48 protein-coding genes, 1 other RNA gene and 1 riboswitch (2 of these 50 only partly in view) are annotated in these 56411 nt (G+C 66.6%); of the genes, 25 read left to right on the top strand and 24 right to left on the bottom strand.

Translation table 11 applies throughout. The features are described from left to right. On the bottom strand, positions 1 to 1140 hold the 5' portion of the coding sequence (locus G474_RS0104720; protein ID WP_026685974.1) for an Hpt domain-containing protein. The gene continues 912 nt to the left of window position 1, outside the view; only the first 1140 of its 2052 coding nucleotides appear in the window; the start codon lies at positions 1138 to 1140; the stop codon falls past the left edge of the window. Between the two features lie 115 nt (positions 1141 to 1255). Between G474_RS0104720 and rpiA the strand changes: the two genes are divergently transcribed. The 4 genes from rpiA to G474_RS0104700 all read left to right on the top strand — a co-directional run bounded on the left by rpiA (position 1256) and on the right by G474_RS0104700 (position 3403). Further along, positions 1256 to 1930 (top strand): ribose-5-phosphate isomerase RpiA, encoded by a 675-nt coding sequence (gene rpiA / locus G474_RS0104715; RefSeq protein WP_026685973.1) that lies wholly within the window; start codon positions 1256 to 1258, stop codon positions 1928 to 1930. Between the two features lie 68 nt (positions 1931 to 1998). Next, positions 1999 to 2721, top strand: coding sequence for a phosphate signaling complex protein PhoU (phoU, locus tag G474_RS0104710; RefSeq protein WP_043463211.1), 723 nt, complete (start codon positions 1999 to 2001; stop codon positions 2719 to 2721). Positions 2722 to 2906: 185 nt separating this feature from the next. After that, positions 2907 to 3137 (top strand): hypothetical protein, encoded by a 231-nt coding sequence (locus G474_RS0104705; RefSeq protein WP_026685971.1) that lies wholly within the window; start codon positions 2907 to 2909, stop codon positions 3135 to 3137. Between the two features lie 86 nt (positions 3138 to 3223). Then, a complete protein-coding gene (locus tag G474_RS0104700; protein WP_026685970.1) occupies positions 3224 to 3403 on the top strand; it encodes a hypothetical protein in 180 nt (59 codons plus the stop codon). 65 nt (positions 3404 to 3468) lie between these two features. On the opposite strand, the gene G474_RS0104695 is transcribed toward G474_RS0104700, so the two are convergent. Genes G474_RS0104695 through G474_RS0104680 form a run of 4 tightly spaced genes read right to left on the bottom strand, consistent with a single transcriptional unit; the run spans position 3469 to position 7336 of the window. Continuing rightward, entirely contained in the window at positions 3469 to 3741 is a 273-nt protein-coding gene (locus G474_RS0104695) for an oxidative damage protection protein (protein WP_026685969.1), read from the bottom strand. A 35-nt stretch (positions 3742 to 3776) separates the two neighbouring features. Continuing rightward, a complete protein-coding gene (gene argA / locus G474_RS0104690; protein WP_026685968.1) occupies positions 3777 to 5099 on the bottom strand; it encodes an amino-acid N-acetyltransferase in 1323 nt (440 codons plus the stop codon). Further along, the gene (pap, locus tag G474_RS0104685) at positions 5092 to 6588 is read right to left on the bottom strand and encodes a polyphosphate:AMP phosphotransferase (protein WP_043463209.1); all 1497 of its coding nucleotides are present in this window, start codon (positions 6586 to 6588) and stop codon (positions 5092 to 5094) included. The genes argA and pap overlap by 8 nt, the downstream gene beginning before the upstream one ends. A gap of 4 nt (positions 6589 to 6592) precedes the next feature. Continuing rightward, a complete protein-coding gene (locus G474_RS0104680) occupies positions 6593 to 7336 on the bottom strand; it encodes a 16S rRNA (uracil(1498)-N(3))-methyltransferase (RefSeq protein ID WP_026685966.1) in 744 nt (247 codons plus the stop codon). A 51-nt stretch (positions 7337 to 7387) separates the two neighbouring features. On the opposite strand from G474_RS0104680, the gene G474_RS0104675 reads away from it, so the two are divergent. The 3 genes from G474_RS0104675 to G474_RS19550 all read left to right on the top strand — a co-directional run bounded on the left by G474_RS0104675 (position 7388) and on the right by G474_RS19550 (position 11337). Then, positions 7388 to 7945: a thioredoxin family protein gene (locus G474_RS0104675; RefSeq protein ID WP_026685965.1), complete on the top strand. Its 558-nt coding sequence runs from the start codon at positions 7388 to 7390 to the stop codon at positions 7943 to 7945. 3 nt (positions 7946 to 7948) lie between these two features. Then, entirely contained in the window at positions 7949 to 8758 is an 810-nt protein-coding gene (locus G474_RS0104670) for an inositol monophosphatase family protein (RefSeq protein WP_026685964.1), read from the top strand. A gap of 98 nt (positions 8759 to 8856) precedes the next feature. Then, positions 8857 to 11337: a sensor domain-containing protein gene (locus G474_RS19550; RefSeq protein WP_169729492.1), complete on the top strand. Its 2481-nt coding sequence runs from the start codon at positions 8857 to 8859 to the stop codon at positions 11335 to 11337. Here the strand turns inward: G474_RS19550 and G474_RS0104660 are convergent. Genes G474_RS0104660 through G474_RS0104630 form a run of 7 tightly spaced genes read right to left on the bottom strand, consistent with a single transcriptional unit; the run spans position 11319 to position 18208 of the window. Further along, positions 11319 to 11864: a DUF4136 domain-containing protein gene (locus tag G474_RS0104660; protein ID WP_026685963.1), complete on the bottom strand. Its 546-nt coding sequence runs from the start codon at positions 11862 to 11864 to the stop codon at positions 11319 to 11321. The genes G474_RS19550 and G474_RS0104660 overlap by 19 nt on opposite strands. Before the next feature lie 31 nt (positions 11865 to 11895). Then, entirely contained in the window at positions 11896 to 13182 is a 1287-nt protein-coding gene (locus G474_RS0104655) for a cobyrinic acid a,c-diamide synthase CobB (RefSeq protein ID WP_026685962.1), read from the bottom strand. Beyond that, positions 13182 to 13778 carry a cob(I)yrinic acid a,c-diamide adenosyltransferase gene (gene cobO, locus G474_RS0104650; protein ID WP_026685961.1) on the bottom strand — a complete coding sequence of 199 codons (597 nt, stop codon included), beginning with the start codon at positions 13776 to 13778 and terminating at the stop codon, positions 13182 to 13184. Before cobO ends, G474_RS0104655 begins: the two co-directional genes overlap by 1 nt. After that, complete coding sequence (locus G474_RS0104645) at positions 13775 to 14593, bottom strand: ABC transporter substrate-binding protein (RefSeq protein ID WP_051281851.1); 819 nt, start codon at positions 14591 to 14593, stop codon at positions 13775 to 13777. The genes cobO and G474_RS0104645 overlap by 4 nt, the downstream gene beginning before the upstream one ends. A 1-nt stretch (position 14594) precedes the next feature. Further along, positions 14595 to 15362 (bottom strand): ABC transporter ATP-binding protein, encoded by a 768-nt coding sequence (locus G474_RS0104640; protein WP_026685959.1) that lies wholly within the window; start codon positions 15360 to 15362, stop codon positions 14595 to 14597. Next, positions 15359 to 16342: a FecCD family ABC transporter permease gene (locus tag G474_RS0104635; protein WP_026685958.1), complete on the bottom strand. Its 984-nt coding sequence runs from the start codon at positions 16340 to 16342 to the stop codon at positions 15359 to 15361. Before G474_RS0104635 ends, G474_RS0104640 begins: the two co-directional genes overlap by 4 nt. Positions 16343 to 16351: 9 nt before the next feature. Further along, the gene (locus tag G474_RS0104630; protein WP_026685957.1) at positions 16352 to 18208 is read right to left on the bottom strand and encodes a TonB-dependent receptor domain-containing protein; all 1857 of its coding nucleotides are present in this window, start codon (positions 18206 to 18208) and stop codon (positions 16352 to 16354) included. Positions 18209 to 18315: 107 nt separating this feature from the next. Beyond that, positions 18316 to 18524: riboswitch (cobalamin riboswitch) on the bottom strand. Positions 18525 to 18661: 137 nt separating this feature from the next. Here G474_RS0104630 and G474_RS0104625 point away from each other — a divergent pair. From G474_RS0104625 to ssrS, 3 genes are all read left to right on the top strand, one after another. After that, positions 18662 to 18859: a hypothetical protein gene (locus G474_RS0104625; protein WP_026685956.1), complete on the top strand. Its 198-nt coding sequence runs from the start codon at positions 18662 to 18664 to the stop codon at positions 18857 to 18859. Between the two features lie 2 nt (positions 18860 to 18861). Then, a complete protein-coding gene (locus G474_RS0104620; RefSeq protein ID WP_026685955.1) occupies positions 18862 to 19179 on the top strand; it encodes a cell division protein ZapA in 318 nt (105 codons plus the stop codon). A 34-nt stretch (positions 19180 to 19213) separates the two neighbouring features. Continuing rightward, positions 19214 to 19396, top strand: a non-coding RNA gene (gene ssrS / locus G474_RS22405) — 6S RNA. A 56-nt stretch (positions 19397 to 19452) separates the two neighbouring features. On the opposite strand, the gene G474_RS21870 is transcribed toward ssrS, so the two are convergent. Then, entirely contained in the window at positions 19453 to 20538 is a 1086-nt protein-coding gene (locus tag G474_RS21870) for a hypothetical protein (protein WP_051281849.1), read from the bottom strand. A 130-nt stretch (positions 20539 to 20668) separates the two neighbouring features. Between G474_RS21870 and G474_RS0104610 the strand changes: the two genes are divergently transcribed. The 4 genes from G474_RS0104610 (at position 20669) to G474_RS0104595 (ending at position 24416) form a co-directional block, all read left to right on the top strand. After that, a complete protein-coding gene (locus G474_RS0104610) occupies positions 20669 to 21472 on the top strand; it encodes a sulfite exporter TauE/SafE family protein (RefSeq protein WP_026685954.1) in 804 nt (267 codons plus the stop codon). Between the two features lie 219 nt (positions 21473 to 21691). Further along, positions 21692 to 22276, top strand: coding sequence for a hypothetical protein (locus tag G474_RS21865; RefSeq protein WP_051281847.1), 585 nt, complete (start codon positions 21692 to 21694; stop codon positions 22274 to 22276). Between the two features lie 155 nt (positions 22277 to 22431). After that, positions 22432 to 22752, top strand: a complete 321-nt coding sequence (locus G474_RS0104600; protein WP_026685953.1) for a DUF485 domain-containing protein — start codon at positions 22432 to 22434, stop codon at positions 22750 to 22752. Then, positions 22752 to 24416 carry a cation acetate symporter gene (locus tag G474_RS0104595; RefSeq protein ID WP_026685952.1) on the top strand — a complete coding sequence of 555 codons (1665 nt, stop codon included), beginning with the start codon at positions 22752 to 22754 and terminating at the stop codon, positions 24414 to 24416. Before G474_RS0104600 ends, G474_RS0104595 begins: the two co-directional genes overlap by 1 nt. Positions 24417 to 24495: 79 nt before the next feature. Here the strand turns inward: G474_RS0104595 and G474_RS0104590 are convergent, their stop codons facing one another. Next, positions 24496 to 25170 carry a GntR family transcriptional regulator gene (locus G474_RS0104590; RefSeq protein WP_026685951.1) on the bottom strand — a complete coding sequence of 225 codons (675 nt, stop codon included), beginning with the start codon at positions 25168 to 25170 and terminating at the stop codon, positions 24496 to 24498. Positions 25171 to 25343: 173 nt separating this feature from the next. Here G474_RS0104590 and scpA point away from each other — a divergent pair, with 173 nt between their 5' ends. From scpA to accC, 4 genes are all read left to right on the top strand, one after another. After that, the gene (scpA, locus tag G474_RS0104585; RefSeq protein WP_026685950.1) at positions 25344 to 27494 is read left to right on the top strand and encodes a methylmalonyl-CoA mutase; all 2151 of its coding nucleotides are present in this window, start codon (positions 25344 to 25346) and stop codon (positions 27492 to 27494) included. A 9-nt stretch (positions 27495 to 27503) separates the two neighbouring features. Next, a complete protein-coding gene (gene meaB / locus G474_RS0104580) occupies positions 27504 to 28529 on the top strand; it encodes a methylmalonyl Co-A mutase-associated GTPase MeaB (RefSeq protein WP_043463204.1) in 1026 nt (341 codons plus the stop codon). A gap of 14 nt (positions 28530 to 28543) precedes the next feature. Further along, on the top strand, positions 28544 to 30079 hold the full coding sequence (locus tag G474_RS0104575) for an acyl-CoA carboxylase subunit beta (RefSeq protein WP_026685948.1): 1536 nt from the start codon (positions 28544 to 28546) through the stop codon (positions 30077 to 30079). A gap of 103 nt (positions 30080 to 30182) precedes the next feature. Continuing rightward, positions 30183 to 32174 (top strand): acetyl-CoA carboxylase biotin carboxylase subunit, encoded by a 1992-nt coding sequence (gene accC / locus G474_RS0104570; RefSeq protein WP_026685947.1) that lies wholly within the window; start codon positions 30183 to 30185, stop codon positions 32172 to 32174. Positions 32175 to 32265: 91 nt separating this feature from the next. Here accC and G474_RS0104565 read toward each other — a convergent pair whose 3' ends face one another. Beyond that, positions 32266 to 34065 carry an SLC13 family permease gene (locus G474_RS0104565; protein ID WP_026685946.1) on the bottom strand — a complete coding sequence of 600 codons (1800 nt, stop codon included), beginning with the start codon at positions 34063 to 34065 and terminating at the stop codon, positions 32266 to 32268. A 319-nt stretch (positions 34066 to 34384) separates the two neighbouring features. On the opposite strand from G474_RS0104565, the gene G474_RS0104560 reads away from it, so the two are divergent. The 3 genes from G474_RS0104560 to G474_RS21860 all read left to right on the top strand — a co-directional run bounded on the left by G474_RS0104560 (position 34385) and on the right by G474_RS21860 (position 40770). Then, entirely contained in the window at positions 34385 to 35233 is an 849-nt protein-coding gene (locus G474_RS0104560) for an HDOD domain-containing protein (RefSeq protein ID WP_026685945.1), read from the top strand. 62 nt (positions 35234 to 35295) lie between these two features. Next, the gene (locus tag G474_RS0104555; RefSeq protein WP_026685944.1) at positions 35296 to 37185 is read left to right on the top strand and encodes a potassium transporter Kup; all 1890 of its coding nucleotides are present in this window, start codon (positions 35296 to 35298) and stop codon (positions 37183 to 37185) included. An 18-nt stretch (positions 37186 to 37203) separates the two neighbouring features. After that, positions 37204 to 40770 carry a sensor domain-containing diguanylate cyclase gene (locus G474_RS21860; protein ID WP_169729491.1) on the top strand — a complete coding sequence of 1189 codons (3567 nt, stop codon included), beginning with the start codon at positions 37204 to 37206 and terminating at the stop codon, positions 40768 to 40770. Between the two features lie 15 nt (positions 40771 to 40785). Here the strand turns inward: G474_RS21860 and hemW are convergent, their stop codons facing one another. The 6 genes from hemW to G474_RS0104520 all read right to left on the bottom strand — a co-directional run bounded on the left by hemW (position 40786) and on the right by G474_RS0104520 (position 45915). Continuing rightward, a complete protein-coding gene (hemW, locus tag G474_RS0104545; RefSeq protein ID WP_026685942.1) occupies positions 40786 to 41985 on the bottom strand; it encodes a radical SAM family heme chaperone HemW in 1200 nt (399 codons plus the stop codon). A gap of 40 nt (positions 41986 to 42025) precedes the next feature. Then, positions 42026 to 42661, bottom strand: coding sequence for a DUF1016 N-terminal domain-containing protein (locus tag G474_RS19530; protein WP_211228051.1), 636 nt, complete (start codon positions 42659 to 42661; stop codon positions 42026 to 42028). 65 nt (positions 42662 to 42726) lie between these two features. Further along, positions 42727 to 43314, bottom strand: coding sequence for an RdgB/HAM1 family non-canonical purine NTP pyrophosphatase (rdgB, locus tag G474_RS0104535; protein ID WP_026685941.1), 588 nt, complete (start codon positions 43312 to 43314; stop codon positions 42727 to 42729). A 14-nt stretch (positions 43315 to 43328) separates the two neighbouring features. Then, complete coding sequence (rph, locus tag G474_RS0104530) at positions 43329 to 44045, bottom strand: ribonuclease PH (RefSeq protein ID WP_026685940.1); 717 nt, start codon at positions 44043 to 44045, stop codon at positions 43329 to 43331. An 8-nt stretch (positions 44046 to 44053) separates the two neighbouring features. After that, a complete protein-coding gene (locus G474_RS0104525) occupies positions 44054 to 44971 on the bottom strand; it encodes a PP2C family protein-serine/threonine phosphatase (RefSeq protein ID WP_026685939.1) in 918 nt (305 codons plus the stop codon). After that, positions 44968 to 45915: a serine/threonine protein kinase gene (locus tag G474_RS0104520; protein ID WP_026685938.1), complete on the bottom strand. Its 948-nt coding sequence runs from the start codon at positions 45913 to 45915 to the stop codon at positions 44968 to 44970. Before G474_RS0104520 ends, G474_RS0104525 begins: the two co-directional genes overlap by 4 nt. Before the next feature lie 107 nt (positions 45916 to 46022). Here G474_RS0104520 and G474_RS0104515 point away from each other — a divergent pair, with 107 nt between their 5' ends. After that, positions 46023 to 46883, top strand: a complete 861-nt coding sequence (locus tag G474_RS0104515) for a YicC/YloC family endoribonuclease (protein WP_026685937.1) — start codon at positions 46023 to 46025, stop codon at positions 46881 to 46883. Between the two features lie 5 nt (positions 46884 to 46888). After that, the gene (locus G474_RS0104510; protein ID WP_026685936.1) at positions 46889 to 47383 is read left to right on the top strand and encodes an adenylyltransferase/cytidyltransferase family protein; all 495 of its coding nucleotides are present in this window, start codon (positions 46889 to 46891) and stop codon (positions 47381 to 47383) included. A 23-nt stretch (positions 47384 to 47406) separates the two neighbouring features. Here G474_RS0104510 and mnmH read toward each other — a convergent pair whose 3' ends face one another. Then, entirely contained in the window at positions 47407 to 48462 is a 1056-nt protein-coding gene (gene mnmH / locus G474_RS0104505) for a tRNA 2-selenouridine(34) synthase MnmH (protein WP_026685935.1), read from the bottom strand. Between the two features lie 57 nt (positions 48463 to 48519). Here mnmH and selD point away from each other — a divergent pair, with 57 nt between their 5' ends. Beyond that, entirely contained in the window at positions 48520 to 49569 is a 1050-nt protein-coding gene (gene selD / locus G474_RS0104500; protein ID WP_026685934.1) for a selenide, water dikinase SelD, read from the top strand. A 16-nt stretch (positions 49570 to 49585) separates the two neighbouring features. On the opposite strand, the gene G474_RS21855 is transcribed toward selD, so the two are convergent. Both G474_RS21855 and G474_RS19520 read right to left on the bottom strand, forming a co-directional pair. Beyond that, entirely contained in the window at positions 49586 to 53131 is a 3546-nt protein-coding gene (locus G474_RS21855; protein ID WP_051281845.1) for an EAL domain-containing protein, read from the bottom strand. A gap of 10 nt (positions 53132 to 53141) precedes the next feature. Beyond that, complete coding sequence (locus tag G474_RS19520) at positions 53142 to 54992, bottom strand: HDOD domain-containing protein (protein WP_051281843.1); 1851 nt, start codon at positions 54990 to 54992, stop codon at positions 53142 to 53144. Between the two features lie 180 nt (positions 54993 to 55172). Between G474_RS19520 and tkt the strand changes: the two genes are divergently transcribed. After that, positions 55173 to 56411 carry the 5' portion of a transketolase gene (gene tkt / locus G474_RS0104485; protein WP_026685933.1) on the top strand. The gene runs 765 nt beyond the window's last position, so the window shows 1239 of its 2004 coding nt (coding positions 1–1239); the start codon lies at positions 55173 to 55175; its stop codon lies beyond the right edge, outside the window.

Here is a 56411-nt window from a genome sequence, read left to right as displayed (position 1 = left end):
CTGTTCGGGATCCTGATCCAGCACCGCCAGCAGGCTTTCCACCTCGGAACCGGCCCGGGCTTCGGTGACGGCCAGCTCCCGGGCCAGCTGCATCTGCCGGCTGATGTCGGTGACGGTGACCAGCAGGGCGCTGACCTCGCCGTTTTCCTGCACCTGGGTGAATTCGAAGGCCAGATGGCTGGGGCCCTTGCGGCGTCCCTCCTGGGTTTTCAGGGCCACTTCCCGGAGGGGATTCAGCTCTTCCAGCAGGGCGGGTTTCACCTTGCGGTTGAAGAGCAGGTCCATGTAATCCCGGGCCGCTTCGTGCTGCTCCTCCTCCAGTAGTTCCTGGAGCAGGGGCTCCAGGGGTTGGCCTCCCTGGAGCGGCAGTCCGAACAGGCTGGGCAGGGAGCGGGAGAACTGCCGGCCGATGCGCCCGTCCCGGCCGAGCAGGAACAGGCCTTCCCGCACCGTGTCGAGGATGTCCCGGGTTTCCCGGCGGGCGCTTTCGGCCTGGCGGTCGCTCTCCAGCAGGCGGCGGATGAACTTGAAGACGATGAAGATGAAATTCAGGGTGGCCAGCAGGATCGCCCCCACCTGGATGTAGCGCAGCCAGGCGGCCCGGGACACGGCCTGTTCTTCCAGGTGCCGGGTGAGGTCGTCGGCCAGCTGCATCAGGCGCACGTTGCGGCTCACTGCCTTGGTCACGGCGCCATCCACATCCATGGCGGCCGGGTGCTGATTGTCCAGCAGGGGGGCGGCGGCTTCCCCGATGGGGCCCCAGTAGTCGTCGAGCTGGGTCAGTAATTCCTGGCCCGAGCTGTCCATGGGGGCCCGCCACAGGCCGCTGCCCTGGCCTGCCTGGCGCAGTTGTCCCAGGGCGCTGGTGAAGGCCGCGTGGGCCTCGCCCAGTTCCGCCAGACTGCTCTGGATCGGCTCGCTGGCCTGCATCTCCTGGCGCAGGGTGAGCAGGGACTTGGTGAGCTGCTGGGAGTACACCCGCAGTTCGCCGGCGGTATTGATCAGGGCCGTGTCCCGCTCGATCAGGTGGGAGGTGAAGGTGTTGAACACCAGCACGCCCAGGTCCAGGACCAGGAACAAGGTGATGGCGGCAAGCAGTTCCTTGTACTTGCCCAGCCAGCCATGGGTTCTTTTTTCCATTTGTCGTAGGCCATTTCTCCGGGGGGGAGGGATTTATAGCGCGCCCCGGTTACAGGCTCATGACCCAGGCTGTAGAATCCCGGCCAGTTTTCTTCATTTCCCAGTGAGCCCCACCATGACCCAGGACGAACTCAAGCAAGCCGTGGCCCAGGCCGCCGCGGACCACGTGGCCGAACATCTGCCCGCCGGCGCCATCCTGGGGGTGGGCACGGGCTCCACCGCCAACCTCTTCATTGCCGCCCTGGCCCCCATCAAGGCGCGCCTGGGCGGGGCCGTGGCCAGTTCCGAGGCCACCCGCCAGCGCCTGGAACAGCTTGGCATCCGGGTGGTGGACATGAATGAGGTGGAGCGCCTGGCCATCTACGTGGACGGGGCCGACGAGATCGATCCGGGCATGAGCATGATCAAGGGCGGCGGCGGCGCCCTGACCCGGGAGAAGATCGTGGCCGCCGTTTCCGATACCTTCGTCTGCATCGCTGATGCCTCCAAGCAGGTGCCGGTGCTGGGGCGCTTTCCCCTGCCCGTGGAGGTGATTCCCATGGCCGCCCGTCAGGTGGCCCGGCAGCTGGCGGCCCTGGGCGGCACCCCGAAGCTGCGCGAGGGTTTCGTCACCGACAACGGCAACCTGATCCTCGACGTGCACGGCCTTGCCATCACCGACCCGGTGGCCATGGAGACCGCCATCAACCAGATGGTGGGGGTGGTGACCAACGGCCTGTTCGCCGCCCGGGGCGCCGACCTGCTGCTGCTGGGCACGGCAGCCGGGGTGCAGCGCCTAGTCCGCAACTGAGCTTGCAATACGGCTGTAACAATTCCCCGGTAGGCTCTGGCACTTCCCACATCCTCCTTGCTCGCGCCATGACCGAAACCCGTACCACCCTGCAGGATCACACCTCCAAGCAATTCGACCTGGAACTGGAACAGCTGCGCACCCGCGTCCTGCAGATGGGCGGCCTGGTGGAACAGCAGGTGTCCCGGGCCATCCGTGCCCTGTACCTGGGCGACCAAGCGGAAATGGACCTGGTGGTGCGCGAGGACGTGCACATCAACAAGCTGGAAGTGGAGCTGGATGAAGCCTGCAACCAGGTGATCGCCAAGCGCCAGCCCACCGCCATCGACCTGCGCATGATCATCACGGTGCTGAAAAGCATCAATGACCTGGAGCGCATCGGCGACAAGGCCCAGAAGATCGCCCGCATCGGCGCCATGCTGCACAGCCAGCACAGCGCCTTCACCCCGGACGTGGACCTGCGCCACATGGCCGACCAGTCCCTGCAGATGCTGCGCGGCGCCCTGGATGCCTTTGCCCGCCTCGACGTGCAGGCCGCTGTCCAGGTGGTGCACCTGGATGACGAGATCAACAGCCAGTACAAGTCCGTGGTGCGCCAGCTGATCACCTTCATGATGGAAGATCCCCGCACCATCTCCCGCTCCCTGGACATCATGGCCGTGGCCAAGGCCATCGAACGCATCGGCGACCACGCCAAGAACATCTCCGAATACGTGATCTACATGGTCAAGGGCCTGAACGTGCGCCACACCACCCCCGAAGAGCTGGACAAGGAGCTGTCCAAGGTCTGATCCCCGGGCCGCCCCTCCCCGGGGCGGTGCTGCAATGCACCATGATGGCGCCCCGGCAGGCCGTGCCTGCCTTCACCTGGGGCGCTCAGGCCCGGGCCAGGGCTGTTTTCCGGCCCCATTCTCCCCGATTTTCCTGGCACGAAACTTGAGATAGGGGTCTGGTCATCCCTTCCGAGGAGTTCAGCATGAACAGCGAAAAAAACCATGAGCAGGCCGATTGCCGTCACTGCCAGCATCAGCACATGAGTTGTCGTGACCTGGGGGAACCCTGCGAGCGCTTCGAGCGCTACGGGGAGTTTCTGGCCCGGGAACTGGCTTTCGTGGACCGCCAGTTCTTCCTGCACCAATTTGCCGGCATGGGGCTGGCCCTGGGCCTGGGCTTTGCCATGACCTGGGTGCTGGCCCGGCTGGGCTGAGGGCAGCGCGGCAACCGTCATCCGCCTGTCCCGTTCCTGTCATGTTGCACCGGCACAGTGGTGCCGTTCTCATACCGGAGCCCAGCATGGAACAGAAATCCCCCAGCCTGAAAGACTGTCTCGTGACCTACGTGACCAACATCACCGCCCTGCAGCAGAAGGTGGCGGCCGTGCGGCACAGCCAGGAAGCGGCCCGCCGGCAACTGGCGGCGCTCCAGGAAAAATGCCGCAGCCTGCGCCTGCAGCTGGACCGCCAGCAGGCCTGACTACCTTGTCTTACCCAACAAAAAGCCCCGCAGCGACGCGGGGCTTTTTGCTGGGCTGAGCCGGGTCAGGCCTTGGGGGGCACGTAACCGGAAATCTGGTCGGCACCGGCACCGAAGAAGTGGTTCTGCACCTGTTCCATCAGGTACTTGCGGTGGGCCGGATCGGCCAGGTTGAGGCGGTTCTCGTTGATGATCATGGTCTGCAGGCGGATCCACTGCTGCCAGGCTTCCTTGGAGACGTTCTCGAAAATCTTCTGGCCGATGGCGCCGGGCAGGGGAGGGAAGTCCAGACCCTCGGCTTCCTGGCCCAGTTTGATGCAATTGACGGTTCTGCTCATGGTGTTCTCCGTGGGTGCAAATGAGGTTTTCGCGATTATAGCGACTTGACCAGTATCTTGGACCGGCGCTGCAGGTTGTACATCTGGCGCTTCTGGGGGGGCAGCTCTTCCACGCTTTCGAGCTTGAAGCCCCGCTCGATGAACCAATGCACGGTGCGGGTGGTGAGCACGAACAGGCGCTTCACCCCCACGGCCCGGGCCCGGGCCTGGATGCGTTCCATCAGCTGCTCGCCGTAGCCCCATTCCCGATGGGCCGGGTGCACGGCCAGGCAGGCCAGCTCGGCCACCCCCTCGCCGTAGTCGTACAGGGCGGCGCAGCCCACCACCATGCCGTCGTGCTCGATGATGGAAAACTTCTCGATTTCCCGCTCCAGCACCTCCCGGGGGCGATGCACCAGGGTGCCGTCCTCTTCCAGGGGTTCGATCAGGGCGATCAGGGCGCCGATGTCGTCGGCCCGGGCTTCCCGGATGCGCTCCAGGGATTCCCGGGAGATCACCGTGCCGATGCCCTCGCGGGTGAACAGTTCCTGCAGCAGGGCCCCGTCCTGTTCGTAGCCGATCAGGTGCACCCGGCCCACTCCCAGGCGGCTGGCGCGTACGGCGCAGGGCAGGTAGCGGCGCAGGTCGGGGGACAGCCATTCGGCTTCCTTCACCTGGGCGGCGGCGTCGGCGGTCAGCTCGTCGAGCAGTTCCCCGGCCTGGTCGGTGACCCCCAGGCTGTCGGTGAGGAACACCAGCTTGTCGGCCTTGACGGCAATGGCCACGGCTTCGGCCACCTCTTCCATCTGCAGGTTGAAGATCTCCCCGGTGGGCGAGCTGCCCTGGCAGGAGAGCAGGACGATGTTGCCGATGGCCAGCTGGGCCTTGAGGCCTTCGCTATCCACCTTGCGCACCGAGCCGCCGTATTGCAGGTCGATGCCGTCCAGCACCCCCAGGGGGCGGGCAGTGATGAAGTTGCCGCCGATCACCCGGATCTGGCTGTTGGCCATGGGGGTGTTGGGCAGGCCCTGGGAGAGCAGGCCCTCGATTTCCAGGTACACGCTGCCCACCGCGTCCAGGACGCAGTCCAGGGTGTCCGCGTCGGTGATCCGGTAGCCCCGGTGATATTTGGATTCCAGCCCTTTTTCCCGCAGCTCCTCTTCGATCTGGGGGCGGGCGCCGTGCACCAGGATCAGGCGGATGCCCAGGCTGGCGAGCAGGTTCACGTCATAGGCCAGGGTCTTCGCCAGGGGGCCGGCGATGGCCTTGCCGCCGAAGGCGATGACGAAGGTCTTGCCCCGGAAGGCGTTGATGTAGGGGGTGACCAGCCGGAACCAGGAGACGAATTCGGCCAGGTTGGCGGATTTGGCTTCAGTCATGGCGTTTCTTGTCTTTCAGGGCGGCTTCCAGGCGGGCGCAGACGGTCTCCAGCACCTTCACCCGGGCAAAGTTCTTGTCATTGGCTTCCACCAGGGTCCAGGGGGCGGCGCCGGTGCTGGTGCGCTCCACCATGTCGCACACGGCCTGATGGTATTCGTCCCATTTTTCCCGGTTGCGCCAGTCTTCCTCGGTGATCTTGAAGCGCTTGAAGGCGATGTCCTCCCGCTCCTTGAAGCGGCGGAACTGTTCCTCCTTGCTGATCTGCAGCCAGAACTTGACGATGATGGCGCCGTCCGCCACCAGTTCGTGCTCGAAATCGTTGATCTCGGCATAGGCCCGCAGCCAGTCGGCCTCGGAGCAGAAGCCCTCGACCCGTTCCACCAGCACCCGGCCGTACCAGGTGCGGTCGAAGATGGTGGCTCGGCCGTTCCTGGGGATGTGGCGCCAGAAGCGCCACAGGTAGGGCTGGGCCCGCTCCTCCTCGGTGGGGGCGGCGATGGGCACGATCTGGTACTGACGGGCATCCAGGGCAGCGGCAATGCGGCGGATGCTGCCGCCCTTGCCGGCTGCATCGGCCCCTTCGAAGGCCAGGATCAGGGAGTGCTTGCCGAACTCCGGGCTGCGCACCAGCTCGGCCAGCCGGCCCTGGGCCTTGGCCAGCCGGGTCTCGTAATCCTTCTTGCTGAGCTTCTGCTCCAGGTCCAGGGCCGTGAGCACGTCCAGGGCGTCGATCTTGGGAAAGATGGGGGGGGCGACCGGGTAGTTCTGATCCCGGGTGTCGGCCAGGCGTTTCTGCAGGGCGTCGAGGATCATCTTGCCCACGGTCAGCGAGCGGTAGCGGTCGTCGGTGCCTTCCACCACGATCCAGGGGGCCCAGGGGGTGTTGGTCATGCGCAGCAGGTGGGAAGCCACATCCTGGAGCTTGTCGTAGGTCTTCAGCCGCTCCCAGCTTTCCTTGGTGACCCGCCAGGCGGTGCGGGGGTCCTTTTCCAGGGCCTTGAGCCGGGTTTTCTGGCCGTCCTTGGAAAGGTGGAACCAGAATTTCAGCACCAGGGCCCCTTCATTGACCAGCATCGCCTCGAAGCGGTTGAACTGGTCGATGCGCTGGTCGAAGAAGGCCTGGTCGATTTCCCCGTCGATGCGCCGGTGGATGGGGATCGAGTACCAGGAGCCGGCGAAGATGCCCATCCGCCCCTTGGGGGGCAGGGCGCGCCAGTAGCGCCACATGAAGGGGCGCTCGGCTTCCTCGTCGCTGGGGGCGGAGAAGGCCAGGGTGGACAGGTAGCGGGGGTCCATCCATTCGTACAGCTCGTTGATGGTCTCCCCCTTGCCGGCCCCGTCCACGCCGCTGATCAGAACCACCACGGGGAAATTGCCTTTTTCCCGCAACTCGTACTGGGCTTCCAGCAGGGCCTCCCGCAGTTTCGGGACTTCCGCCTTGAAGGTTTCCTTGTCTATGGTGTGGCCCAGCTCTGCCGATTCGAACATCTGCTTACTCCCCCTTGAAATCGCCCCAAAGGGTCTGGATGGCCGCCAGGGCCGCCAGACCCGCCGTTTCCGTACGCAAAATCCTGGGCCCCAGGCGCACCGGGATGAAGCCCGCCTGGGCCGCGGCCGCCATTTCCCCGGGCTCCAGCCCGCCTTCGGCGCCGATCAGCAGGGTCACCTGGCTGGCCGGTCCCAGCTGTTCCAGGCTGTGGGCCGCGCCGGGCGCCAGCATCAGCCTGAGTCCGGGCTGGGTCTGTCCCGATTCCGCCAGCCAGGCATCTAGGGGGCGCACCGGCGCCACCTGGGGTACCTGGTTGCGGCCGCATTGCTCGCAGGCCGAGATGGCCACCGACTGCCAGTGGGATTCCCGCTTCTGTTGCCGTTCTCCGGAGAGCTTCACCACGCTGCGCCGGCTTGCCACCGGCTGGATGGCGCTGATGCCCAGCTCCACCGCCTTCTGGATCGTGTAGTCCATCTTGTCGGCAGCCTGGATGGCCTGTACCAGGGTCAGCGCCAGGGCCGATTCCCGTTCCACCGGATCCCAGGGGCCGACGCTGACCGCCACCCGGTCCTTGCTGATGGATTCCAGGGTGGCCGGGTACTCGCCGCCCCGGCCGTCGAACAGGGTGATCATGGCCCCGGGAGGCAGGCGCAGGACCCGCACCGCGTGGCGGGCCACGGCTTCCGGCAGGTCAAGGCGGGCGCCGGGTCCCAGGGGGCGGTCGCAGAAAAATCTCGGGGAATTCATCGGTGCTATTATAGGTTCGATCTATCAACTGAATTCCAGCATTCTTTGCCCATGGCCGCCCTCAATCCCCCCGTCTGTGACTTCGGCTGGTCCGCTCCCGATTTTTCCCTGCCCGGCACCGATGGCCGGCTGCACAGTCTGGCTTCCGCCCGGGGTCCCCGGGGGCTGCTGCTGATGTTCATCTGCAACCACTGCCCTTACGTCCAGGCCATCCTGGACCGGCTGCTGCGGGACTGCCGCGCCCTGGCGGCCGAGGGCGTGGGCTGCATCGCCGTCATGAGCAACGACACGGTGGCCTACCCGGACGACAGTTTCGAGCGCATGCAGGCCCTGGCCCGGGAGCAGGCCTTCCCCTTCCCCTATGTCTACGACGAGGCCCAGGCCGTGGCCCGGGCCTATGGGGCCGTGTGCACCCCGGATTTCTTCGGCTTCAATGCCGAACTCAAGCTCCAGTACCGGGGCCGGCTCGATGCCTCCGGGCGGCAGCCCGGTCCGGCGGATGCCCGCCGTGAGCTGTACGAAGCCATGCTGCAGGTGGCGCGCACGGGCCAGGGGCCCCGGGAGCAGCAGGCCTCCATCGGCTGTTCCATCAAGTGGCGGGAGGCCTGAGCCATGCCGGCTGACCTGCTCAAGCTCCTGCCCGGCGTCGAAGCCGCCCTCAAGGCCGTGGCCGAAACGGAAATCCTGCCCCGCTTCCTCAAGGTGGCCCGGCAGCACAAGGCGGACGGTTCCACCTTCTCCGAGGCCGACATCGCCGCCCAGGAATTCCTCACCCGGGCCCTGGGCCAGCTCCTGCACCTGCCCATGCTGGGCGAGGAAATGTCCGACAGTGCCCAGCGGGAAGCCTGGCAGGCCGGTGACAAGGGCCTCTGGGTGATGGACCCCATCGATGGCACCACCAACTTTCTCGTGGGCCTGCCCCAGTTTGCCGTTTCCGTGGCCCTGCTGCGCGGCGGCAAGCCGGTCCTGGGGGTCAGCTATCTGCCCATGGCCGGGGAGATGTTCTCCGCCGTGGCAGGTCAGGGGGCCTGGCTGAATGGCGAACCCCTGCCCCTGCGTCCTTCCGGCAACCAGCTTTCCAGGGCCGTGGCCTGCGTCGATTTCAAGCGGCTGCCGGCGGAACTGGCGGCCCACCTGGTGCAGTCCTCCCCCATCTATTCCCAGCGCAACTTCGGCTCCAGCGTGCTGGAGTGGTGCTATCTGGCCGCCGGCCGGGTGGATGCAGTCCTGCACGGGGGCCAGCGGCTCTGGGACCATGCGGCGGGCAGCCTGCTGGTGCGTGAGGCGGGGGGCTGTGCCGCCACCTTCCGGGAGGATGATTTCGATCAGGCCAACCCCTGGCGGCGCCAGGTGATCGCGGCCCTGAACCCGGAACTGTTCTGCCTCTGGCGGGACTGGCTGCGCCAGCACGGCGCCCGCTGAAAACCCGGGTTTTCCTGATGGCCTCGGCTATCATGGGGCCTGACAAGAAAACCACATCCGGAGACAGGCGCCCTGGCTGGCGCCGGCCCTTGCCCTAAATGGTCCAGAAATCATTCAAGGAGCGCCACCTGGCCCTGCTGCAGGAGGCCCAGCGCATCGCCCGCATCGGCAGCTGGGAGCGGGACCTGCGCAGCAACACCCTGTGGTGGTCCGACGAGTGCTACCGCCTGTTCGGCCACGAGCCGGGCGCCATCCAGCCTTCCTACAACCTGTTCCTCCAGGCCATACACCCGGAGGACCGGGCCATGGTCCATGAGATCAATGCCGCCTCCCTGGCCCGGCACGAGCCCCATCAGGTGGATTTCCGCGTCATCCTGCCCAGCGGCGAGGTGCGCTACTTCCACAACCAGGGCCAGGTGTTCCTGGATGAGCACAGCGGCAAGCCCATCCGCACCAGCGGCACCACCCAGGACATCACCGAGCGCAAGCAGACCGAGGCCCGTTTCCGGCGTCAGGCCGCCTATCTGGAAGCCATCCTGGCCTCCCTGCCCCAGGGGGTGAGCGTTTTTGACGAGGAATTCCGCCTGCGCTACTGGAACCAGGGGTTTGTCGAGGCCCTGAAACTGCCGCCGGAGCTGGTCTTCGAAGGGGCGGCCCACGGGGACCTGACCCTGATCCCGGCCCGGCGGGGAGAGCTGGGCCCCGGGGACCCGGCAACCCTGGTGCAGCAGCGCCAGGCCCAGATCGCCCGGTTCGAGCCGCACCGGCGGGAGCGGCGCCGGGCCTCGGGACGCACCCAGCTGCTGGAGGTGCATCCCCTGCACCTGGAGAACAGCGTCGCCGGCTTCATCACCACCTACACGGACATCACCGACCGCAAGCAGACCGAGGAGCGCCTGCTCCTGGCTGACAAAGTGTTCGCCAACAGTCCCGTGGGCATCCTGATTGCCGACGAGGCCGGCAACATCCTCTCGGCCAACCCGGCCTTCGCCACCATCACCGGCTATCTGGCCGAGGAAATGCTCGGCTATCCCTGCGATAGCCTGCTGCACCTGTGCAGCCACGACAAGCAGGCGGAAATCGACCAGGCCCTGGCCGAGCACGGTCGCTGGGCCGGAGAGGTGCCGGGGCAGCGCAAGAACGGCCTCAACTACGCCATGTGGCTGGACATCACCCGCATCCGCGAAGCCAGCGGCGCCGGGCATCAGCTCTGGATCCTGGCCGACATCACCGAACGCAAGCGGGCCGAAGCCCGCATCAACCACCTGGCCCACCACGACCCCCTCACCGGGCTGCCCAACCGGCTCTCCCTGCTGGCCCGCCTGGAGCAGGCCCTGCCCGAAGCGCGCCGCTACCAGTGGAACCTGGCCCTGTGCTTCATCGACCTGGACCGTTTCAAGGTCATCAACGACACCCTGGGGCACCAGGTGGGCGACCAGTTGCTGATGGAGGTGGCCGGCCGGCTGGCGGCCACGGTGCGGGAGTCGGACACGGTGGCCCGGCTGGGGGGCGACGAGTTCGTGATCCTGCTGCCCGACGTGGGTGGCGCGCCGGATGCGGCCCTGGTGGCGGGCAAGATCATCGAGGCCCTGGCCCAGCCGATCCGGGTCGAGGGACATGAGCTGCACACCAGCCCCTCCATCGGCATCAGCCTCTACCCGGCCGACGGCGCCGATGTGGAGACCATCATGCGCAACGCCGATACGGCCATGTATCACGCCAAGGCGGCGGGCCGGAACACCTACCAGTTCTACGCCGAGGAAATGAACCGCACCGCCACCGAGCGCCTGACCCTGGAGCGCAAGCTGCGCCAGGCGGTGGCCCGGGGCGAGTTCAGCCTGCACTTCCAGCCCCAGTTCTCGGTCCGGGGCGGCCGTCCCACGGGGGTGGAGGCCCTGCTGCGCTGGACCACCGAAGCAGACGGCCCCATCTCCCCGGCCCGTTTCATTCCCATCGCCGAGGAAACGGGGCTGGTGGTGGGCATCGGCGCCTGGGTGCTGCGGGAGGCCTGCCGGCAGATGCAGGCCTGGCTGGCGGCGGGCCTGGCGCCGATCCGGGTGGCGGTGAACCTCTCGGCGCGGCAGCTGCAGCAGCGGGACTTCATCGAGACCGTGGCGAGCGCCCTGGCAGATTCAGGATTGCCCGCCGAGCTGCTGGAACTGGAAATCACCGAGAGCGCGGTGATGGAACAGCCCAAGGAAGCCATCCAGCTGCTGACGGAACTGCGCCGCATGGGTGTGACCCTGGCCATCGACGACTTCGGCACCGGCTATTCGTCGCTCGCTTACCTGAAGCTCTTCCCCATCGATCACCTGAAGATCGACCGCTCCTTCGTGGCCGACATCGAGCACGACCTGAATGACCGGGCCATTGCCTTCGGCACCATCGCTCTGGCCCATTCCCTGGGCCTCAACGTGATCGCCGAGGGGGTGGAAACCGAGGACCAGCTGGAGCTCCTGTCCTGCAATGGCTGCGACGAAATCCAGGGCTACCTGTTCTCCCGGCCCCTGGCGCCGGAGGCGGCGTTGGCCTACCTCCTGGAACGCCAGCGCCAGGCCCTTCAGCGGGAAACCCGGTAGGGGTAGCGGCTGTACACCTGCTCCACGGCGGTGCGCACGGTGTTCTGGATATCCTTGCGGGAGGCTTCGGTCACCTGGCCTTCGGCCACCCCTTCCCACACCAGCTGCTTCCGGCGGGCATCCACCAGGTCGATGTTCAGAGTGCCTTCCTGGTACTGGATCACCGTGTTGTCGTAGCCGCCCCAGGGGCCGTACCAGCCGCGCCGGTAGCTGTAGTAGCCGGCGTGGGGCATGCTCAGCACCTCGGTCCGGTCCCGTACCCGGGCATTGAAATTCACCAGCAGGTCGGGCTGATCCTCGTTGTAGCGGTAGCCCCGGGCTTCCATGGCCTGACGGGTGAAAGTGCGCAGGTGCTGGGAGAGGATGGAGCTGTAGCCGGACCGGTCGGTGCCCAGGGGCTCGAAGAAGGCGAAGGTCCGGTAGCGGCTGAAATCGGCCTCGGGACTGCTATGGACGCGGACATCGGGGGCCAGGGGGGCACAGCCGCCGAGCAGCAGGGCCAGGGCAAGAATGAACAGGGCGCGCATGGGATTCTCCTGTGGGGGGATGTCCGCCAATCTACACCGCTCCCAACAGCCGGGCCAGTGCCTGGGGGTTGGCGGGGAAGTAAAGGTGCAGGTAGGACGCCAGCAGACTGCCCTGGCGGAAAATCGCCTCTCCCGGGCTGCCATCCGGGCGCTGGGCGTACAGGGTCGGGGGCAGGGCGGTTTCGCAGCGGGAATAGTGGAAGGTGTGGCCGCTGATCCGGCCCTCGGGAAATTCCGCCGCCTGGGTGCCCAGGGCCGCGAGCCGGGCCTGCATCAGGGTGCGGCCGGGGAGCAGGCCGCCCATGGGGTGACGCTGGCCTTCCTTGTCCACCAGTTCCTCGAACAGGCCCATCATGCCGCCGCACTCGGCCAGCAGGGGTTTGCCGGCGGCCACGTGCTGCTTCAGGGCCGCCCAGAACTGCCCCTGGCGGGACAGGCTGGCCCCATGCAGCTCCGGATAGCCGCCGGGCAGCCAGAGGGCGTCGCACTCGGGCAGCGGGTCGCCGGCCAGGGGGGAGAAGAAGCGCAGCTCGGCGCCCAGCGCCTGCAGGGTATCCAGGTTGGCCGGGTAGATGAAGCCGTAGGCCGCATCCCGGGCGATGGCGATCGTCTTGCCGGCCAGCAGGGGCGGGATTGCCGGTTCCGGTAGCGGGGGGAAATCCACGGCGGGCGGCAGGTCCACGGCCCCTGTGGCGGCCAGGGCGTCGGCCATCCGGTCCAGGCGCTGGGTCAGGTCGGCGATCTCGGCGGCCTGGAACAGGCCCAGGTGCCGCTCCGGCAGGCTGGCGGCGGCATCCCGGGGCAGGGCCCCGTACCAGCCCATGTCCTCGGGCAGGCTGTCGCGCAGCATCTGCCCGTGCCGGGGGCTGCCCACCCGGTTGGCCAGCACCCCGGCAAAGGGCAGACCGGGCCGGTAGGTGGCCAGGCCGTGGGCCACGGCGCCAAAGGTCTGGGCCATGGCGTCGGCGGCGATCATGGCCAGCACCGGGATGCCGAAACGGCAGGCGATGTCGGCTCCGGAAGGCTGACCGTCGAAGAGGCCCATCACCCCTTCCACCAGGATCAGGTCGCTTTCCGCCGCGGCCCGGGCCAGGCGCCAGGCCGCGTCCGCCTCGCCGCACATGCCCAGGTCCAGGTTGTAACAGGGCCGGCCGCTGGCGGCAGCGTGGATCATGGGATCGAGGAAGTCCGGGCCGCACTTGAACACCTGCACCCGCCGGCCCTGGCGGGCGTGATAGCGGGCCAGGGCCGCGGTGACCGTGGTCTTGCCCTGGCCGGAAGCCGGGGCGGCGATGAAGAGGGCGGGGCAGGCGGGCATTACCACTCCATGCCGGGCATGGCTTTCAGGCCGGCCTGGAAGGCGTGTTTGACCACGCCCATCTCGGTCACCGTGTCGGCCAGGGCGACGAGTTCCGGTGGTGCGCCCCGGCCGGTGACGACCAGGTGCTGGTGAATCGGCCGGGCGGCGAAGGCGGCCAGCACCGGCTCTGTTTCCAGCCAGCGGTATTTGAGGGCGTAGGTGAATTCGTCCAGCACCAGGAGGCCGATGGCCGGATTGCTGAGGTGTTCCAGGACAATCCGCCAGGCGGCTGCGGCGGCGGCCTGGTCCCGGCCGTCGTCCTGGGTTTCCCAGGTGAAGCCTTCGCCGCAGACGTGCCAGCTGACGCCGGGCTGGGCCCGGAAGAAGGCTTCCTCGCCGGTGTCGGAGCGGCCCTTGACGAACTGCACCACGGCCACTTTCAGGCCGTGGCCCAGGGCCCGGGCCACCAGGCCGAAGGCGGCGGAGGACTTGCCCTTGCCGTTGCCGGTATTGACCAGCAGCACCCCCCGCTCGTCACTGGCGGCGGCGATCTTCTGGTCGATGATTTCCTTTTTGCGCACCATGCGATTCTGGTGCCGTTCGTCCTTGCTCATGGCTGCTGCTCCTGGGTGGGGCCCAGCTGTTCGCGCATCTGGGCATAGGCCTTCAGCACGCCGGGGCCCGGGTGGAAGAAGTCGTCCCCCTGGAGACCGACGATGCGGGCCGGCAGGTCCGGGGAGATCATGCTGCAGTGGTCGGCGGACTGGGGGGTGAAGGAGACCAGGATGTCCGGCCTGGTCCTGGCCACCAGGGTGTCCAGGTCGGTGATTTCCTCCCCGGGGCGCAGGTGGCGGATGCGGGGCGCGGTTTCGACGACCGTAAACCCGGCCTGGGCGAAGATGTCGCCGACCAGATGCTGGCGGCCGAAGGAATAGGGGCTGCCGGAACAGGCGGAAACCAGCAGCACCCGGCGCCCGTTGCCCCGCACCTGGGCGGCCAGCTGCCGCCAGCGGCGGGAGAAGTCCCGCAGTTTCTGCCGGGCGCCGGGGGCCCGGCTTTCCCGGGCCAGGGTGGCGAGCAGGGTTTCCACTTCGGTCAGGGAACCGAAGCCGTCCAGGCGCAGGGCCCGGGCGCCGGGCGGGGTGACGCTTTCCAGAGTGGTGCTGGAGGTCCAGTCGGAAGTCACGATCAGGTCCGGTTTCAGGGCGGCAATGGCGGCCCCGTCCGGGTCCATGACCCCGCCAGTGCGGGGCAGCCGCGGCCGTTGCCGGTCGTAGCGGGAGACCCCGACGATGCAATGGCCCCGGCCCAGCCACTCCAGGGCCAGGGTCAGGTAGGGGGACTGGCTGACGATGCGCGGGCAGTCGGGGGCAGCCTGGGCGCTCTGGGCCAGCAGGACCCAGCAGAGGAAGAGGAGGAAGCGCATCATTTCAGCAGGGGATGAACGCCACCCGGCCATCCTGCTCCACCCGGGCCAGGGGATGGCCGTAGAGCCGTTGCAGCCGTTCCGGGGTGAGTAGTGCGTCGGCGGGCCCCAGGTCCGTGTGGCCGTCCCCGTAGATCAGCAGCACCCGGTCGGCGTAGCGCCAGGCCAGGCCCGGGTCGTGCAGCACGGAGATCAGGCCGGCGCCGGCCCGGGTGCGGCGGGCCAGGAGGTCCAGGACGGCGATCTGGTGGTTCAGGTCCAGGTGGGTCAAGGGTTCGTCCAGGAGCATCAGGGGCGCTTCCTGGGTGAGCAGGGTGGCGATGGCCAGGCGCTGGCGTTCGCCGCCGGAGAGGGTCTGCACGTCGCGTTCCTCCAGGCCGTGCAGACCCAGGTCCAGCAGGGCCTGGCGGGCGATGCGGGCGTCTTCCGGGCCTTCCCACTGCCAGCGGCCCAGGTGCGGATGGCGGCCGGCGAGGGCGGTTTCCAGGACCGTGGTGGCGAAAGGGTCGCCCCGGTGCTGGCCCAGCCAGCCCCGCAGCCGGGCGGCCGCCCGGGGGCCATGGGCGGCGTAGTTCTGCTGCTGCAGCAGCACTTCCCCGGCCAGGGGCGGGCGCAGGCCCGCCAGGGTGGCGAGCAGGGTGGATTTGCCGGCCCCGTTCTTGCCCAGTATCACCAGGGTTTCCCCGGCGGCCAGGCTCAGGTCCAGGCCGCAGCACACGGCCTGGGCGCCGATGCGGACCACCAGTTCCCGGGCCGTGAGCAGGGGGCTCATGGGCGGCCCCCGGTGCGGGAGAGCAGGAACAGGAAGATGGGCACCCCGAGCAGGGCGGTGAGCACGCCCACCGGCAGCTGTTCCGGGGCGATGATGGTGCGGGCCAGGGTGTCGGCGGCCATGAGCAGGGTGCCGCCGGCCAGCACCGAGGCGGGCAGCAGCAGGCGCTGGTCGTTGCCGATGGCGAGCCGCACCAGGTGCGGCACCACCAGGCCGATGAAGCCGATGGAACCGGCGCTGGTGACGGCCGCCGCCGTGGCCAGGGCGGCGATGAAATACACCAGCCCCCGCAGCCGGCCCACGGCCACTCCCAGGGTCTGGGCGCTTTCGGCGCCCCGGGCCAGCAGGTTCAGTTCCCGGGCATAGGGCAGCGAGAGCAGCAGGGCCAGGGCCAGGAAGCCCAGGGTCGGCCAGGGGGTGCCGGCCTGGGAGAGGTCCCCCATGAGCCAGAACAGCATGCCGCGCAGCTTGGATTCCGGGGCGATGGAGAGCATCAGGGCCACCAGGGCGCCGCAGCCGGCGGCGACGATGACCCCGGTGAGGAGCAGCCGGGTCTGGGTCCAGCTGCCATCCCCGTGGGCCAGGCCGAACACCAGCAGCAGGGCGCCCAGGGCACCACAGAAGGCGAAGGCGTCCAGCCCCAGGCCGGAGAGGCCGAGCAGGATGGCGGCCAGGGCGCCGACCCCGGCGCCGCCGGAGATACCCAGCACGTAGGGGTCAGCCAGGGGGTTCCGGAGCAGCACCTGCATCAGGGCTCCGGCCAGGGCCAGCAGGCCGCCGCAGGCGAAGCCGGCCAGGGCCCGGGGCAGGCGCAGCTGCAGCACCACCTCGGCCGCCAGGGAGGGTTCCCCGCCCAGCAGGGACAGGAGTTCTGCCGGGCCGGTGGCTACCGATCCGGCCAGCAGCGCCGCCCCCAGGCTCAGGCCCGCCAGTCCCAGGAGGATGGCGAGGACGAACAGGGCGCGGCGGCGGTTGGGCATGGCAGGGACTTAACGGGGCGCGTAGCGGACGCCGAAGAAGAAGTTGGCCCCGTCGGTGGCGTAGTCCTGGTTGAGGACGTAATCCCGGTCGAAGATGTTGTTGGCCCGGGCAAACAGGGCCCAGTCCCGGGCCAGGCGGTAGCTGGCCTGGAGGTTCACCAGGGCATAGCCGCCCAGGGACTGGGTGTTGTTCACGTCCTGGAAGCGCTTGCCGCTGGCCTGCCATTCCACCGTCCAGTCCAGGGGGCCGTGGCTGCGGCCCACGGCCAGACTGGCGTGGCGCCGGGAACGGTAGCGCAGCACCTTGTCCAGGTCCGTGTCGCGGGGGTCCTGGAAGTCGGCGCTGGCCTTCAGGTCAAAGCCCTGGAGCTGGCCTTCGTAGGCCAGGGTCAGGCCCTGGAGGCGGGCGCTGTTGACGTTCTGGGGAATCCAGTTCCAGCTGCCCGGGAATTCCGGGGCCCAGGCAATCAGGTTCTTCACGTCATTGCGATACAGGGTGGCCGACAGGTGCTGGCCCCCCTGCTCGTAATGCAGGGCCACTTCCTTGTTCTTGCCGGTTTCGGGCTTCAGATCCGGATTGCCGGAGCCGGGCCAGTACAGGTCGTTGAAGCTGGGGGCCTTGAAGGAGGTGCCGTAGGAGACGCTGCCACGCAGGGCCGGGGTGAACTGGTAGCCGTAGGCGGCAAAGCCGGTGTTCTTGTCGCCGAACTGGGAGTTGTCGTCCCGGCGCAGGTTGAACTGCAGCCGGTGCTGTTCCAGGTAACCGTTCCAGCCCAGCAGGAAGGAATTGATGTGGCGCCGCTCCCGGTCGTAGGCCTGGTCGCCGGAAACCTTTTCCTCCAGCCGTTCCAGGGCCAGCAAGGCGGTCCCCAGGGGCAGGCGGATGTCGTTCTGCCACTGGTACTGGGTCTGGTCGGTGCGGATCTTGCCAGTCCGCTCGTCATCCATGAACTGGCGGGCGTCGTCGCTGCTCTGCCCCAGGCGCAGGGTGCTGGTCCAGCGCTCGTGCAGCTGGTTGCGGCTGTAGAGGCTGAAAGCCGAGAGGCGCTGGTCCTGGCGGTAGTCGGCGCCCGGGGGCGTGGACCAGGGGCCGCCGCTGTCGTATTCATTCCAGCCCCGGGCGTGCAGGAAGGTCAGGCCCAGCTCCTGCCCCTGAGCGTAGGCGTAGGCCAGCCGGCCGCTGGCGCTAGTGTTGCGGTGGCCGTCCCGGTCGGGGTTGTAGGCGCTGTTGTCCCGGTTTTCGATGGCGGAAAAGCCGCGTCCCTGGGTGCTGCCCACCTGCAGGCTGTAACTCCAGCCCTGCTGGCCGCCGGACAGGCCGGCGCTGACGCTGCTGGTCCGGTGGCTGCCGTAGCCCAGTTCCCCGTTGAAACGCAGGGGGCCGGCGCCCTTGCGGGTGAAGATCTGCACCACCCCGCCGATGGCGTCGGAACCATACAGGGAGGAGGCGGCGCCCCGCAGGATCTCGATCCGCTCCACCTGCTGCAGGGGCAGGTAGCTCCAGTTGCCGGCTCCCAGGGTGGCGGAGCCGACCCGCAGGCCATCCACCAGCACCAGGGTGTGGCCCACGTTGCTGCCCCGGATGTACACGGCGGAGTTGGCGCCCGGACCCCCGTCAGTCTTGATCTCCAGGCCGGGCTGGCGGGCCAGCAGGTCGGTGATGCTGGCATTGGGGCCGGCGGCCTCGATTTCCTTGCGCTCGATGACGCTCACGTCGGAGAGCAGGTCGTTGCTGCGGGTGGGTTGGCGGTTGGCGGTAACCACGATGGCCTCGGTGCTCCGTTCGTCTTCCTGGGCGGACACGGGGCTGAGGGGAAGGGCGAGCAGGCACAGGGCCGCTGCCAGGGGCTTTTGCTTGAAGGACATGGAGACTCCCGTTCGGACCTGCGTCCCCGCAGGCCGGAACAACGATTGGCACAGGGAAGTCCGGGGAGGGCGGAAACGGTTTCCGGCACCGCCACCCCGCGGTACTTCCAAGGGTTCGCCTCGAGGCCGGTATCCGGGCTTGCAAGTCTTGATCCGTCGCCTTCCCAGGCCCAAGGCCCAGTGGCGTGAAGACGGACCCGCACTTGCTTACCGTTGCGGGGGCAGCAGCGGCTTGGTGCCTGGAGAGGCACGCACCGCTTTCCCGTTTAACCGCCGGCAGGGTAATGCCGGCAGCACCTGATGCGAAAGCCGCCCCGGAGGGCGGCGGCCGGCAGTGTATCACGAAGGTCGGGGCGGCGCGGCTGCGGGGGCTTTGCCGGAGTCGATAAATCACCTTCAAAACATGTGCTTACTCCTTGACCCGGCGTGGATTCAGCCTCTATAGTGCGCGCCATGGAAATGGAACTTGAAGCCCTTGCTGGCAAGGTGGAAAAGGTGGTCGCCCTGGTGGGGCGGCTGCAATCCGACAATGGCGCCCTGCGGCAGCGGCTGGCTGCGGTCGAGGCCGAGCGGGACCAGCTGCGGCTCAACATGGATGCCGCCCGGGCCCGGGTGGAAGCCCTGATGGGCCAGCTCCCGGAGGATGAGTGAAGATGAGCGGCGAAGCCAGCTTTCTCGATGTGAAGATTCTCGGGCGCGAGTACCGGGTGGCCTGTCCCCCGGGGGAGCAGGAAGCCCTCCTGGCGGCGGTGCGGATGGTCGATGACAAGATGCAGGACATCGCCCACAAGACCAAGAACACGGTACCCGAGCGGGTGGCGGTGATGGCTGCGCTGAATATTGCCCACGAGCATCTGAGTGCCACCAAGGGGGCAGAAATGAGCTTTGACAGCTCCGGGGTAAAGCGTAGAATCGAAGCCATGGACACACGGCTGAACGCCTTGCTGGACCAGCAGGAACTCGATATCTGAGCCCTGCCGGAAGGTGTGCAACCCGTCCGCCTCGTGTCCCCTGCGGTGTTGGTTAAGGCCCTACATTCCTTGAACCAATGCTTGCGTGGCATCGGCTGCGAACCGTTAGGTTGATGTTGTGAGCGACTCGTATGCAGTCGCACCTGATTCAGCTGGGACGTGGCCATTCTGGACCCTAGGTTCAGGATGCCGGCCTGACGGCACTCGCGGGGGCCAAATCAAAGCCAAAGGGCGACTTCGGTCGCCCTTTGGCTTTTCTGCTGTTTGCCGTGCTCAGACGGCCACATCCAGGTGCTGCAGACTGCCGGCACCGCCGTTTTCACCGAGCCAGATGCCGCTGCGGCGCAGGACCGCCTGGGTCCCTCCCTGCTCGTCCTTGAAGCAGAAGGGGGTGGCAATGGACTGGAGCGCCAGGGCGCCTATCCCCAGTTCCGCGAGCTGCAGCAGTTCCCCCTTGCCCTCCGGGTTCGGGCGCCAGAGCAGCAGCTGGCCAAAGCTGTCGTCCCCTTCGTCCAGCCAGCCATTGCCGTCCGTGTCCAGGGCGGCCAGGTCGGCAAAGCCGTCCCCGGATTGGGCGCCGAACAGTTCCCTGCCATCGTTGATGCGGCCGTCCCCGTTCCGGTCGAAGGCCACGTAGCCGCTGGCCCCGGTCAGCAAAGGCAGGCTTTCCTGCAGCCCGGCACCGCTCAGGTCGAAGGCGATGCGCTGGCCGCTCAGTTCGGCAGCCAGGCCGGGAAAGTTCAGCACCAGGGGATCCACCAGACGGGAAAGGCCGCCGCTTTCCCATTCCAGCGTCGTGCTCCGGGTTTCCCGCGCCATGCTGAAGTTGACCTGGAAGCTGACTTCCCGGCCCTCGGCCGTCCTTACGCAGCCCTGGCTGGCAAAGCAGAGGCTTTCGCTTTCCTGTTGCTGGGACAGGGTGATCCGGGTCCAGGCGGGTTGGCCACCCCGGTTTTCCCCCGTCGTTCCGGCGGCCTCGGCGCTGGCGGCGCCGAGCTGTTCCGCCAGGGGCTCCTCGCCTGTTGATTGATGTCGGCCCACCTGGAGCAGCAAGGCTTCCAGGGCGGCCAGCAGTTCTTCCACCAACCGCAGCAGGCGGCTCTGCTGGGGCGTGGCGTTGACCTGCAGCTGACGGGCGCCGGCAATGTTTGCCATGAGCAGTCCCGGGGCATCTCCCGGGCTTTCCGTGTCCTGGGGCTGGTCCGCGGGGCTGCCGCTGCCCGAGCGGGTGCGCAGGTAGGCAAACAGCTCGGCAAAGCTGTTGCCGGGCCCGTTGGGCAGGACCAGGCTGATGGCGCTGGACTGCTGTTCGGCCTGATGTTCCATTTGCATCAGGATCTGGCTGGATTCGATTTTCATGGGAGTCTCCCCGGGCGTGCGATGGAACGGCTTTGACGCAAGCTTCGTTCCAGGGGCGGGGCCGATCTTGTTAAGATGCGCCCTTTGCCGCCGCGGCTGGCCCGGGGCGGCGCGTATGGGTGGATTTTCCATGACGGAATGGTGGTTGCTGTATCTGGTGCTGGGCGCCTTCGCGGGTTTTTTTGCCGGTCTGCTCGGCATAGGCGGAGGGTCGGTGATGGTGCCCCTGCTGGTCATGGTCTTTTCCGCCCAGCAGTTTCCTGCCGGGGAGGTGATGCACCTGGCCCTGGGGACCTCCATGGCGGCCATCCTGTTCACCTCCATAGCCAGCGTACGGGCCCATCATCAGCATGGGGCGGTGCAGTGGCCCATCGTGGCCCGGATCACGCCGGGCATCCTGCTCGGCACCCTGTTGGGCACGGAGCTGGCAAGCCGCATTCCGGCTGCCTGGCTGGCGGTGCTGTTCACCGTGTTCATCTTCTATGTGGCGGTGCAGATGATCGTCGGCTTCAAGCCCAAGCCCAGCCGCGAGATGCCGGGGGCCTTGGGTACCGGGCTGGTGGGGCTGGGCATAGGGGCTTTTTCCTGTCTGGTGGCCATCGGTGGCGGGGTGCTGTCCGTGCCCTTCATGGCCTGGTGCAATGTGCGCATGCAGCATGCCATCGGGACCTCGGCGGCCATCGGTTTTCCCATCGCCTTCGGCGGGGCTGCCGGCTACATCTTCAATGGCTGGCATGTGGCCGGCCTGCCCCAGCACAGCCTGGGCTTCGTGTATCTTCCCGCCCTGGTGGGGCTGGTGGCGGCCAGCGTGCTGACGGCGCCCCTGGGGGCCCGCCTGGCGCACCGCCTGCCGGTGCGGCAGTTGAAAAGGATTTTCGCTGCCGTCCTGCTGCTCCTGGCCCTGAAAATGCTGTGGGGGCTTCTGGCCTCCTGACGGAGGTGTGTCCTGCTGTCCGAACTTCTTGCCTGGCTGACCACGCCCTGCCTGCCTGAGGCTCGACGCCTGGGGTACCTGCGCGAGGCCATCGCCCTGCGCCACCGGGCCCGCCGCTGTGCGTCTGACTGGGCGCCACACCTGGCGCGTAGCCAGGATCTCCTTTGTCGGGCTGCGGGTCCTGGTGGCGGCACGGGGCTGGTCCTCGGCTCCGGCCTGTTGCTGGACGTGCCCCTGGCGGCGCTGGCCGGGCGTTTCGATACCCTGCTCCTGGTGGATATGGTGCATCTGCCCGAGGTACGCCAGCGGGTCCGTGCCTATCCTCATGTGCATCTGCTCGAAGGGGATGTGACCGGTCTGGTGCCGGCGCTGCATGGTCTGGGGCGATCGGCCTCCCTGGCCGATCTGGCGACTGTCTTTGCCCTGCCGCCGGGGCTGCCCGGGCTGCCGCCGGTGGACTGGGTGGCCTCCGTGAATCTGTTCTCACAATTACCTCTGTTGCCTCTGGCCTGGGCCGAACGCCTCTGTCCGGCGCTGGATGAGTTCCGTCTGCTGGCCTGGCAGGATGGCCTGCTGAGCGGGCACCTGGATTGGCTCCGGCGGCTGGCGCCCCGGGGGTGCCTGCTGGCGGATGGGCGCCAGGAGCATCTGGGGCCGGCCGGAATCCTGGAGGTGATGGACTACTCCTCCTGGCTGGAACGGCTGGGGGCGCCGGGGGAGCAGTGGTCCTGGCGGCTGGCCGCAGGGCGTGAACTGGGGGATGGAGGGCGTCTGGAACACCAGGTTCGGGCCTGGGTCTGGTGAGCGAGAAAATTCAAGATAGGGAAAGTTCTTTAATAATTATGAATTAAAAATTCTTATATAAGATATAATATGCACGCCTTGCGCGCATATGGGGTGCGCACGGCTGATAGAGAGGAGCCGGCCTACCGGCCGGAAAACTATAGGGAGTTCAGCCAATGAGTAGTTCCGTTTACGCGCGGATTCGTGAGAATCCCAAATTCCAGGAACTGGTGGCGCGCCGCAGCCGCTATTCCTGGGCCCTTTCCGCCATCGTGGTGCTGGTGTTCTACGGTTTCGTGATGGTCGTTGCCTTCAATCCCAAGCTGATTGGCCAGCCGGTGGCCGAAGGGTCCATGTGGACCGTCGGCATCGTCTTCGGGCTGCTGATGTTCATCTGCTTCTGGCTGATGACCGCCATGTACGTGCACCGTGCCAACGGGGAATTCGACAACATTTCCCAGGACGTGGTCCAGGCTGCCTGGAAGGAGAGCCAGTGATGCGCCATCTCCTGACGACCCTGTCCCTGCTGCTGCTCTCCGGTCTGGCCCATGCGGGTCCCGCCATGGAAGGCGCCGCCGAAAAACAGCCCCTCAACATGCACGCCATCGCCATGTTCCTGGTGTTCGTGGCCATGACCATGGGGATCACCTACTGGGCCGCGAGCCGGACCAAGTCGGCTGCCGACTTCTATACGGCCGGCGGCGGCATCACCGGCTTCCAGAACGGTCTGGCCATTGCCGGCGACTACATGTCCGCTGCCACCCTGCTGGGCCTGACGGCCATGACCTACACCCAGGGCTATGACGGTTACCTGTACATGCTGGCCTTCTTCGTGGGCTGGCCCTGCATCCTGTTCCTGATGGCTGACCGGCTGCGCAACCTGGGCAAGTTCACCTTCGCCGACATCACCGCCTACCGCCTCAACCAGGGCAAGGTGCGGACCATGGCGGCCGTGTCCTCCCTGACCGTGGTGTGCTTCTACCTGATCGCCCAGATGGTGGGGGCCGGCCAGCTGATCAAGCTGCTGTTCGGCCTCGACTACAACATCGCCGTGATCGCCGTGGGCGCCCTGATGATGGTGTACGTGACTTTTGGCGGCATGATCGCCACCACCTGGGTGCAGATCATCAAGGCCTGCATGCTGCTGTTCGGCGGCACCCTGGTGATGCTGCTGGCCCTGTCCCAGTTTGATTTCTCCTACACCAAGCTGGTGGCACGAGCCACGGAGCTGCATGCCAAGGGCTTCAGCCTGATGACCCCGGGCAACCTGCTCTCCGATCCGGTGACGGCCATTTCCCTGTGCATGGGCCTGATGTTCGGCACCGCCGGCCTGCCTCACATCCTGATGCGTTTCTTCACCGTGACCGACGCCAAGGAGGCGCGCAAGTCCGTGCTCTACGCTTCCGGTTTCGTGGGTTACTTCTTCAACGTGATCTTCCTGATGGGCCTGGCTGCCATCCTGATCGTGGGCCAGAACCCCGAGTTCTTCGAGGGTGGCGTCGTGGGTGGCAAGCTGATCGGCGGCGGCAACATGGTGGTGATGCACCTGGCCAAGGCCGTGGGCGGCAACATGCTGCTCGGCTTCCTGGCGGCCGTGGCCTTCGCCACCATTCTGGCCGTGGTGTCCGGTCTGGCCCTGGCGGGTGCGTCCGCCATCTCCCATGACCTGTACGCCCGGGTGATCAAGAAGGGCAGTGCCACCGAAGCCTCGGAAATGCGGGTTTCCAAGATCGCCACCATCGGCCTGGGCATTGTCGCCATCGGCCTGGGCATCCTGTTCGAAAAGCAGAACGTGGCCTTCATGGTGGGTCTGGCCTTCGGTATCGCCGCCGCCGCCAATTTCCCGGTGCTGATCCTGTCCATGTACTGGAAGGGGCTGACCACCAAGGGCGCGCTGGCCGGCGGTTATGCGGGCCTGATTTCCGCCGTGCTGCTGGTGGTGTGTTCCAAGTCCGTATGGGTGAACGTGCTGGGCAACCCTGCGCCCCTGTTCCCCTATGAACAGCCCGCCATCTTCGCCATGCCCATGGCCTTCCTGGCCGCCTGGCTGGTGTCCAAGATGGATGGCAGCGCCCAGGCTCAGGCCGAGATGGAAGCCTTCGAGGATCAGTTCGTCCGGGCCCAGACCGGCTACGGTGCGGCAGGCGCAGCGGCCCACTGATTTCGGTTCAATGCCAGAAAAAACCCCGGCGGGATTTCCGCCGGGGTTTTTTGTTGGGGGAAAGCGGCGGGCCTGAGCCTCAGGCGGCCTTGGTGGCGGCCTGGTGCTCCTGCATTCTGGCCAGGGCCTCCCGGCCGGAAAGCAGGTGGTCGTGCATGGCTTTTTCCACCCGGGGGGCATCGCCCGCCTTGAGGGCGGCCAGGATGGTCCGGTGTTCTTCCAGGGATTGTTGCAGGCGGCCTTCCAGGGACAGGGAATGCAGGCGGGAAAGCTTCAGCACCTTGCGCAGGTCCTGGATCACCTGCAGCAGCCAGCGGTTGTTGGCCAGCTCCTGTATGGTTTTGTGGAATTCCTGGTTGGCTTCGAAGAAATCAGCGATCCGTTCTTCCCGGGCGCTGAGTTCCAGGCGTTCATGGATGGCGGTCAGCTGCTCCAGGTCAGCCGGAGTCATCTTGGCCACCGCTTCGGCGGCGCAGCGGCCTTCGAGCAGGGCGATCAGGGGGAAGATGTCGTCCAGGTCCTGGGGGGAAATCTCAGTCACATAACAGCCCCGCCGGGGCTTGAGAATCACCAGTCCTTCCGAGGCCAGCACCTTCAGGGCCTCCCGCAGGGGGGTGCGGGAAATGCCGTATTGTTCAGCCAGCTTCTGTTCGTCCACCCAGGTGCCCGGCAGCAATTCATGGGCGAAGATGCGCTGGCGCAGGCGCTCGGCGACTTCCTGGTAGAGGGCGGTGGGGGCGATTCTGGCGCTCATGTTCTCGGGGTATCGGATGACACTGGGCCGCTTGCATTCATAATTATGAATAAAGTATTATCCACCGGCTAAGATGTCAACTTTTTGGGCGCGCAAGCGTGGAAGCACGGATTTTGCCGTGACTTGGCCAAAAAATCGACTGAGAAATGGATACCAGACTGCGAGAGGCGACCATGTCCGACCAATTCAAAAACTCCGAGAACCTGGATGCTTGGGAAGCCGCTGCTGCCAAGCAGGCTCCCGGGGGCGATGTAAGCAAGCTCAACTGGCAGACCCCGGAAGGGCTGACGGTCAAGCCCCTGTATACCCAGAAGGATGTGGCCGGCCTGGAGTTCGCCGACACCCTGCCCGGATTTGCGCCTTTCCTGCGCGGGCCCCAGCCCACCATGTACGCGGTCAAGCCCTGGACCATCCGTCAGTACGCCGGTTTCTCCACCGCCGAAGAATCCAACGCCTTTTATCGCAAGGCGCTCGCCGCCGGCGGCCAGGGCGTTTCCGTGGCCTTCGACCTGGCCACCCACCGCGGCTATGACTCGGACAACGCCCGGGTGACCGGTGACGTGGGCAAGGCCGGCGTCGCCATTGATTCCGTCGAAGACATGAAGATCCTCTTCGACGGCATCCCGCTCGACAAGATTTCCGTGTCGATGACCATGAACGGCGCCGTGCTGCCCATCCTCGCCGGTTACATCGTCGCCGCCGAGGAACAGGGCGTGTCCCAGGACAAGCTGTCCGGCACCATCCAGAACGACATCCTCAAAGAATTCATGGTGCGGAACACCTACATCTATCCGCCCAAGCCGTCGATGAAGATCATCGCCGACATTTTCGGCTACACGGCGCAGCACATGCCGAAGTTCAACTCCATCTCCATTTCCGGCTATCACATCCAGGAAGCCGGCGCCAACCAGGCCATCGAGCTGGCCTTCACCCTGGCCGACGGCATGGAATACGTGCGCACCGGCATCGCTTCCGGCATGGACGTGGACACCTTCGCCGGCCGTCTGTCCTTCTTCTGGGCGGTCGGGATGAACTTCTATCTCGAAATCGCCAAGATGCGTGCCGCCCGCCTGCTCTGGCACCGCATCATGAGCCAGTTCAACCCGAAGAACCCGAAGTCGATGATGCTGCGTACCCACAGCCAGACTTCCGGCTGGTCCCTGACCGAGCAGGACCCGTACAACAACGTGGTGCGCACCACCATCGAAGCCATGGCGGCCGTGTTCGGCGGCACCCAGTCCCTGCATACCAATGCCCTGGACGAAGCCATCGCGCTGCCCACCGAGTTCTCCGCCCGCATCGCCCGCAACACCCAGCTGATCATCCAGGAAGAAACCCACATCTGTAACGTGATCGACCCCTGGGCCGGCTCCTACATGATGGAAAAGCTGACCAATGACATGGCCGACAAGGCCTGGGGCATCATCCAGGAAATCGAAGCCATGGGCGGCATGACCAAGGCCGTCGAATCCGGCTGGGCCAAGATGCAGGTCGAAACCTGCGCCGCCGACAAGCAGGCGCGCATCGACTCCGGCAAGGACGTCATCGTCGGCGTGAACAAGTACAAGCTGGCCAAGGAAGACCCGATCGACATTCTGGACATCGACAACCATGCCGTGCGCGAGGCCCAGATCGCCCGCTTGAAGCAGATCCGTGCGACGCGCGACAGCGCCGCCGTCACTGCTGCGCTGGATGCGCTGACCAAGGCCGCCGAAACCGGCGAAGGCAACCTCCTTGACCTCACCGTCAAGGCGATCCGTCTGCGTGCCACGGTCGGCGAAGTATCCGACGCGCTGGAAAAGGTCTTCGGCCGTTTCCGCGCCAACAACCAGACCATTTCCGGGGTTTACGGAGGCGTTGTGGAAGGCTTGGAAAGCTGGGAACAGATCAAGGCCCAGGTGGCCAAGTTCGCCGAAGAAGAAGGCCGTCGCCCGCGCATCATGATCGCCAAGCTGGGCCAGGATGGTCACGACCGGGGTGCCAAGGTGGTGGCGACTGCCTACGCCGACCTGGGTTTCGACATCGACATGGGGCCCCTGTTCCAGACCCCGGAAGAAGCTGCCCGCCAGGCTATCGAGAACGACGTGCACGCCGTGGGCTGCTCGTCCCTGGCCGCCGGGCACAAGACCCTGGTGCCGCAACTGATCCAGGCCCTGAAGGCCCAGGGCGCCGACGACATCATCGTCTTCGCTGGCGGTGTCATCCCTGCCCAGGACTACGATGCCCTGTACGCGGCCGGTGCCAAGGCCATCTTCGGCCCGGGTACCCGCATCGAGGACTCCGCCGTCAAGGTACTCGAAGAAATCAAGAAGGCCCGCGGCTAAGTCCTGGCCATGCAGATGTCGGACGCCTTCCAGGCCCGCCAGCAGGAGCTGGCCGCTCCTGACCGGGCCCTGGTGGATGGGGTGCTGGCGGGCCAGCGCCGGGCGCTGGCCAAGGCCATCACCCTGATCGAATCCACCCGCCTGGATCATCAGGAACGGGCCCAGCAGGTGCTGGGCACCTTGCTGCCCAGCACGGGCCGGGCCATTCGCCTAGGCATCTCCGGAGTGCCCGGGGCGGGCAAGTCCACCTTCATCGAGGCCCTGGGCAATTACCTGATCGATCAGGGGCACAAGCTGGCGGTGCTGGCCGTGGACCCGTCTTCCTCCGTTACCGGCGGCTCCATCCTGGGCGACAAGACCCGCATGGAGACCCTGTGCCAGCGGGAAGAAGCCTTCATCCGCCCCAGCCCCTCCGCCGGCAGCCTGGGCGGCGTGGCCGAGAAGACCCGGGAGGCCATGCTGCTCTGCGAGGCCGCCGGTTTCGACGTGATCATCGTCGAGACCGTGGGGGTGGGACAAAGCGAGACCACGGTAGCGGGCATGGTGGACATGTTCGTGCTGCTGCAGCTGCCCAATGCGGGTGACGACCTGCAGGCCATCAAGAAAGGCATCGTCGAGATCGCCGACCTGGTGGTGATCAACAAGGCCGACATCGATCCCCGGGCGGCCCAGGTGGTGCGGGCCCAGTGGAACAACGCCCTGCACATGCTGCGCCCCGCCTCACCCAACTGGTCCCCCTCGGTGGTGACCATCAGTGCCCTGAAGCAGGAAGGCATCGATGCCTTCTGGGCCCAGGTGCTGAAGTACCGGGATGCCCTGACACCCACCGGGGAATTCGCGGACAAACGCCGCCGTCAGGCGGTGGACTGGATGTGGCAGTTGATCCATTCCGGTCTGAATCAGTATTTCCGGCGCCATCCTGCCGTGAAGGATGCCCTGCCCGGACTCACCCAGGAGGTGGCATCCGGACGAGTGACACCCGCAGCCGCAGCCTATGGGCTGCTCAAACATCTGAATCCCGAATCCGACTTTTAGAAGGAGATTCCTACATGCACGACATCATCCACCAGCTGGAAAAGAAGCGGGAGGCGGCCCGTCTGGGCGGCGGCCAGAAGCGGATCGACAGCCAGCACAAGAAGGGCAAGCTGACCGCCCGCGAGCGCATCGAACTGTTCCTGGACCCGGGTTCCTTCGAAGAATGGGACATGTTCAAGGAGCATCGCTGCACCGACTTCGGCATGGACCAGGGTGAGAAGATCCCGGGCGACGGCGTCGTGACCGGCTATGGCACCGTCAACGGTCGCCTGGTGTTCGTGTTCTCCCAGGACTTCACCGTGTTCGGTGGCTCCCTGTCCGAGACCCACGCCGAGAAGATCTGCAAGATCATGGACCACGCCATGAAGGTCGGCGCGCCCGTGATCGGCCTGAACGACTCCGGCGGCGCCCGTATCCAGGAAGGCGTGGCCTCCCTGGGCGGCTATGCCGACGTGTTCCAGCGCAACGTGATGGCTTCCGGCGTGATTCCCCAGATCTCCATGATCATGGGCCCCTGCGCCGGTGGCGCCGTGTATTCCCCGGCCATGACCGACTTCATCTTCATGGTGAAGGACTCCTCCTACATGTTCGTCACCGGCCCCGAAGTGGTGAAGACCGTGACCCACGAGGAAGTGACCGCCGAAGAGCTGGGTGGCGCCATCACCCACAACACCAAGTCCGGCGTTGCCGACCTGGCCTTCGAAAATGACGTGGAGGCCCTGAACTACCTGCGCCGCCTGATCAACTTCCTGCCCAGCAACAACAAGGAAAAGCCCCCGGTCCAGCCCACCAACGATCCGGCTGACCGTTTCGACTATTCCCTCGACACCCTGGTGCCGGACAACAACAACAAGCCCTACGACATGAAGGAGCTGATCATCAAGGTGGTCGATGATTGCGACTTCTTCGAGATCCAGCCCGACTACGCCAAGAACATCATCACCGGCTTTGCCCGCATGGATGGTTCCACCGTGGGCATCGTCGCCAACCAGCCCCTGGTGCTGGCCGGCTGCCTGGACATCAAGTCCTCCATCAAGGCTGCCCGCTTCGTGCGCTTCTGCGATGCCTTCAACATCCCCGTGGTCACCTTCGTGGACGTGCCCGGTTTCATGCCTGGTACCGCCCAGGAATACGGCGGCATCATCAAGCACGGCGCCAAGCTGCTCTACGCCTACGCCGAGTGCACCGTGCCCAAGATCACCGTGATCACCCGCAAGGCCTACGGCGGCGCCTATGACGTGATGTCCTCCAAGCACCTGCGCGGTGACGTGAACCTGGCCTGGCCCAGCGCCGAAATCGCCGTGATGGGCCCCAAGGGTGCCGTGGAAATCATCTTCCGCGAAGAAAAGAACGACCCCGCCAAGCTCGCCGAGCGCGAAGCCGAGTACAAGGAAAAGTTCGCCAACCCCTTCGTGGCCGCCAGCCGTGGCTTCATCGACGACGTGATCATGCCCCACGCTACCCGGAAGCGTATCTGCCGTTCGCTCGCCATGCTCGCCGAAAAGAAACTGGAAAATCCGTGGCGCAAGCACGGCAACATCCCGCTCTGATACATGAATTCCATTAACCACGGTGGCACCGGGATACGGAGAACAGCCTTGTTCATCTGCTTCTCTCTGTGCCTCTGTGTCTCTGTGGTGAGAGGTTTCCCATATGTTTAAAAAGATTCTGATTGCAAACCGCGGCGAGATTGCCTGCCGTGTCATCAAGACCGCCCGCAAGATGGGCATCAAGACCGTCGCCGTCTACTCCGAGGCCGACAAGGACGCCCTGTTCGTGGAGATGGCCGACGAAGCCGTCTGCATCGGGCCGGCCGCTTCCAAGGAGTCCTACCTGGTTGCCGACAAGATCATCGCCGCCTGCAAGCAAACCGGCGCTGAGGCTGTGCACCCCGGCTACGGCTTCCTCTCCGAGAACGCCGAGTTCTCCCGCCGCCTGGAAGAGCAGGGCATCAAGTTCATCGGTCCCAAGCACTACTCCATCGCCAAGATGGGCGACAAGATCGAGTCCAAGAAGCTGGCCATCGAAGCCAAGGTCAACACCATCCCCGGCTACAACGATGCCATCGCCGGTCCCGACGAAGCCGTCGAGATCGCCAAGAAGATCGGCTACCCGGTGATGATCAAGGCCTCCGCCGGCGGCGGCGGCAAGGGCCTGCGCGTCGCCTACAACGACGCCGAAGCCCACGAAGGCTTCTCCTCCTGCGTCAATGAGGCCCGTAACTCCTTCGGTGACGACCGCGTCTTCATCGAAAAGTACGTGCTGGAACCCCGTCACATCGAAATCCAGGTGCTGGGCGACTCCCACGGCAACTACGTGTACCTGAACGAGCGCGACTGCTCCATCCAGCGCCGGCACCAGAAGGTCATCGAAGAGGCGCCGAGCCCCTTCGTTGATGCGGAAATGCGCAAGGCCATGGGCGAACAGGCCGTGGCCCTGGCCCGGGCCGTGAATTACGAATCCGCCGGTACGGTCGAATTCGTCGTTTCCGGCGCGACCAAGGAGTTCTACTTCCTGGAAATGAACACCCGCCTGCAGGTGGAGCACCCGGTCACCGAACTGATCACCGGCCTCGACCTGGTGGAACAGATGATCCGCGTCGCCTACGGCGAGAAGCTGCCCCTGACCCAGGCCGATGTGAAGATCAACGGCTGGTCCATGGAATGCCGGATCAACGCCGAAGACCCCTTCCGCGGCTTCCTGCCGTCTACCGGTCGTCTGGTGAAGTTCCAGCCGCCGGAAGAAGCTCCGGGCCAGGTGCGTGTGGATACCGGCGTCTACGACGGCGGCGAAATCTCCATGTTCTACGACTCCATGATCGCCAAGCTGATCGTGCACGGTTCCACCCGGGAACAGGCCATCTCCCGCATGCGTGATGCCCTGAACGCCTTCGTGATCCGCGGCATCAGCTCCAACATCCCGTTCCAGGCCGCGCTGATGCAGCATCCGCGCTTCCAGTCCGGGATCTTCGATACCAGCTTCATTGCCAAGGAATACCCGAACGGCTTTGATGCCTCCATGGTGCCCCACGATGATCCGGCCCTGCTGATCTCCGTGGCCGCCTACGTGCATCGCTCCTACATCGACCGGGCGGCCAAGGTCTCCGGCCAGCTGCCCGGCCACGAGCGCCAGGTGGGTGACGAGTGGGTGGTGATCCGCAACAACGAGCGTTTCCCCGTGGTGGCCAAGCCCATCGAAGGCGGTTATCTGGTGGAGTACAACGGCGAGAAGTACGAGCTCCTCTCCAGCTGGCGCCTGGGGCAGTCCCTGTTCAACGGCACCTGCAACGGCGAGCCCTTCACCCTGCAGGTGGAACGGCACCGCATGACCTACCAGCTGTTCCACTGGGGCACCCGCGCCGACATGATGGTGATGTCCGCCCGTGCCGCCGAGCTGCTGGCCATGATGCCCGAGAAACAGGCTCCCGACCTGTCCAAGTTCCTGCTTTCCCCCATGCCCGGCCTGCTGCGCGAAGTGGCCGTGGCCGTGGGTCAGGAAGTGAAGGCGGGCGAGAAGCTGGCCGTCATCGAAGCCATGAAGATGGAAAACATCCTCAAGGCCGACCAGGACTGCAAGGTCAAGAAGATCTCCGCCGCTGCCGGTGAAAGCCTGTCCGTGGATCAGGTCATCATCGAGTTCGAATAAGCTGCCGCAAGCCGGCGGGCATCGACAGGTGCCCGCCCCCTGCCCCATGCACAAGGCCCCTCCGCGGAGGGGCCTTTTCCGTGGACCTGGTTCAGGGCTGCAGCGGCCAGAACAGGGGGATCAGGAGGCTCGCTGCCAGCCAGGTGATGATGTTCAGCGGGATGCCCATGCGGGCGAAGTCGGCAAAGCGGTAGTTGCCGGCGCTATAGACCAGGGTATTGGTCTGGTAGCCGATGGGGGTGGCAAAGCTGCAGCTGGCGGCGAACATGACGCCCACCACGAAGGGCCGGGGATCCACGCCCAGCTGCTGGGCCACGCCGATCACCACCGGGGTGAACAGCACGGCCACGGCGTTGTTGCTGATGAACTCGGTGGCGATGGAGGTGAGCAGGATCACCAGGGAGAGCATGAGCCAGGGGGAAAGGCCCTGGCCCAGGCCCACCAGCTGGTTGGCCATGAGCTGATCCAGACCGGAATCGTGCATGGCGATGCTGACGGCCAGCATCCCGAAAATCAGGGTCAGGATGGGCCATTCGATGGCCTTGTAGGCCTCGTCGGCGCGGATGCAGCCGGTAGCCACCACCAGGACGGCGCCGATGATGGACAGCCCTTCGATAGGCATCACGTCGAAGGCGGCCAGCAGCATCACCCCGACGATGGTGACCAGGGCGATGGGGGCTTTGTGCTGGCGGTTGGTGACCTGTTTGCCGTCGGTGATGGCGAACAGGTCACCGTTGTCGCAGAAGCGCTTGATCTGGGCCGGGGTGCCTTCCACCAGCAGCACGTCGCCGAACTGGAGCTGGAAATCGTCGCCGATCTGGGAGAAGGAGGCGTTCTTGCGGTGCACGGCGATCAGACGGATGCCGTAACGGGCCAGCAGGTCCAGGTCGCGGATGGGGCGGGCCACGTAGCGGGAGGTCTGGCCGACGATGGCTTCGACCATCACCACATCCCGGCGGCGCAGGGTTTCCAGGTCGTGGTGCTGTTCTCCCTGGACCTGGAGGCCCATCAGGTCCGAGTTGCGCAGGTCCATCATGGCGCTGCTGCGGCTATGCACCACCAGCCGGTCGCCGGCCTCCAGGCGGGTATCGGGGGCCGGGTCGGCAATCTCCTGCTCACCCCGGAACAGGTTCAGCACCTGGATGTCACCGTTGCTCAGGCGAGCCTCTTTGAGGCTGCGGCCCAGCAGGCGGGAATCCTCGGGGACGAACAGTTCGGTCATGAACAGCCGGTCGCCGCTGCCGGTGAATTGCTGGGTCAGGGTCTCCCGCACCGGCAGCAGGCGCTGGGCAAAGAAGAACATGAACAGACAGCCGGCCAGGGCCATGATCAGGGCCGGCGCGGTGATCTCGAACATGGAAAAGGGCTCCAGCCCCCGGGCCCGGGCCACCCCGTCCACCAGGATGTTGGTGGAGGTCCCTACCATGGTGACCAGGCCCCCCAGGATGGTGGCGTAGGAAAGGGGAATCAGCAGGCGCGAGGGGGCGATGTTGTAGCGCCCCGCCATGGCGATCACCGCGGGGATCATCACCATCACCACCGGGGTGTTGTTGATGAAGGGGGAGACCAGCAGCCCTACGGCCAGCATGGCCAGGAGCAGCTTGCGTTCGCTCTGTCCGGCCAGGGTGCCCAGCCACTCGCCCAGTTTATCCACGCAGCCGGTGCGGGAGAGGGCGCCGCTGATGATGAACAGGCAGGCGATGGTGATGGGAGCGCTGTTGCTGAACACGCCGAGCACCTGTTTCGGCTGCAGCAGGCCCAGACCCAGCAGCAGTGCCACGGCCACCATGACCGCCACGTCCGGCTTCAACCATTCGCGTACGAAGGTGGCGAACAGGACCAGCAGGATCAGCCCCACGATGAGGGCGTGCAGATGTTCAGGGACCAGCATGGGAGGCTTTTCTGGGAATCAGGCGGAGGCGCCACCTTAAACCCGGGGCAATGGAGAGTAAAAGAATATTAGCTTCCTTGCTTAGTGCTTTTGGTTATGAATGTGCCGCCCGTCCTGGCCCCCTTTCCGGGGCCCTGGGCCGGGCGAGGTCCTGGCGCTCTTCCTGCGATGGGCGAATGCCATGCCCGGGATGGCCGGCATGTCCGGAAGCCGCTGATTGAAAAGGAAAGTCCCAGGGGCCGGAAAGGGCTTCCAGAAAGGGTTTGTCGGCATCGGGGGAACTGGGATAATAGAAGCTTGGAATTTTTAGAGCGCTGCCATGACCAGCCAGTTGACCTTCAAGATCCTCGAGGACATTGCCCGGGACCTGTCCAGTGACGAAGTGACCTTTCCCACTTTTCTGGACATCACCTTCCAGGTTCGTACCGCCCTGAAGAATCCCAACCTGAATGTGGAGCAGCTGGCCAAACTGGTGGGGGCCGAGCCCCTGATGAGCGCCAAGATCATCCGTATGGCCAATTCCGTGGCCATGAACCCCTCGGGCCGGGAAGTGGCTGACGTGAAGACCGCCATCGTGCGGGTGGGCATGGAAGCGGTACGCACCGTGTCCTTCGCTGTGGCCATGGAGCAACTGCTGCAGTCGAAGCAGATGCAGGCCTTCGAGGACATTTCCAAGCGGCTCTGGGAGCACACCGCCCACGTGGCCGCCCTGTGCCGGGTGCTGGCCCGGAAGCTGGCCAAGATCAACGGCGATGAAGCCATGTTTGCCGGGCTGGTGCACGACATCGGCGTGTTCTATCTCATGTCCCGGGCCGCCAACTTCCCGGAGCTGGTGGCGGACAAGGCCGAGCTCCATGCCCTGCTGGTGGGCTGGCACGACAACATCGGGCATGCCCTGCTGTCGGCCCTGGGGCAGCCGGAATCCGTGCTGCTGGCGGTCCAGGAGCATGAGCAGGACCGGGAGATCGCCAGCATCCAGAGCCTCTCCGACGTGCTCTACGTGGCCAACAAGATTGCCAATACCGTGGCCTCCTGGCGCGATGACAGCCTCGACGGGGCGGTGGATACCTCGATGCTGGCGGACATCTTCGATGCGGAGACCCTGCAGTCCATCATCGATGAGTCGGAAGAGGAAGTAACCTCCCTCAAGAAAGCCCTGGGCGGCTAAACCGCACATCCCAGGATGCCAGAGGCGGCCCCTGGTCTGCCTTTTCCAAGTTCGAGGTTCATATGCAAACCCACGCTCCGGCGGATGTTCGCGGCAGGCAACTGGCGCTCCTGTGCCTGGGGGCACTGGGCGTGGTCTACGGGGATATCGGCACCAGCCCCCTGTATGCCATGAAGGAGGTCTTTGCCGGCAATCACCCGATTGCCCTGGATGACGGCAATGTGCTCGGCAGCCTCTCCCTGTTCTTCTGGGCCCTGGTGATCGTGGTCTCCGTCAAGTACGTGATCTTCATCATGCGGGCCGACAACCGGGGCGAAGGCGGGATCATGGCCATGATCGCCCTGGCCCTGCACGGCACCCGGCCCGAAGGGCGTTCCCACCAGGTGATCCTGGTGCTGGGGGTGCTGGGGGCGGCCATGTTCTATGGGGACGGCATGGTGACCCCGGCCATCTCCGTGCTTTCCGCCGTGGAGGGTCTGGAGGTGGCGGCGCCGGCCCTGCATCACGCGGTCCTGCCCGTGACCCTGGCGGTGCTGTTCCTGCTCTTCTACGTGCAGCACCACGGTACGGCCCTGGTGGGGCGGGCCTTCGGGCCGGTGATGCTGGTCTGGTTCGCGGTGCTGGCCCTGCTGGGGGCCGTCCAGATCGTGGCCAATCCCCATGTGCTGCTGGCGGCCCATCCCGCCTATGCCCTGGAGTTCATCTACCACAACCGGGCCATGGCCCTGGTGGCCATGGGCAACGTGGTGCTGGCGGTGACCGGGGCCGAGGCCCTGTACGCGGACATGGGCCATTTCGGGCGCAAACCCATCCAGCGGGCCTGGTTTGCCCTAGTGCTGCCGGCCCTGATGCTCAACTACTTCGGCCAGGGGGCCCTGCTCCTGAGCCAGCCCGAGGCCGCCAGCAATCCCTTCTACCTGATGGCGCCCCAGTGGGCCCTCTATCCCCTGCTGGCCCTGGCCACCCTGGCCACGGTGATCGCCTCTCAGGCGGTGATTTCCGGCGCTTTTTCCGTCACCCGCCAGGCCATGCAGCTGGGTTTCCTGCCGCGCCTGGAGGTGCAGCACACCTCGGAACGGGAACAGGGGCAGATCTACGTTCCGGCCATCAACTGGGGGCTGATGCTGGCGGTGATGGTGCTGGTGCTGGGCTTCCGTTCCTCCAACAATCTGGCGGCCGCCTATGGCATCGCCGTGACCGGGGACATGGTCATCACCTCCCTGCTGGCCCTGGTGGTGGCGGCCCGGGTCTGGAACTGGGGCTGGTTCAAGGCCGGCCTGCTGTTTGCCTGTTTCCTGGCCGTGGAGCTCACCTTCCTGGCGGCCAACATCCTCAAGATTCCCGACGGCGGCTGGTTCCCCCTGGTGGCCGGGGTCGCCATCTTCGTGCTCATGACTACCTGGAAGCAGGGCCGGGCCCTGCTGCACCGGCGCCTGGCCGGGGAGCGCCTGGAGCTGCTGCCCTTCATCGATTCCCTGGCGGCGGGCATGCCGGCCCGGGTGCCGGGCACGGCCCTGTTCCTCAACTCGGACCCGGTCAGCGTGCCCCATGCGCTGCTGCATAACCTGATGCACAACAAGATCCTGCACGAACGGGTGGTGGTGCTCTCGGTGCAGTTCTTCGATGTGCCCTATGTGCCGGATATCGACCGGGTCGAGGTGCGGCGCCTGAACGAAAACTTCTGGCAGGTGATCGTCCAGTACGGTTTCAAGGACGAGCCCGACCTGCCCCTGGCCCTGGCGGCCTGTGCTCCCTACGGCCTGCAGCTGGAGCCCCTGGACACTTCCTACTTCATTGGCCGGGAAACCCTGATTCCCCGGCTGGGCTCGGAAATGTCCTTCTGGCGGGAAAAACTGTTCATTGCCCTGTTCCGCAACGCGGGCAGCGTCACCGCCTTCTTCAAGATTCCTTCGAACCGGGTGGTGGAGCTGGGCACCCAGGTGGTGCTCTAGGATATGCCGGTGCCGGCCATGGGGGGCACGGGCGGGGAGCCGGGGGCTTCCCTGCGGGTGCCGCTGATCTCGGTTCTGGTTCTGGCTGTGGTTTTTGCCGCCGTGGCCTGGCTGGGCCTGTATCTGAGCCGGGAGCAGCTGCAGCATCGGCTGCAGAGCGAGGCGGTGCGCATGCAGTCGGCCTTTGCCGTGGCCCAGGACGACATCGAGCAGCACATGCTCACCCTGGCGGCCATGGTGGCCGCCGATCCGGAGGTCCAGGCCCTGTTCCGGGCCGGCCGGGAGGCGGTGCTGGCTGAAGGTGGGGGCGGCGGCGGTCCCCGGGCTGCCCGGGCCCGTCAGGCGCTGCTGGCCCATCTGGCGCCCCAGTGGCAGCCCATGCAGGCCCAGTTTGCCCTGCGCCAGCTGCATTTCCACCTGGGGCCCGGCTCCCTTTCCTTCCTGCGCGTGCACATGCCGGAACGTTTCGGGGACCGGATGGATGCGCTGCGCCACATCATCGTCCAGGTGAATCAGGACGGCCGTTCCCGTACCGGCTTCGAAACCGGGCGCATCTATTCGGGCGTCCGCGGGGTGGTGGCGGTCCGTGATGAAAGCCGGCCCGGGCGGCCGGTGATCGGCGCCCTGGAGGCGGGAACCTCCTTCGATACCCAGCTCTCCCGCCTGGACCAGATGCTGGGCGCGGGGTTTGCCATCCTCCTGCGCCGGGAGCACGTGGATCAGCATGTCTGGCAGGAGTTTGCGGCCCTGAACGGCATGCCTAGCCAGGGCGGCGAGTGCGACTGCTACCTGGAGGCCAGCTCCCGGCCGGAGATCCGGGACTGGATGCGCCAGGGCGGCATCCTGCGGCCCCTGGCCAGCAGTCTGGACACCTCCCTGTTTCACTGGCAGGGCCGGGATTACCAGCTGATCCGTTATCCCCTCTTCGATTACCTGCATCAGGATGATCCGGGCCGGGCTCACGTGGGTTCCGTGGTGATGTGGATGGACCGCAGCCACATGCTGGCGGAACAGGCGGCCCTGGAGCAGCGCATCCTGGCGGGGGTCGGCCTCTCCTTCGGCGTCGTGCTGCTGCTCCTGCTCTGGGGGCTGGGCCTCACCCGGCGGCGCCTGGAAGGGCGGATCCAGGCGGCCACCCGGGCCCTGGAGGACGAACGCCGCCTGTTCGTGGGTGGGCCGGTGATCACCGTGGTCTGGGGTCCCGAGGCGGGCTGGCCGGTGCGTTACATCTCCGACAACGTGACCCAGATTCTGGGCTACAGCCCGGCCCAGATGACGGCGCCCGGCCAGCGTTTCAGCGACCATGTGTATCCGGAGGACCGGGAGCAGCTCGTCCGCCAGGTGGAGGCGCATCTGGCCAGCCGGGCGGCCAGCTGGGAGCAGCATTACCGGCTGCTCACCCGGGAAGGGCAGGTGCGCTCCTTCTACGATTTCACCCTGGCCGACTGGAACGACGACGGCAGCCTGCGCCAGGTGCGCGGTTACCTGATCGACCAGACCGAGCGGGTGGAACTGGAAGCCCGCCTGCGTACCCAGGAGGAAAGGGTGGAACTGGCCCTGGCTGGTGCCGACCTGGGCCTCTGGGACTGGCACATTCCCAGCGGCCACGTGACCTTCAATGAACGTTGGGCGGCCATGCTCGGTTATACCCTGGGTGAGGTGCCGCCCCATGTCTCCTCCTGGGAGCTGCTGGTGCATCCCGAAGACCGGCCCCGGGTCCAGGAGCTGCTGCGCCGGCACCTGGAGGGACTGGATACGGCCTACTCCTGTGAACACCGGGTGCGGCACCGGGACGGGCACTGGATCTGGGTCCTGGACCGGGGCAAGGTCATGGAGCGGGACGGGGAGGGCAAGCCCCTGCGGGCCGTAGGCACCCATCTGGACATCACGGCCGCCAAGCTGGCCGAACAGGCCCTGCGCCAGACTTCGGAGCGTTACCAGCAGACCCTGGCGGCCATCGAGCAGGGCATGTGGGAGTGGCATGTGCCCAGTGACGGGATGGTCTGGGACGCCCGGGCCTACGAGATGCTGGGCTATGCCGACCAGGCTTTCCCGGTGCACCTGGAGCGCTTCAAGCAGCTGGTGCACCCCGAAGACCTGGGGCGCATCCTGGAACACATGGCCACCCGGCTCGACCAGACCCAGGGTTTTTCCGTGGAATTCCGCATGCGCCGGGCCGACGACAGCTGGATCTGGATCGAGAGCCGGGGGCGGGCTGTGGCCTGGGACGGGGCCCGGCCCCTGCGTCTCCTGGGCACCCATACCGACATCACCGCCCGCAAGCAGGCGGAGCTGGCCCTCAAGGCCAGTGAAGCCCGGCAGCGCACCCTGATTGCCTCCATGACCGAGCTGCTGCTGGCCCTGGATGCTTCGGGCTTCCTGCGCGAGGTGCACCAGCCCGAAGGCTTCCTGGATTGTTTTGCTGCCCTGGCCGACAAGCTGGGCCTGGATTACCGGGCCTGCCTGCCGGCCCCGGTGGCGGATCAGTTCGATATTGCCATCGCCGGCATCATCGGCGACGGCAAGGCCCGGGAGTTCACCTTTGCCCTGCCCGCTCCGGGGGCGGCCGCGGTCGATAGCCGCCATTTCCATGCCCATATCAGCGCTCTGGCCGACGGGGAGCCCTATCCCAGCGGCTACCTGGTGATGGTGCGCGACATCAGCGACAGCATCCGCACCCAGCAGGCCCTGAACCAGCTGGCGACCCGCAATGCAGCCATGTTGGAAGGGGCGGGGGAGGGCATCTACGGGGTGGACGGGGAGGGGCGCTGCGTGTTCATCAACCGGGCTGCCCTGGAGATGCTGGGGGCCCTGGAGTCCATGGTGCTGGGCCAGGATACCCACACCCTGTTCCATCACCACGACGAAACCGGGGAGCACTACCCGGCCGGCCGCTGCCCGGTCTCCCTGACCCTGGCAGACGGCCAGCTGCGCCGGATCGAGAACGAATGGTTCTGGCGTCAGGATGGGGTGGGTTTTCCAGTCTCCCTCACCGTCACCCCCATCATCGAGGCCGGGCGCCGGACCGGGGCCGTGGTGGTGTTCCAGAACCAGAGCCAGCGCCGGGCCCAGGAACAGGAGCTGCGCCACCTGGCCACTACCGATCCCCTCACCGGACTGCCCAACCGCCGTTACTTCATGGACCGGCTGGAACAGGAATGGTCGCGTCTGCACCGTTTCGGCGGCCAGGCGGCGATCATGATGCTGGACCTGGATCATTTCAAACGCATCAACGACAACCATGGCCACGGGGTGGGGGATCAGGTGCTCAAGGCCTTTGCCGAGGTGCTGCGCCAGGGCGTGCGGCGCATGGACGTGCCCGGCCGCCTGGGGGGCGAGGAGTTTGCGGTGATCCTGCCCGGGGCTTCCCTGGACGGCGCGCGTCAGTTGGCGGAGCGGGTGCGCCGGGCGGTGAGCCAGATGCAGGTGCCCGATGCCCTGGGACAGCCGATTCCGGTGACGGTGAGCATAGGGCTGTCCTCTTTCGAGCCGGAAACCCCCGTTTCCGAAGCCCTGCTCACCCGGGTGGATGAGGCCCTGTACCGGGCCAAGACCATGGGCCGGAACCGGGTCGAAGTCATCTGACCCCTGCCGGCGGGCTTACAGGAAGCGTTCCAGCAGCCGGTTGAGGAAGCGCCGTCCCGTGTCCGTGGGGGCGATCCAGTCGGGTTGCAGGTCCAGCAGCCCCTCCCGGGCCGCCCCCTGCAGCTGGGCCTGGATGGTGATCAGGGGTCGGCTGGTGCGGGCCTCGAACAGGACCGGGTCGAAGCCGCCGTTCAGACGCAGGGCGTTCATCAGGAATTCGAAGGGCAGCTGCGTCGCCTCCACCTGGCTTTCCTCCTGCACCGGGCGGCCTGCCGCCACCTCCTTCAGATAGGACTCGGGCCGCTTCCAGCGCATCTGGCGCAGCACCCGGTCGTGCAGGGTGAGCTTGCTGTGGGCGCCCGCGCCTATGCCCAGATAGTCGCCGAAGTGCCAGTAGTTGAGGTTGTGCCGGCACTGGTAGCCGGGCCGGGCGAAGGCCGAGGTCTCGTAATGGTCGAAACCGGCCGCGGCCAGCCGGGCCTCGATGGCGTCCTGCATGTCGGCACAGAGGTCCGGCTCCGGCAGCTCCGGCGGGAAGGCGGCGAAGCGGGTGTTGGGCTCCAGGGTGAGCTGGTAGCAGGACAGGTGCTGGGGCTGCAGCGCCAGGGCGGTGTCCAGGTCCGCCAGGGCCTCCTCCAGGCTCTGGCCGGGCAGGCCATACATCAGGTCCAGGTTGAAGCGTTCGAAATGCCGGGCGGCCAGGGCGGCGGCGCGGAGGGCCTCGTCCCGGTCGTGGATGCGGCCCAGGGCCTGGAGGTGAGCCGGGTTGAAGCTCTGGATGCCGAGGGACACCCGGTTGATGCCGGCGGCGCGAAAGCCCGCGAATTTCTCCGCTTCCACGGTGCCCGGATTGGCCTCCAGGGTGATTTCCGCCTCCGGCTGCAAAGACACCCGGGCCCGCACCGCCATCAAGAGCCGGTCGATCCCTGCGGCCGAAAGCAGGCTGGGAGTGCCGCCCCCGAAGAAGATGCTGCCCACCGGCCGCCCCCAGATCAGGGGCAGGGCACTCTCCAGGTCGGCCACCAGGGCATCCAGGTAGACGGCCTCGGGAATCTCGCCCTTGGCCTCATGGGAATTGAAGTCGCAATAGGGGCACTTCTGCACGCACCAGGGCACGTGGATGTAGAGGGAAAGGGGCGGCGAAACCCTGAATTCCAGCGGCGCCCCCGCCGTCTTGCCAGCGGGGAGGATGGGGATGATGCGGGAAGGGGTCATGGTTTGATGTCAGTCTGCGGGTTCGTCCCCGGCGCTGCAGCTACTCCGGCCAGTTCCCTCTCGATCTGTTTGATACTGGGCAGGCTGGTTTGCAGTTCGGCAGGCAGGGATTCCAGCAATTTGTACTCGGCAATCCCCATGGGCTGGCTTCTGTCTCCCAGGGCCTGGGCAGGGTGTCGGGAAAGTTGGAGATGGCTGCGCCGCTGCGCTCCAACAGGCGGGACTCGATCTGCATCACTAGCACATTGCGCGACCAGTTGTGCTCGATGGCTTGGGCGGCATACCAGCGCCGGGTTTCCGGGCCGGGGAGGCGGTCCAGCAACACCAGGTTGTGACCCCAAGGCAATTGTGCAACAGCCTGCTGCACAAACTCCCCGTCCGGCCAAGCCTCGGCAAAAGCACGCATGTACTTGAGATTGCGCGGCGAAAATCCCTTCATGTCGGGAAAGGCCAGCCGTAAATCCTCGGCCAGCCGTTCGATGACCTTGGCACCCCAGCCTTGTTCAGCCTGCCGGGTGAGAATGTCGCGACCGATCTGCCAGTACAGCAGCACCAGTTCACGGTTGACCGCCAGTGTGGCCCGCTGCTGAGCGGTCTGGATGCGGGTTTTCAGCCCGGACAACCAATCGGCGTAACCCGTGGGAGGCTCAGTCAGGCGGATGTGGTGGTCGCTCATGGTGCAAACCAAGCGTGGACAAGACTTTTTGTGATGCCAGGGGCGGGCTGAGGCTTTCTGTTCCGTCAGAGTTCCTGCAGCCGTTCCAGCAGCTTCTGCATGGCCAGGCCCCGGTGGGAGCGTTGGTTTTTGATTTCCGCCGGCAGTTCGGCGGCGGTCTGGCCGCTGGCCGGGTCGAGGAACAGGGGGTCGTAGCCGAAGCCGCCTTCACCCTGCAGGGCGGGCAGGATTTCCCCGTGCCACTCGCCCTCGGCGATGATGGGCTGGGGGTCTTCTGCGTGGCGCACCAGCACCAGCAGGCTGACGAAGTGGGCACGCCGGTCAGCGTGGCCGGCCAGGGCTTCCAGCAGTTTCTCGTTGTTGCGGGCGTCGCTTTTGGGTTCGCCTGCATAGCGGGCCGACTGTACGCCCGGGGCGCCGCCCAGGGCGGCGACGCAGAGGCCGGAGTCGTCGGCCAGGGCGGGCAGACCGGTGGCCGCTGCCGCGTGCCGGGCCTTGGCCAGGGCGTTTTCGATGAAGGTGCAGTGGGGCTCTTCCGCTTCGGAAACGCCCAGCTCGCCCTGGGGAATCACTTCTATGCCCAGGGGGGCGACCAGGGCCACCAGTTCCTTCAGTTTCTTGGCGTTGTTGGAGGCGAGGACCAGTTTCTTCATGGGGCTTTGCTCCCTCATGCGGCCAGGGCGCTTTCCTGGGCGGCCACCAGCTGGCGGATGCCGGCTTCGGCCAGGTCCATCAGCACGTTCATCTGCTGGCGGCTGAAGGGCTCGCCTTCGGCGGTGCCCTGGATTTCGACGATGCCGCCCTTGCCGGTCATGATCACGTTCATGTCCGTGTCGCAGCTGGAGTCTTCCGGGTAGTCCAGGTCCAGCACCGGGCTGCCCTCGAAGATGCCGACGGAGACTGCGGCGACGTGGTCCTTGAGGGGATTGGCGGCGATCTTGCCGGCAACGACCAGTTTTTCGCAGGCATCGTGCAGGGCGATCCAGGCGCCGGTGATGGAGGCGCAGCGGGTGCCCCCGTCGGCCTGCAGCACGTCGCAGTCCAGGGTGATCTGCCGTTCGCCCAGGGCGGTGAGGTCGATCACGGCGCGCAGGCTGCGGCCGATCAGCCGCTGGATTTCCTGGGTGCGGCCGGTCTGCTTGCCCTTGGCGGCTTCCCGGGCGGTGCGGGTGTGGGTGGAGCGGGGCAGCATGCCGTATTCGGCGGTGACCCAGCCCTGGCCCTTGCCGCGCAGGAAGGGAGGCACGTTTTCTTCGACGCTGGCGGTGCACAGCACCCGGGTGTTACCCATCTCGATGAGCACGGAGCCCTCGGCGTGGCAGGTGAACTGGCGGGTGATCTTGACGGGCCGAAGCTGGTCGGCGGCGCGTTGGCTGGGACGCATGGAGTTCCTTATTTCTTGAAGCTGTATTTGTCGATGGCGGCGCGGATCTCTTCGATGGCGCGCTCGATTTCGTCGTCCGAAAGTTCGGACTTGTAATTGGGGTTGCGGCCGAATTCGTCCAGCTTGGTGGTGATTTCGTTCAGGCCCATGGTCTGGGTAGACACGGCGCTCTGGGTGAGTTCCGTGTAGTTCTCCTCCCAGCGCACCACAATCATGGACAGGTTGTCCCCGTGGGCGCCGCCCCAGCGTTCCGCCTGCTGCATGAACTGGGGCACGGCCTGCATCAGGTTGGGGTTCCTCAGGGCTTCCACCAGGGTGTTGCCGGGAGATACCCCCCAGATGCCGTCGGTACACAGCACGATCAGGTCACCGGACTCCAGGGGGGTCTTGCGGGAAAACTCCACCTCGGGGGGATGGTTGCCCCCCAGGCAGCTGTAGACCTTGTTCCGTTCCGGATGGGTTTCGGCCTGGGCCGGGGAGATCAGTCCCTCGTCCAGGAGCAGCTGCACCTGGGAATGGTCCCGGCTCTGGCCGATGATGCGGCCCTTGCGGATCAGGTACAGGCGGGAATCCCCGGCATGGGCCCAGTAGGCCACGTTGTCCTGGACCACGCAGGCGACGATGGTGGTGCGGGGCGAATCCTCCAGCTTGTGGGCGGCCGAGTAGTCGAGGATGGCGTGGTGGGCGTTGCCGATGTTCTTCTGCAGGAACAGGAAGGGATCCATGAGGCTGGGCCGGGCTTCCCGCTGGAAGGCATCGGTGAGGGTCTGGACCGCGATCTGGGCGGCGATCTCCCCGTAGTAATGGCCGCCCATCCCGTCTGCCACCACCATCAGCAGGGCATCCCGGGAATAGCAGTGGGCCAGGCGGTCCTCGTTGTTTTCCCGGCCACCCTGGCGGCTTTCCTGGTAAATGGTGAATCTCATGATTTCTTCTTGAGTTTGTCTACGAGCTGGCCAAGCCAGGATTCATTGACCGGTTTTTCCGGCAGGGGTTCGCCGTTTTCCACCAGGGCCTTCTGCAGGGCGAAGGCGCTCTGGGGACGGTAGAGGTGGTTCAGGTTCAGGCACCAGTCTATGGTCTCCAGCAACTGGTCCGAGAGCTGGCCTTCCCAGCGCACCATGGCCGGAATCAGCTGGTCCTTCTGCAGCCGCTCGTCGGCGGGCTGGGGGGTGGCCCCGGCCAGGCAGGCGTACATGGAGGCGCCGATGCTGTAGATGTCGCTCCAGGGCCCCAGGTTCTTGCGCTCGCCGTAATGCTCGGGGGAGGCGAAGCCGGGGGTGTACATGGGCTTGAGGATGGGGCTGTCGGACGAAAGGGTCTGGCGGGCCGCGCCGAAGTCGATCAGCACCGGGGTGTTGTCGGTGCGCAGGTAGATGTTCGAGGGCTTCAGGTCCAGGTGCAACAGCTTGTTGGTGTGCACTACCCGCAGCCCGTTCAGGAGCCGGGTGAACACGCCCCGGATGAAACGTTCGGAAATGTGGCCCAGGTGCCGGTGGATGAATTCCTGCAGGGTGCGGCCCTGCTCGTATTCCATGACCATGTACACCGTGTCATTGGCGCGGAAGAAGTTGGTCACCCGCACCACGTTCGGGTGAGCCAGCTTGGCCAGGGCCCGGCCTTCCTCGAAAAAACATTTCATGCCGTAGCGGAAGGCCCCCAGGTGTTCGGGGGTGATCACCGGCTTGATCTCGCCATTGCCGCGCAGGGCCAGGCTGTTGGGCAGGTATTCCTTGATGGCCACGGCCTTGCCCTCGGCATCGCGGGCCAGGTACACGATGGAAAAACCGCCCAGGGAAAGCTGGCGGTCTATCGTGTATTCCTCGAGCTGGAATCCGCTGGGTAGTGCGGTGTTGGCTTGTTGGCCCATTGGCGTGGCAGGTATGATCTTGGCCTCGGCATTGTCCGGTCTCGGAGCCGGACTGTAAAGCCATTGATTCCTGCGGCATGAATGCCCCTCACCCTTCGGAAAACTCCATGATCTACAGCATGACCGGCTATGCAGCCCTGACCCGCGAATTCGAGGGCGGCAGCCTGCACCTGGAACTCAAGAGCGTCAATTCCCGTTTTCTCGACATCCATTTCCGTCTGGCCGACGAGCTGCGCCCCTATGAAATGGCGGTGCGGGAGAAGATCAGCGCCCGCCTGGGGCGGGGCAAGGTGGAGTGCCGGCTCTATTTTTCCCTGGCCCGGGGCGTGCAGCAGAACCTCAATCAGGAGATGCTCGCCGGGCTCCAGACCCTGGAGGCCCAGGTCCGGGCCCTGATGCCCGAAGCCCGGCCCCTGGCGGTGAGCGACGTGCTGCGCTGGCCGGGCATGTTCGGTGACGATGGGGTGGATTTTGCCAGCCTGGGGCCGGTGGTCCTGGCCCTGGCCGACGCGGTCCTGGATGAGTTTTCCGCCTCCCGGGCCCGGGAAGGGGACAAGCTGGCGGCGGTGATCCTGGAGCGCAGCCGTCAGATGCGCGCCGTGGTGGCCCAGGTGGAGCCGCTCATCCCGGCTGCCCAGGCCGCCTTCACCGCCAAGCTGAAGCAGCGTCTGGAAGAAGCCCTGGGCAGCGCCGACGACAGCCGGGTGCTGCAGGAAGTGGCCCTGTTCGCCGCCCGCATCGACGTGGACGAGGAGCTGGCCCGCCTGAAAACCCACCTGGACGAGCTGGAGCGGATCTTCAAGGCCGGCGGCGCCGTGGGCAAACGGCTGGATTTCCTGATGCAGGAACTGAACCGGGAAGCCAACACCCTGGGCTCCAAGGCCGCCGTGGCCGAAGTGACCCAGGCTGCCATGAACCTGAAGCTGCTCATCGAGCAGATGCGCGAACAGGTGCAGAACCTGGAATGAGCCCCATGAGTACGGATTACGCTCCCCCGGCCTACGAGGCCAAGCTTTGCCCCCCGGAACAGCTGGCGGCCCGGGCGGCCCTGTTGCCCGGGCCCCGGGTGTTCACCAACGGCTGTTTCGACATCCTGCACCGGGGCCATGCCACCTATCTGGCCCAGGCCCGGGCCCTGGGGGCCTCCCTGATCGTGGCCCTCAACTCGGACGCCTCGGTACGGCGCCAGGGCAAGGGGGCGGACCGGCCCATCAACTGCCTGGAGGACAGGCTGGCGGTGCTGGCCGCCCTGGAATGCGTCAGCCTCGTGACCTGGTTCGAGGCGGATACCCCCATCGACGCCATCCTCGCCTGCCGGCCGGAAATCCTGGTGAAGGGCGGCGACTGGCCCGTGGAGCGCATCGTCGGGGCCCCGGAGGTGCGCGGCTGGGGCGGCAGCGTCCATTCCATTCCCTTCATCCACCAGAAATCCACCACCGCCCTGCTGGAGAAGATCCGCCGCCTGTAGCCACTGCCCCCGGACGTAACCCCTCAGGCGCCGCTCCGGGCCAGGATGTGGCCGGCCAGGGCCTCGATGCCGGCGAGCGAGAGGTCGCTCCAGTCCACGCTGCCCAGGCTGGGAGGGGTCTCGAAGTGCTCGGCCCGGGAGCGGCGGTACTGGGGGTCGTAATGGTGTTGCAGCAGTTCCAGGACCAGGGGGCGCCACTGGCCTTCCCGGGCCAGCTGCTGCCAGTGGTTCACCCGCTCCCGCCCCAGGTGGGCGCGCAGTCCTTCCAGGCACAGGGCCAGCCAGTCCGGGCGTTCCAGGTAATAGTCGTAATCCCGCAGCAGGAACCCGGCCCGGGCTTCGGCCGGGGCCCGGATTTCCAGGCAGCGCCCCTGGCGTATCCGGTGCATCAGGGCCTCGGGCAGGTGCAGCCGGCCGATGCGGCGGCTTTCGGCCTCCACGAACACCGGCCGGGCCGGGTCCAGGTCCTTCAGGGCCTGCCACAGGCGGGTTTCGAAGCCGCGCTGGGAGGGCTGGGGCGCATCGGGCAGCACGCCCAGCACCGAGCCCTTGTGGGCGGCCAGGGTTTCCAGGTCCAGGACCTGGCCGCCCCGGGCGGCGATGGCCTGCAGGATGCGGGTCTTGGCGCTTCCCGTGGGGCCGCACAGGACGTGGAAGGCGAGCTGCCGGGGCAGGCTCTCCAGGGTCTGCATCAGGCTCTGGCGCCAGGCCTTGTAGCCCCCCTCGAGCTTGTCCGCCTTCCAGCCGATCTGGCGCAGGATGATCTGCATGGCGCCGCTGCGCTGGCCGCCCCGCCAGCAGTAGACCAGGGGGCGCCAGCCCATGGGTTTGTCGGCGAAGCGCTGCTGCAGATGTCCGGCGATGTTGATGGCGATCAGGGCCGCGCCCGCCTTCTTGGCCTCGAAGGGGGAGACCTGGCGGTAGAGGGTGCCGATCTGCACCCGTTCCTCGTCCGACAGGACCGGGCAGTTGATGGCGCCGGGAATGTGGTCGTCGGCAAACTCGGCCGGGGTGCGGACATCGATGATTTCCGCGTAGTCGGGGACCTGTGCTACGGTGGCGAGCCCTGGATTTTTCATGGCGGCGTGGCGGCTATCGGGGCCGCCATTCTACCGCCAGCCCTGTCTCTGCCCATGATGAACGAACTGAAACTGACCTCCTTCGCCCATGGTGGCGGTTGCGGCTGCAAGATCGCGCCAGCCGTACTTTCCCGCATCCTCGCGGCCACCCCGGCAGCGGTGATTCCGCCCCAGCTCCTGGTGGGGAGCGAATCCTCCGACGATGCGGCGGTGTATCGCCTGAACGACAGCCAGGCCCTGGTGGCCACCACCGATTTCTTCACCCCCATCGTCGATGACCCCCACGACTTCGGGCGCATCGCCGCCACCAATGCCATCTCCGACATCTATGCCATGGGCGGCAGCCCGATCCTGGCCCTGGCCATCGTCGGCATGCCCCTGGACAAGCTGCCCCTGGAAGTGATCGAGCGCATTCTGGCCGGGGGTGCCGCCGTCTGCCACAGTGCCGGCATTCCCATCGCCGGGGGGCATTCCATCGACGTGGTGGAGCCCATCTACGGCCTCGTGGTCCTGGGGCTCGTGCATCCGGACCGGGTCAAGAAGAACGGCGGGGCCCGCCCGGGGGATAGCCTGATCCTGGGCAAGCCCCTGGGGGTGGGGGTGCTCTCCGCCGCCCTCAAGCAGGGCCGGCTCTCCGAGGCCGGTTACCGGGAAATGCTCGGGCTCACCACCCAGTTGAACCGGGTGGGGGCTCGCCTGGGGGAAATGGACTCGGTGCATGCCATGACCGACGTGACCGGTTTCGGTCTGGCCGGCCACCTGCTGGAAATCTGCCGGGCTTCCGGGCTGGGGGCGCGGGTCCGTTTTGCCGACCTGCCCCTGCTGCCCGAGGCTGTCCAGCATGTGCAGGCCGGGGTGGCCACCGGCGCCTCGGGGCGCAACTGGGCCGGCTACGGGGCCGAGGTGGCTTTGGCTGACGGCCTGGGGGAGTGGCAGCAGAAGCTGATCACCGATCCCCAGACCTCGGGGGGGCTGCTGGTGAGCTGCGCCCCGGAGGCCGAAGCGGCCGTCCTGGCGGCTTTCCACGCAGCCGGGTTCGAGCGGGCGGCGCGGATTGGCGAGATGCTCGGAGAGGTGGGCAGCGGGGCGCGTCTGCAGTTCTGCTGAGCCGCCGCAGGAACGCCTAGTCGTCCTGGCCCAGGACCACGGCGGCCACCAGCTGGTGCAGCAGGTTCACCAGCTGTTCCCGGGCGGCGCATAGTTCGCCGACCCGGTCCAGGGCATCCTGGCGCCGCCCCTGGGAAATGGCCTCCACCATGACCTGGCCGAGGCGGTGGATGCGGCTGTGCACTTCGTCCATGGCGAGGAAATTGCTGTCCTGGCAGTAGGGCTGCAGCTCCCGGGCCTTGTGGTACCAGCGGCCGAAGTTGCATTCCTCGCTGCTCAGGGGCGGGATGCGCGGATGGGTGCCGTCGGCAGCCTGGACGTAGGCGAGCATCTGGTCCACCCAGTGTCGGTGCTCCACCTCCATCAGCAGCAGGGGCAGGTGGGCCCGTTCCAGCTCCAGGCTGGCGGCGGTGATCCAGGCCGGGTCCGGGGTCCAGTCCCGTACCCAGCCGGGAACAGCGGCGGCGGGCATGGGGCGGGCGATGCCGTAGCCCTGGGCGTGGTCGCAGCCCATGTGCAGCAGCATGATGCCGTGGGAGGTGCTTTCCACCCCCTCGGCGATGACCTGGCGGTGGAACACCTGGGCCAGGCCCACCACCCCTTCGACGATGGCTAGGTCTTCCGGGTCGTGCAGCATGTCGCGCACGAAGCTCTGGTCTACCTTCAGCACATCGGCAGGCAGGCGGCGCAGGTAGGCCAGGGAGGAGTAGCCGGTGCCGAAGTCGTCCAGGGCGATGCCCAGGCCCAGCTTGCGGCAGCTGCCCAGCACCTGGGCCACCTCGTTGATGTCGGCCAGGGCGGCAGATTCCAGCAGCTCGATTTCCAGGGCCCCGGCGGGCAGGGGCGGGTAGGCCTGCAGCTGGGCCGAGAGGTAGGGGAGGAATTCCGGCGACAGCAGGTGGGGGCTGGCGATGTTGATGCTGATGGAAATGTCCAGGCCCAGCTTGCGCCAGTAGGTGAGCTGGGCCAGGGCGGTGGCGATCACCCATTCCCCCAGGCGCAGTTCCAGTTCCGTGTCCTCGATCAGGGGCAGGAACTCGGCTGGGGCCAGCAGCCCCCGATCCGGATGCTGCCAGCGGATCAGGGCCTCCATGCCCAGCACCCGGCCCCGGCGCATATCCACCTTGGGTTGGTAGTAGAGCAGGAACTCATCCTGCTCCAGGGCCCGGCGGATGCGCACCAGATTTTCCTGGCGCAGGGAGGATTCCCGTTCTTCCTGGATTTCGAAGATGTGGTAGCGGTTGCGTCCGGCCTGCTTGGCCCGGTACATGGCCTGGTCCGCGTGGCGCATCAGGGCATCCGGCTCCGAGTCGTCGTCGGGGAAGAAGGTGACGCCGATGCTGGCCGAGAGGGTGACGCTCACCTCGGGCAGGGGGCAGGGTTCCGCCAGCTGGGTCAGGACCCGGTCCAGGGTGTGCAGGTAGTCGTTGCGCTCCTGGCTGCCGCCCAGGACCAGGACGAATTCGTCGCCTCCCAGCCGGGCCACCGTATCGGTTTCGCGCAGGGCGGCGGTCAGGCGCCGGGCCACCCGGGTGAGCAGCACATCCCCCACGTTGTGGCCATAGGTGTCGTTGACTGGCTTGAAGCCGTCCAGGTCCAGGTAGGCGATGGCCAGCTGGCCCTGCTCCCGGCGGGCCTGGGCCAGGGCCATCTGCAGCCGGTCGGCGAGCAGGGCCCGGTTGGGCAGGCCGGTGAGGATGTCGTAGTGGGCTAGGCGCTCGATCTTCTGCTGCTGCTTCTTCAGGTCGGAGATGTCGGTGAACACCGCGATGTAGTGGGTCACCACGCCCCGGATGTCGGTCACGGCCGTGATCGAGAGCAGCTCCGGGAAGACTTCCCCGTTCTTGCGCCGGTTCCAGATTTCTCCCTGCCAGGCGCCTTCCCGGGCCAGGGTCTCCCACATGGCCGCGTAGAACACCGAAGGGTGGCGGCCGGAACTGAGGATGCGCGGGTTCTGGCCCACCACCTCCTGGCGCAGGTAGCCGGTGATGGCGCAGAAGCTCAGGTTGACCTCCAGGATGGTGCCCCGGGTGTCGGTGAGGGCGATGCCTTCCTGGGCATTGTCGAAGACGCTGGCCAGCAGCTTCAGCCGCTCCTCCAGAGCCATGCGCGCCGTGTCGTCGATCAGGTAGCCGCGCAGCTGGCAGACCTGGCCGGTGGCGTCCTGCTCGGCGATGGTGAAGTCGCTGATCCAGCGGATCTGGCCCCAGTCATCGCGAATCCGGTAGGTCTGCTGCCACTGCTGGCGCCGGGCCTGCTGGTGCTGTTCCACCTCGGCGGTGATGCGGGCCAGGTCCTCGGGCAGGATCAGGTCCACGAAACGGAACTCCGGGGCCTCCAGGCGCTGCCCGGCAATGCCCAGCACCGTGGCTGCATTGGCGGAGGCGGACAGGACCGGCCAGCCCTGGGCGGCGCTCCAGACCAGTACGGCCACGGGGCCTTCGGCGAACAGGCGCTGTTCGGCCTCCAGTTCCTTCAGGTAGGTCCGGCTGGCGGACATTTCCCGGCGCAGTTCCCGGTTCAGGCGGCGCATGCCGTAGAGCAGCAGGGTCAGGACCGCCAGGGCGGCCCCGGCCATGGAGAGCAGCACCAGGCCGTAGCGTTTCCACAGCTCGGCCAGGCTCAGGCGGCGCTGATCGTAGGGGGGGAGCTGCAGGTCTTCCAGAAGTTCCCGCAGGGGCTGGTAGTCCCCCGCCAGGGTCCAGCCCCGGTACTGGCCGGTCCGGGAGGCCGGGTGATCGGCGGGCTGGGCCAGCAGGGCCCGGGCCACGGCTTTCTGCACCGCTTCCGGGACCCGGTTGCGGGCGGCGAAAGGCCATTCCGGGTAGAGGCGGGTGGACAGGGCCAGGGGAAAGCCGGGCTCCTGGCGTGGGGCCAGGACCTTGATGCGGCCGGGGGGAATCTTGCCCTCGGCCAGCAGGGACTCGAACACCCCGGTACGGACAAAGGCGGCATCGGCCTGCCCTGCCAGCAGGGCTTCCACGGCCCGGTCCTGGGGCTGGCCGGTGAAGGTCACCCGGGCGTCCCGGCGCAGGTCGATGCCGGCCTGGAGCAGGGTATGGGCCTGGGCCTGGTAGGCCCCCAGGGAGCTCAGGTTCACGGCGGCCAGGCGCTGGCCTTTCAGGTCGGTCAGATGGTTCAGGTCAGTACGCCGGGCGTCCACCAGGATGACGCCGCCGAAGCGGTCGCCGGTCTTGCCCGGGCCCACCAGGGTGGCCAGGCGGGTCATGGGTTCCCGGTGGTGCAGCTCGATGTAGAGGGTGGGTTGGGCGAGCACGAAATCCGGGTCCAGACCCAGGTAGCCCTGCTGCATCTCCGGCAGGGTCTGGGCCACCACGCGGACCCGGTAGCCGGGCAGGGACTGGCTCAGGTAATCGGCAGTGGCCTGCCAGCGCTGTTCCGTTTCCGCCTTGTCCCGAAAGGCCAGTACCGCCAGGGTGAGCTCGGTGCTGGCCAGGACCGGCAGGGTCCAGGCGCACAGCACCAGGACGGGCAGTCCAGGATGGCGTCCCACCAGCCGGCCCAGGCCGCGCAGGAGGGGGAGGAGGATGGCTGGGCCCATGATGGGTGGCTCAGGAAGCTCCCAGGGGGGGCGTGTGTTCCAGGCTGTCGAGCAGGGCATCCTCGCTGCCCATGCCGGGGCCGAGGCAGCAGACCCGGACCTTGGGCGGCAGGGCGATGCCTTCGCAATGCCTGCCCACCAGGCTTTCCATGCGCTGGGCGGCGGTCAGGGCCTGGGCCAGCACCGTCTGGGGGCAGGTCACCAGGAAACTGCGGTCGCCGTAGCGGCACAGCCGGTCTCCGGGGCGCAGCCCGGCCTTGAGCATCTGGGCGATCTGCATCAGCAACCGGTCCCCGGCCTGGCGGCCGAGCTGGTGGTTGATGGGGCCCAGGGAGGGCAGGGTGATCAGGATGCAGGCCAGGGGCGACTGTTCCTGGCGGGCATGGGCCACGGCCTGATGCAGCTGGGTGATGCCCTGCTGGCGATGGGGCAGGCCCGTGAGGGGGTCGCTGTGGGCCATGTCCTGCAGGCGCCGGTGGGTGGCGGCGAAATCGGCGGCGCAGCGCTGGAAGTTGATCCGGTCCCGTTCGATTTCCTTCCTCAGGGTGATGACGCGCCGGGCCGCCCGCAGCCGGGCCGCGAACACCCGGGGCTTGAGGGGCTTGCCGATGAAGTCGTCCACCCCGGCGGCAAAGGCTTCCACCAGCTTGTCATCGTCGGAAAGCTGGGTCAGGAGCAGGATGAAGGTGGCCTTGCCCTCTTCGGTCTGGCGCAGGCGGCGGGTGAGCTCCAGGCCGTCGGTGCCGGGCATCAGCCAGTCGGAGACCACCAGGTCCGGGTGCCATTCCTCGGCCAGCTTGAGGGCGGCGCTACCGTCGGCGGCATCCATCACCTCGAAGCCCAGCTGCTCCAGCAGGGCGCGCAGGAAGCCCCGCAGGCTGCCTTCATCGTCCACCACCAGAACCCGCAGCTTTTCCGTATCCCCCTGTTCCAGCAGGGGATCGCCGCCCGGGTTCAGGCCCGGGGGCTGAGCCAGCTGGGCGAAGGGGGGCAGCTCTCCGGCGGGGACCTCGAACAGGCCGGCCCAGTCCTGCCATTCGGCCACCACCCGGTCCACCAGTTCGGGCAGGTTGTCCGGGTCCATGGACAGGCGGGCCCCCTGCATCAGCAGCCCGGCCACCATGCTGCGCCGCTGGGCCGGATCGGCCAGGCAGACCTGGACGATGGCCGAAGCCAGATTGATGGCCTGGAGCAGGTTCCAGGAGCGGCTGTCTTCCCGGAACGGGGCCCGGTCCGGCGCCTCCTGCCAGGCCACGGGGTCGGTGAAGATGGCGGGCAGGCCCCAGTCGGTGAGCATGTCGGCGGCCAGGGCGGCACTGTCCTGGCCGTAGCGGGTTTTTTCCGCCGCCGCCCGTTCCCGGGGGGAGAGGGGGGCGATTTCCTCGTAACTTTCGGGGAAGCCGCTGGCCAGGGCCAGGTCGCCGATGCGCACCAGCAGCCCGAGGCTGAAGGCTTCTTCCACGGGGATGGCCCGGACCTGCTGACAGATGGCCTGCAGGGCCAGGCCCCGCAGCAGGCAGCCGGACCAGTAACGTTTGTAATCGAAGGATTTGCAGGGCCCCTGGCGATGGTCGCCGAGCAGGCAGAAGCCCAGGGCCAGGCCGCGGACGGCAGAGAATCCCAGGAGACGCACGGCGTCCCGGAGGGAGGCCACCGGGCGTTGGCCTACGGGACGCACGGCATTGGCGGCCTTGAGCAGGCGCCCGGTGAGTACCGGATCGGCGGAGATGGCGTGGGCCAGGTCCTCCAGGCTGGAACTTTCCTTTTGGGTCAGGCGCAGCACCGCCAGGGCGGGGCCCCGGGGGGAGGGCAGCCTGTTCTCGTTCTGCAGGCGGGTATGGAGGGGAATATTGTTGGTCATTGGTGAAACTCCCTGATTCCCCCATATTACCAAAGCGGGGGGCCCTTGCCGCAGGGCTTTGTGAGCTTTCCGGGGCGCTTCACCGGGCCTTCCGGGGCGGCGCCTGCGGCTCCCCCTACCCAAAAAGGGGGCTTTTCGCCGATAATTCAGCCCTTTCCTTCGCCCGGCAGCAGGTTTTCCATGAGCGCTAGTTCCCAGCAGGTTTCCTTCAATCCCTTGACTGGCGCCATCCGCGCCCTGGCCATGGATGCAGTGCAGAAGGCCAATTCCGGCCACCCGGGGGCTCCCATGGGCATGGCGGAAATCGCCGAGGTGCTGTGGCGCCGCCACCTGAAGCACAACCCGGCCAATCCCCTGTGGGCCGACCGCGACCGCTTCGTGCTCTCCAACGGGCACGGCTCCATGCTGATCTATGCCCTGCTGCACCTGACCGGCTACGCCGTCTCCATCGACGACCTGAAGAATTTCCGCCAGTTCGGCTCCCCCACCGCCGGTCACCCGGAAGTGGGCCACATCCCCGGCGTGGAAACCACCACCGGTCCTCTGGGCCAGGGCATCAGCAACGCCGTGGGCTTCGCCCTGGCCGAGAAGGTGCTGGCCGCCGAGTTCAACCGGCCCGGCCATGCGGTGGTTGACCACTACACCTACGCCTTCCTGGGCGATGGCTGCCTGATGGAAGGGATTTCCCACGAGGCCTGCTCTCTGGCCGGCACCCTGGGCCTGGGCAAGCTGATTGCCTTCTACGACGATAACGGCATCTCCATCGACGGCCATGTGGAAGGCTGGTTCACCGACGACACCCCGAAGCGCTTCGAGTCTTACGGCTGGCAGGTGATCCCCGCCGTGAACGGCCACGATGCCGCCGCCGTGGAAGCCGCCCTCAAGGCCGCCCAGGCCGAGACCGGCAAGCCCACCCTGATCTGCTGCAAGACCGTGATCGGCATGGGTTCCCCCAACAAGGGCGGCAGCCACGACTGCCACGGCGCCCCCCTGGGCGCCGAGGAAATCGCCGCCGCCCGGGCCTGCATCGGCTGGGAACACGCCCCCTTCGAAATCCCCGCCGACGTGTACGCCGCCTGGGATGCCAAGGCCAAGGGCGCCGCTGCTGAAACCGAGTGGGCCGGCCGCTTCGCCGCCTACAAGGCCGCCTTCCCCGAACTGGCCGCCGAGTTCGAGCGCCGGGTGATCAAGAACGAACTGCCCGCCAACTGGAACGAGCAGGTCGCCGCCTTCGTCGCCGCCTGCAAGGACAAGGCGGAGAACATCGCCACCCGCAAGGCCAGCCAGAACGCCATCGCCGCCTACCTGCCCGGCCTGCCCGAGCTGTTCGGCGGCTCCGCCGACCTGGCCGCTTCCAACCTGACCTTCGTCAAGGGCAGCAAGGGCGTCACCCGCACCGAGGGGGGCAACTACTGCTTC

This window comes from Azovibrio restrictus DSM 23866 (genome assembly GCF_000429665.1).
Classification (GTDB): Bacteria; Pseudomonadota; Gammaproteobacteria; order Burkholderiales; family Rhodocyclaceae; genus Azovibrio; species Azovibrio restrictus.
Note: the sequence above shows the minus strand (reverse complement) of the source record. Positions and strands in the feature narration are given on the sequence as shown.

Bases quoted from the DNA above. Each gene is read 5' to 3' on its own strand.
- rpiA (WP_026685973.1), top strand. From the start codon at position 1,256: ATGACCCAGGACGAACTCAAGCAAGCCGTGGCCCAGGCCGCCGCGGAC.
- phoU (WP_043463211.1), top strand. From the start codon at position 1,999: ATGACCGAAACCCGTACCACCCTGCAGGATCACACCTCCAAGCAATTC.
- G474_RS0104705 (WP_026685971.1), top strand. From the start codon at position 2,907: ATGAACAGCGAAAAAAACCATGAGCAGGCCGATTGCCGTCACTGCCAG.
- G474_RS0104700 (WP_026685970.1), top strand. From the start codon at position 3,224: ATGGAACAGAAATCCCCCAGCCTGAAAGACTGTCTCGTGACCTACGTG.
- G474_RS0104695 (WP_026685969.1), bottom strand. From the start codon at position 3,741: ATGAGCAGAACCGTCAATTGCATCAAACTGGGCCAGGAAGCCGAGGGT.
- argA (WP_026685968.1), bottom strand. From the start codon at position 5,099: ATGACTGAAGCCAAATCCGCCAACCTGGCCGAATTCGTCTCCTGGTTC.
- pap (WP_043463209.1), bottom strand. From the start codon at position 6,588: ATGTTCGAATCGGCAGAGCTGGGCCACACCATAGACAAGGAAACCTTC.
- G474_RS0104680 (WP_026685966.1), bottom strand. From the start codon at position 7,336: ATGAATTCCCCGAGATTTTTCTGCGACCGCCCCCTGGGACCCGGCGCC.
- G474_RS0104675 (WP_026685965.1), top strand. From the start codon at position 7,388: ATGGCCGCCCTCAATCCCCCCGTCTGTGACTTCGGCTGGTCCGCTCCC.
- G474_RS0104670 (WP_026685964.1), top strand. From the start codon at position 7,949: ATGCCGGCTGACCTGCTCAAGCTCCTGCCCGGCGTCGAAGCCGCCCTC.
- G474_RS19550 (WP_169729492.1), top strand. From the start codon at position 8,857: ATGGTCCAGAAATCATTCAAGGAGCGCCACCTGGCCCTGCTGCAGGAG.
- G474_RS0104660 (WP_026685963.1), bottom strand. From the start codon at position 11,864: ATGCGCGCCCTGTTCATTCTTGCCCTGGCCCTGCTGCTCGGCGGCTGT.
- G474_RS0104655 (WP_026685962.1), bottom strand. From the start codon at position 13,182: ATGCCCGCCTGCCCCGCCCTCTTCATCGCCGCCCCGGCTTCCGGCCAG.
- cobO (WP_026685961.1), bottom strand. From the start codon at position 13,778: ATGAGCAAGGACGAACGGCACCAGAATCGCATGGTGCGCAAAAAGGAA.
- G474_RS0104645 (WP_051281851.1), bottom strand. From the start codon at position 14,593: ATGATGCGCTTCCTCCTCTTCCTCTGCTGGGTCCTGCTGGCCCAGAGC.
- G474_RS0104640 (WP_026685959.1), bottom strand. From the start codon at position 15,362: ATGAGCCCCCTGCTCACGGCCCGGGAACTGGTGGTCCGCATCGGCGCC.
- G474_RS0104635 (WP_026685958.1), bottom strand. From the start codon at position 16,342: ATGCCCAACCGCCGCCGCGCCCTGTTCGTCCTCGCCATCCTCCTGGGA.
- G474_RS0104630 (WP_026685957.1), bottom strand. From the start codon at position 18,208: ATGTCCTTCAAGCAAAAGCCCCTGGCAGCGGCCCTGTGCCTGCTCGCC.
- G474_RS0104625 (WP_026685956.1), top strand. From the start codon at position 18,662: ATGGAAATGGAACTTGAAGCCCTTGCTGGCAAGGTGGAAAAGGTGGTC.
- G474_RS0104620 (WP_026685955.1), top strand. From the start codon at position 18,862: ATGAGCGGCGAAGCCAGCTTTCTCGATGTGAAGATTCTCGGGCGCGAG.
- G474_RS21870 (WP_051281849.1), bottom strand. From the start codon at position 20,538: ATGAAAATCGAATCCAGCCAGATCCTGATGCAAATGGAACATCAGGCC.
- G474_RS0104610 (WP_026685954.1), top strand. From the start codon at position 20,669: ATGACGGAATGGTGGTTGCTGTATCTGGTGCTGGGCGCCTTCGCGGGT.
- G474_RS0104600 (WP_026685953.1), top strand. From the start codon at position 22,432: ATGAGTAGTTCCGTTTACGCGCGGATTCGTGAGAATCCCAAATTCCAG.
- G474_RS0104595 (WP_026685952.1), top strand. From the start codon at position 22,752: ATGCGCCATCTCCTGACGACCCTGTCCCTGCTGCTGCTCTCCGGTCTG.
- G474_RS0104590 (WP_026685951.1), bottom strand. From the start codon at position 25,170: ATGAGCGCCAGAATCGCCCCCACCGCCCTCTACCAGGAAGTCGCCGAG.
- scpA (WP_026685950.1), top strand. From the start codon at position 25,344: ATGTCCGACCAATTCAAAAACTCCGAGAACCTGGATGCTTGGGAAGCC.
- meaB (WP_043463204.1), top strand. From the start codon at position 27,504: ATGCAGATGTCGGACGCCTTCCAGGCCCGCCAGCAGGAGCTGGCCGCT.
- G474_RS0104575 (WP_026685948.1), top strand. From the start codon at position 28,544: ATGCACGACATCATCCACCAGCTGGAAAAGAAGCGGGAGGCGGCCCGT.
- accC (WP_026685947.1), top strand. From the start codon at position 30,183: ATGTTTAAAAAGATTCTGATTGCAAACCGCGGCGAGATTGCCTGCCGT.
- G474_RS0104565 (WP_026685946.1), bottom strand. From the start codon at position 34,065: ATGCTGGTCCCTGAACATCTGCACGCCCTCATCGTGGGGCTGATCCTG.
- G474_RS0104560 (WP_026685945.1), top strand. From the start codon at position 34,385: ATGACCAGCCAGTTGACCTTCAAGATCCTCGAGGACATTGCCCGGGAC.
- G474_RS0104555 (WP_026685944.1), top strand. From the start codon at position 35,296: ATGCAAACCCACGCTCCGGCGGATGTTCGCGGCAGGCAACTGGCGCTC.
- G474_RS21860 (WP_169729491.1), top strand. From the start codon at position 37,204: ATGGGGGGCACGGGCGGGGAGCCGGGGGCTTCCCTGCGGGTGCCGCTG.
- hemW (WP_026685942.1), bottom strand. From the start codon at position 41,985: ATGACCCCTTCCCGCATCATCCCCATCCTCCCCGCTGGCAAGACGGCG.
- G474_RS19530 (WP_211228051.1), bottom strand. From the start codon at position 42,661: ATGAGCGACCACCACATCCGCCTGACTGAGCCTCCCACGGGTTACGCC.
- rdgB (WP_026685941.1), bottom strand. From the start codon at position 43,314: ATGAAGAAACTGGTCCTCGCCTCCAACAACGCCAAGAAACTGAAGGAA.
- rph (WP_026685940.1), bottom strand. From the start codon at position 44,045: ATGCGTCCCAGCCAACGCGCCGCCGACCAGCTTCGGCCCGTCAAGATC.
- G474_RS0104525 (WP_026685939.1), bottom strand. From the start codon at position 44,971: ATGAGATTCACCATTTACCAGGAAAGCCGCCAGGGTGGCCGGGAAAAC.
- G474_RS0104520 (WP_026685938.1), bottom strand. From the start codon at position 45,915: ATGGGCCAACAAGCCAACACCGCACTACCCAGCGGATTCCAGCTCGAG.
- G474_RS0104515 (WP_026685937.1), top strand. From the start codon at position 46,023: ATGATCTACAGCATGACCGGCTATGCAGCCCTGACCCGCGAATTCGAG.
- G474_RS0104510 (WP_026685936.1), top strand. From the start codon at position 46,889: ATGAGTACGGATTACGCTCCCCCGGCCTACGAGGCCAAGCTTTGCCCC.
- mnmH (WP_026685935.1), bottom strand. From the start codon at position 48,462: ATGAAAAATCCAGGGCTCGCCACCGTAGCACAGGTCCCCGACTACGCG.
- selD (WP_026685934.1), top strand. From the start codon at position 48,520: ATGAACGAACTGAAACTGACCTCCTTCGCCCATGGTGGCGGTTGCGGC.
- G474_RS21855 (WP_051281845.1), bottom strand. From the start codon at position 53,131: ATGGGCCCAGCCATCCTCCTCCCCCTCCTGCGCGGCCTGGGCCGGCTG.
- G474_RS19520 (WP_051281843.1), bottom strand. From the start codon at position 54,992: ATGACCAACAATATTCCCCTCCATACCCGCCTGCAGAACGAGAACAGG.